Below are 57,671 nucleotides of genomic sequence, written 5' to 3'. Positions count from 1 at the left end.
ACGCCATTTCGTCGTCGAACTGCACAAACGACCCGGGTCCCTTCTGGTATTTCGGGTACATGATGTTCATCGCGTAGCCGTGCTCCGTGATGAGCTGATCCGCCACCGCCCCGTACTTCGCGTCCCCCGTAACATGCGCCGCCACCCGCAGAAACGACAGCATGCTCAGCGAATTCAAGCCCCGCTCCGGCCACCAGTTCGAATCGAAGTTCAGCGAATCCGGGCTGAAGTTCGCCCAGCGCGTCGGCGCCCCGTCATGGTCCACCAGCCGGAAATTGTGCTCGATGAGATGGTCCGTCATGTCGCGCACGACCTCCGCCACCCGCGCCTTCTCCTCGTCCGACTCCGCCACCAGATCGTAGTACAGCCCGTTCAGGAAGTAATGGCCATCCAACTCGTCGGAACTCGTATCACACTTCCAGTACCATTGCCCGTCCGCGCTCGTGGGCCACCGCGGATAAATCACCTTCCACAGGCGGTCCGACTCCCGCTCCTTTTCCTGGTGCGCGATGGAATAGCTCTCCTCCTCATTCGGATTGCGCGGGCTGTCCGTCGGCCAGATCGTGCGCGCGGGAAAGCCCTTCGGCGCCGGGTGCGATCCGCCCTGCGTCACCTGGCTGAAAAAGCGCAGGCCCTCGAACGCCAGCGTCGCGCGCTCCTTCGCCTTCGGATCCTTCGTCGCCGCATACGCAAAGCACTGCGCCGCCCCATACTCGCCCGTCCACTGCCCATCGTTGTCGTCGTCGCGCCGCGTCGCCGTCGATTTGTCCCCGGGCGCGCCCAGCGGCGCGGACATCACGTACCCAAACGGTGTCCGCCGGTTGTACCGATCGATCTCCTCCTCGTAAAACGCCGCCTTTTCCGCCAGCGTCATCGCACGCCGCTCAATTCGCCCCACACCCTTCGCCGTGGCAAACCACGCATCGCCATTTGGGGAGACCGCAATACCGCGCACGTGGTTGTCCGGCAGCCACCGCCGGCCCTCCCGGTACGCAAAGCGCGCGCCATCGAAGCGAATCGCCCCCTTCGTCGTCCCAAACCAGATCTCGCCCTCGGGCCCCTCGGCCATGCACGTGAAATCGTTGTACGGCAGCCCGTCCTTGCCCTCGAAGAGCGCCCACGTGTCGCCTGTACGTCGTCCAACGCCCTGGGGGCTGGCGAACCAGAGATCGCCATTCGCTGCGAACAACACCGCGCGCACATCCGTCGGCGCCCAGCTGCGGTCGCCGGACTCGGGCAATACACGCTCCCACGGGCCGGAGACACGACGATAGAACCCTGTCTCCGTCGCCACGACCCACTCGTGAGTTTGATCTTCAACGCTCCTACTGCCGACTTGTCGAATTCCAGAGAATTGGATGAGCTTGCCCTGAATCGTAAGCCCGCCCCAACCTTCCGTTGCATGATTGGTTCCGTCAGCGTGGACTATGAAGACGGAGTGCTCTTGGAACTCGATTGAAATGGGTGGATGCGCCAAGGTAGCCTTGGTCTCCCACGGGCCATCTCCATCACGAACATACAGCTCGCTATCAGTCGCCACGGCAATTTGATCGCCATCCGTCGTGATGCACCGTATTTTCCCGTTCGCCTCATTCCATTCCAATGCCCATCGCGTGCCGTCAAAGCGCGCCAGCCCCCCATCGGTTCCGGCGTAAACCGTACCATCTTCCGCCACAACCACCGCGTTCACGCCATCGCTCGGAAGCCCGTCCGCCGTGGTGTAGGCCTGACCCACCTCCTGCACAAAGGTCCCCGGCCGGACCGGCGTTAGATCGCCCTGGGAAGCGGTCTGGCCCGCAGCCAGGAGAACCGCAAAAAACAAGCAAACAAAACCCGTATAGACGCGCATGGTGGTCAACTCCTTTCCGAATACGTAAAAACTCGATGGGCGTACGGGCTTTCCAGGCCCGAGGCAGGTTTCAGCCCCCCAGCACCTTCTCCATCACGATATTGCAGCGTTTGTACACGGGATGCTGTTCGGTCGAGACGGTTTTGAACCCGTGCTTCTTATACAGCCGAATCGCCGCTTCCAACGACGTATTCGACAGCAACTGTACCTTGTGTGCCCCGATAGCCGCCAACTTGGCCAGCGCCGTCTCCATCAGAAAATCCCCGAAGCCCTTCCCCTGATGCGCCGGGTCCACGGCCATACGCGCCAGTTCAAAGACGCCCTCGCCCTTGTTGAACAGCGCGCACACCCCAGCCACCTCATCCCGCTCCACGAGGCTGAAGACAAAACCGCCCTGTTCGATCACCCGCTCCGGCGCGGCGGCCAGGGCCCGATCCGCCTCCTCCAACGCAAAGTAATGACGAATCCAGCGCTCATTGAGCCGGATGAAATCGGGCAAATGCCCGCGATGATTCTCAAAGACTTCCATCTCCGAAAGATACCCCCCGGCAACCGCCGCTGTCCAAATCTTTGCGTTCTTTGCGTTCTTTGTGGCTATCAAGAGTAATGAGGAATTCGCGTCCATTTGCGTCCATTCGCGGTTCAAGATCATTCCTCGGTTGCGGTCGATGGCGGCCCTGATCCACCCGTGAGTGTAGACATTTCAATTTGACGATTGCACCGGCAAGACATGGAGGATTCTTGCCACAAAGAACGCAAAGAATACAGAGATTTGGGCGCGATTCTCCCACGAAACTCTGCTATGATGGGTGCGGTCTTATGAATTAGCCCGCCCGGGGATGTTAAGAAAGGGGAATGTACTGTGCGCTCCGCATTTCGGAATCTTTGCCTGGCCAACGGCCTCCTGACACTGGCCCTGATTTTGGGGGGCGCGCTGTTCGCGCCGCCCGCGCTGGCCTACGAATCCGGCGCCCCGGAAGACAGCGGCTACACCATCAGCGAGGAGGCCCGCGCCAAAATCCTGGCCGCGCTCCCCGAAACCGCCCCCGCCGCGCCCGCGAAACCGCGCAAGCTCCTCATCTTCGACCTCAACGTGGTCTACGGCGGCCATCCCTCGCGCTTTTACGCCAACCTGGCCTTCCAGGAGATGGGCAGGAAGACCGGCGCCTTCGAGGTCACCATTTCACGCGATCCGGCCGTCTTCGAGAAGGAAAACCTGTCCCAATTCGACGCGGTCTTCATGAACAACACCGTGGGCAACCAATTTTCCGACCCCCAGCTCCGCCAGAACCTCCTCGAATTCGTCTACGGCGGCGGCGGGCTCATGGGCGTCCACGGCGCCACCGTGGCCTTCTGGAACTGGGGCGCGGGTGGGGGAGACGACTGGCCCGAGTTCGGCCGTATGCTCGGCGGACGCGGCGCGAACCACCGCGAATCCGACGAGCGCGTCTGGATGAAGGTCGATTCCCCCGGACATCCCCTCCTGGCGCCCTTCCCCGAGGGCGGCTTCGAACTGCAAGACGAATTCTTCCGCGTGGGCGATCCCTACTCCCGCGATCGCGTGCGCGTACTCTTCAGCATCGACACGGAAAAGACCGACCTCAGCGCCAAGCCCCACGAGCGGGACGATCAGGACTACGCCGCCGCCTGGGTGCGCCACTACGGGCGCGGGCGCGTCTTCTACTCCACCGTGGCCCACAACCCGTATCACTTCTGGGACCCGGCCATGCTCAACTTCTACCTCGGCTCCGCGCAATTCGCCCTCGGCGACCTGCAAGCGCCCACCATTCCCAGCGCCCGCCTGACCCCCGCGATCCGCGCCCACGAAAAACTCGGCTGGCGCCTCGGCGTCACCGCCTACACCTTCCACCGCTACTCGCTCTTCGAAACCATCGACAAGACCGACCAGCTCGGCGTCGCCTACCTGGGCGGGCTCGACTTCCAGAAAGTCGGCGGCGGCATCGACAAGAACTTCAACGCCGACCTGAGCGACGACGAGCTCAAGGCGATCCGGCTCAAGCTGGACGACGCCGGGATCCGCATGATCTCCTGCTTCTATTCGGTCATCCCCGGCGACGAGGAAGGCTGCCGCAAGGTCTTCGAATTCGCCCGCAAGATGGGCATCGAAACCCTCATCTCCGAGCCCAAGCTGGAGGACATCGACACCATCGAACGCTTCTGCGACGAATACGGCATCAACCTCGCCATCCACAACCACGCACAGGAAGCTTCCCCACATTACTGGAGCCCCGAGGCCGTCATGTCCGTCTGCAAGGATCGCGGGCCCCGCATCGGCGTCTGCGCCGACATCGGCTACTGGATCCGCAGCGGGATCGACCCCGTCGCCGCCGTCCCCACCATCGGCGACCGCCTCTTCGTGGTGCAGTTGCACGATCTGCACGAGCTGAGCCCCGAAGGCCACGACGTACCCTGGGGCGCCGGCGTCGGGCGCACCCGCGAGTTCCTCGAAGCCCTCCACCGCCACGGCGTCAAGCCCCTGAAAATAGGCCTCGAATACTCCTACGACTGGTACGACTCCATGCCCGAAGTCGCCCAGTCCGCCCGCTTCTTCGATCAGGTCACCCTCGACCTCGCCAATTAGCGCGCCCGAGGGACATACCCCCGCACCAGCGCCCGTGCCACGCGATGGCGCCCCAGCGCCTTCGTGTGCCTGGAGCAACAGTTACCCAACGCCACCCGCGCCACCACAATCGAGCGGCTCAACAGGAGGTTGGGCATCCCTGTCTGAGAAACAACCGGCAATCCGCCCGAATCCACCACCCACCACACCCACTCACACCGACTCCAAAGTCTCCACCGTGATATTCCCGTTCGTATAAATACAGATCTCGCCCGCAATCGTCAGCGATTCCCGCACAATCTCCTCCGCGCTCATGTCCGTATGCTTCATCAGGCTACGCGCCGCCGCAAGCGCATACGATCCCCCCGATCCGATCGCCAGGATTCCGTCTTCCGGCTCGATGATCTCGCCCGTACCCGCAATCAGCAGCGACTGCTCCTTGTCGCACACCGCAAGCAGCGCATTCAGCTGCCGCAGATACTTGTCCGTGCGCCAGTCCTTGCCCAGTTCCACCGCCGCCCGCGTGAGGTTCTTGTTGAACTCCTTCAACTTCCCCTCAAACCGCTCAAACAGCGTAAACGCATCCGAAACGGCCCCGGCGAAGCCCGCCAATACCGCCCCGTCCGCCAGCCGGCGAACCTTCACCGCATTGCCCTTCATCACCGTGTCGCCCAGCGTCACCTGGCCGTCGCCGCCAATCGCCACTATGCCGCCCTTGCGAACCGCAATCACCGTGGTGGCGTGAAACTCATGCATCGGATGTGCTCCTTTATCAATGCGCGCGGCAAGTTCCGCGACGGGAGAGAGTTGTCTTGAAGCCAGGGCAATCGCATTTAAACCTGATCGTGGGCGTTCGGGCGTAAGCTTGAGTTGATTTGGCGCCTTGAATCAATGAAATTGAGCGTGTTGGAGCGCCGGCATCTCTGCCGGCAAGGTCAGGGATTCGCCGCAGGCGAAATGCCAGCGCTCCAACGCGCGCCCTTCTTAACACTTCAGGTAGTTCGTATTGCGCAGGGTTCCGACAGAAAGTCTAAATGCGATTGCCCTGGCCTTGAAGCCCGCATTGTACCGGAACGGGCGGCGGATACGCTAAAATCAGGGAAATTGTAACCCACAACGCGGGAATAAACCTTCCATGACCAATCTGGTGACCGGAATGCTGTTGCTACTCGGACTTGTCGCCCTCCAGGCCGGCCTGCGCTACTGGACCGCACTGCGCACCCGCGCGGCGTGGGAGGGAGCCCAGGCCGATATCGCGCGCGGCGACTTCGCCTCGGCCGAAGCCGGCATCGCCAGATGCGTCAAGCTCATGCCGCTCTGGCTACAGCCTCGTTTCCTCCTCGGCGCCGTCCTCGCCAAACAAGGAAAGCTCGAGGCCGCCGAGGAACAATTCAAAATGGCCTGCGCCCTGCAACCCCGCGATCCCAAAGGCCACCTCGAGCTCGGCGTCTTCTACCTCACCGCCGCCAGGCGGGAGGACGAAGGCCTCGCCGCATTGAACGAGGCCCTGCGCCACGATCCCGGCGTCTACCAGGCCATCGCCGCCGACCCGCGCCTGCACGACTTCCAGCGAAGCGACGCCTTCGAACGCCTCGTCGTTCCCGGCGTCAGCGAGACCTGATCCATGTCCGCCGCGGCGTATGCGCGGGGATGGCGCGCGATTGTCTTGCCGCGCTTGCGCATACTGGTGCTCCTCTCTGGAGCCATGGCCATCGCCGGCGCGCTGGGTGCGTGGTTCTGGGTCTTCGATCTCCTCAGCCATTTCATCGCGTGGTACGCCCTGCTCAGCCTGCTCCTCGCGCTTCTCCTGTCCGGATACCGCGATTACCGCTGGGCCGCCGCGGCCATCACCCTGGCTATCCTGCAAGCCGCGCAGCCTCTCGCGTGGTATCTGCCCGCCGCGCGCGGAGCCACCGAAGGGCCCCGGTGCCGCGTGCTCCTCGCCAATGTGCTCTCCTCCAACCACGATAGCGCCGCGTTCCTGCGCCTCGTCGACGAAACCGATCCCGACATCATCTGCGTGCAGGAAGTAACCGGACGCTGGGCGGACGCCCTCGAAACCCTAGAAACGCGCTATCCAACACGCCTCCTCGCGCCGCGAGAGGACAACTTCGGCATCGCCGTGTTCAGCCGTATGCCGGGCGGAGATCCAGCCCTGGTTTTTCAGCGCGATCACGGCGTTCCCGCCATTGAGATGGTGTTTCAACTCGGCGATTCCAGCGTGCGCCTGCTGAACATCCACGCGCTGCCTCCACTCGGAAAAACCCTCGCCGCCCGCCGCAACGCACAGCTGGACGCCGCCGCCGCTTGGGTCAATAGCGCCGGCGGACCCGCGGTGCTGATAGGCGATCTCAACATCACCATGTACTCGCCGGTCTACCGCCGCTTCGCGCGCGCCGCGAACCTGCGAAACGCGCGCGAAGGACACGGAGCCGCCGGCACATGGCCGGCCTGGTTGCCCATCATGCGATTGCCGATCGATCACGTCTTGCTGCATGGAAAGATAGAATCTGTGTCGTGCAACGCGATCAAAAACGGCGCCTCCGATCACCGTTCCCTGCTCGTTGATCTCGTTGCGGAGTAGTTCGCCTGCCGCGATTCCGCATCGCATTCACACATCAGCTACCCCCGTCATTCGCGCGCTCGCGAACAGCGTCTACTTGTACAATAGCCCCATTTTTAAAGGCCAGAATGTAGATCGGCGCGGATCGCGATCGCCGCTCTTTTGCGCGCGTGGCAATGCGCCTTCTCCACCCCAACCCGCATCGAAAGCCTCCCGCAATAACGTCTTCGACGCCCCGGCGGGCTTGTAAACACGCGCCGAACGCGCAAAAAAAAATTTTCAAAAGTGCAAAAAAATGCTTGCCTTTTTCGTATTTGTCTGTTACACATTCGTTAGAGGAAAGTTGAATCGACGCAGTTGTTGTAATGCGGTTCGGGATTCTGGTGCGTGATTGGGCGCCGTCCCGGCCGCCGGAAGCGTGATGCTAACGCGCTTTCCAGGGAAAGTATGTTGGGACGGGAGAGCCCAGGTGTGATCGCGGGACAGTAGTATGGCGCCCGCCTCCAGCGCGCCCTCCAAACCCGGTAAGGCCGGAAAATGGCCGCCCGGGCATCTCACCTCAAGTGCACTCACGCGAGTGACTACTCGCTAAGTCGGGCCCTTGCCTTGCGGAACGCGAGGGCCTGGCGGCGCGCGGCCTGTTGCCGCGCATTCAAGCCGCAGTGTAGTAGTGGTACCAGGGTGAATCAAAAAAGGAGAAATGTCATGGTCGCTGCGAAGAAGCCTGCCGCGAAGAAGAAGGCGGCGGCGAAGAAGCCTGCCGCAAAGAAAGCGGCGGCGAAGAAGCCTGCCGCGAAGAAGAAGGCGGCGGCGAAGAAGCCCGCCGCGAAGAAGAAGGCGGCGGCGAAGAAGCCCGCCGCGAAGAAGAAGGCGGCGGCGAAGAAGCCCGCCGCGAAGAAGAAGGCGGCGGCGAAGAAGCCTGCCGCGAAGAAGAAGGCGGCGGCGAAGAAGCCTGCCGCGAAGAAGAAGGCGGCGGCGAAGAAGCCCGCCGCGAAGAAGAAGGCGGCGGCGAAGAAGCCTGCTGCCAAGAAGAAAGCCTCCAAGAAGACGGCCCCGCCAGCCCCCGCAAGCTGAGCGCCGTATAGACAGTGTCTGAGTTCGCCCGCGCATCGCGCGGGTGTCCTTTCGCATTGACCGGGAAGCCCGCGGTGAACGCCGCGGGCTTTCCCGTTTCACAGCGACCGCCGCGCTCAAGCTCCGCTTCGCGCTGCAACGCCCAACAGGCTCGCGGACACTCCGTGGCAAATGCAGGATAGCCGTCCCGGCTGTCCAGGCGCCGCAAGCGAGGATCGCGGACATTCCTGTCCGCGGCAAAGTGAGCCCACCTCCAAAAAGTTCCCCTCACCCCACCAAAACCACCCCGAAGGGAAAGTGGCACAGCCGTCTCGGCTGTGTTCAGCGCCGAAAGGCGCAAAAGTAGGATAGCCCTCCCGGCCCCACCGCGCCCCCGTCACACCATCCATCTCCCATTCAGCCGCGCATTGATGCCCCCGTCATCCAACGTGATACGATACAAACACACGTTCGCGCGGACCAGCGGGCAGCGAAAACCCCTGGCGCGCCCGCGAACGACAATCCAACCGAGGAGTGAAGTTTGAATACGTTGAAACTGGCGCTGGATGCCGCTGTACGTCAGGCGAGCGCACCAGGCGCCGTCGCCTGCGTCGGCGAAGGCGACCGCATCATTTTTCACGGCGCCAGCGGCCACCGCGCACTGCGGCCCGCGCGGCTCCCCGCAACCACCGACACCATCTACGATCTCGCGTCCCTCACCAAGGTTGTCGCGACGACCACGTCCATCCTCCTCCTCTGGGAGCGGGGCAAGCTCGATCTCGACCAGCCCGTTTCGCAGATCGTTCCGGTTCCCCTCTTCAGCAAGTTCACCGTCCGCCACCTCCTAACGCACACCACCGGCCTCGCCGCGCACAAGGTCTGGTACAAGGAAATCGCCTCCCTCGACGAAGCGATCCAGCGTATCGGCGAGTCCGGGCTCAACTCGGTCCCCGGAGCCACCCGCACCTACTCCGATCTCGGCTTCATGCTCCTCGGCAAGGTCGTCGAACTCACCGCCCGCGACTCCCTCGACGCCTTCGCCCGCGAAAACATCTTCGCGCCCCTCGGCATGAATAGAACCACCTTCAACCCGCCCATCGAATGGCGCGACCAGTGCGCCGCAACCGAAAACTGCGCGTGGCGAGGGCAGATCATGCAGGGCATCGTCCACGACGAGAACGCCTATGCCGTCGGCGGCGTATCGGGACACGCCGGTCTTTTTTCCACCGCATCCGACCTCACCCTCTTCTGCCGCGCCATGGCCGCCGGAAAATTGCTGCGCCCCGACACCCTCGAAGAGATGACCCGCATCGGCGTCGTTGCGAACTATTTGTGGCAGGTGCTCGGCTGGAAAATCGACCCCTGGGCCGGCGGCTCCGAAGGCTACCTGCCCGCGCGCCGCGCCATCGGCCACACCGGATGGACCGGCACCTCCCTCTGGCTCGATCTCGACACCAGCCGCTTCGTCATACTCCTCAGCAACACCCCCCATCCTGACCGCAACCGCCGGCAGAACCGGGCGCTCCGCCAGTCTTTCCACCGCGAGGTCGCCCGCCAGCTCTACCCACGCACCACCAACACACACACCGGCCTCGACCGCATCGCCTGGGATACCTACGACGCCGTCAAGGGAAAGCGGATCGCCCTGCTCACCAACCACGGAGCCGTTGACCTCGCCGGACGCCATATCCTCGATGTCCTCGCACTCGAACCCGCCGTCCAGGTCGCCCGCGTCTTCACCCCCGAACATGGATTCTCCGGGCAGGCCGAAGCGGGGGAGAAGGTCGGACAGCAGCGCGCGCCCGTCCCCGTCGTCAGCCTCTACGGCGACCAGCGCCGCCCCGATCCCGCGCAACTGCGCGATATCGACCTCTTCGTCGTCGACCTGCCCGACATCGGAGCCCGCTACTACACCTATATGGCCACCATGAAAGAGTGCATGATCGCCTGCACCGCCGCGCGCGTCCCCGTACTCGTCCTCGACCGGCCCAACCCGCTCGGCGGCGCCGTCCTCGAAGGGCCCATCGCAAAACGAATCGGCTCACTCGTGTGCAGCGCCCCCATACCCATCCGCCACGGAATGACCCTCGGCGAGCTCGCCCTCTTCTTCAAAGAGACCCAGGGGGCCATCGGCGCGCTCAACCTGGCGATCAGCCCCCTCGACAGCTGGTCCCGCGAAAAGCTCGCGCCCCAGTGCGGCCTCCCCTGGGTCGCGCCCTCGCCCAACATCCCCGATTTTTCCGCCGCCCTGCTCTACATCGGCACGTGCCTCTTCGAAGGGGTCAACATGAACGAAGGCCGCGGCACGGACACCCCCTTCCAGGTGATCGGAGCCCCCTGGCTCGACGCCGAGGAGATCGTCGTTGGCATGCGCCCCGCCGACCACGCCGGCTGCTCCCTCGAACCCGCCATCTACACCCCCCGCTCCATCCCCGGAAAGGCCACGTCGCCCGTCTGGCTCGGCGAAGCCTGCCGCGGCATACGGATCCACCTTACCGATCCCCAGGCCGCGCGACCGCTCACCCTGGCCTACGCCCTCCTCCAGGCCATCCACCTGCGGCATCCCGACCGCCTCGAGTGGAAACCCTTCTTCGACACCCTGGCCGGCGGAGAGGATCTGCGATTCGCCATTCAGTCCGGCCTCAAAGTGGACCGCTACCTGAAATCCATCGAACCCGAACTCCGCGCCTTCGACCGACGCCGCCCGAAACGCTACAACGGCGACTTTTAAGCGCGGGCGGCGGGGGAGAGGGACGCCGTACCCCCCGGAATCACCCGTCCAGCGGCGCGTCCGCCTGGTACAGCACCGTGTACAGCAGGTCGCCCGAACCCGCGCGCCCGCCCACTTCATGCGCCAGCACGCTCTTCACATCGACCACCTCGGCCCGCGACTCCTGAATCCAAGAGTTTACGGCGGTGTCCAGTTCCAGGATCTTGTCCTCGTATCCCTTGAAGGTCTTCACGAAAATCATGCGGAGGCTATCCTTCCCTTAAGTTGCTCCACGGCCAGAACACGTAGTGTAACAGGAACGAATTCCAAATGCCCACCGGCCCAACCGGCCCTCGCCCCGCATCGCGCCACGCGATTCCGCCTCATGCGGATTTGTGTGCCCGCTCCGAAATATCAAATGGAGCCACGGGCGCCACGTTCAAGCTCCGCGGCTCCGCCGCGAAGGCTTGAGCGTGCGAGACTTCAGGTGTGCCTGACAGTCAGGGGCGGTATTTCACTCTTTACGAGTTGCGCAACCCGTCATGAAAAGCTGTACCCCCGCCGAAAAACCCCAGAATCCGCAGCCCGAGCCAACGTGGATTGGACTGCTCCGATATTACAAAGGCAGCCGCGGGTGCCACGTTCAAGCTCCGAGGCTTCGCCGCGAAGGCTTGAGCGTGCGAGACTTCAGGTGTACCTGACAGTCAGGGGCGGTATTTCACGCTTTACGAGTTGCGCAACCCGTCATGAAAAGCTGTACCCCCGCCGAAAAACCCCAGAATCCGCAGCCCGAGCCAACGTGGGTTAGCCTTCCAGGCTGACACAAGATCCGCGTCCGACATCACGCCACCGTATCGCCTCTCCAACCACCCCCCCACAAAAAAAGCGAGCCGGAGCGCACAAAAAGCGCGCCCCGGCGTCTGAAAGAGTATTGACGACGTCCAATCGGTCTACTCTCAGTGACAACGCCGTTATACTAAACGTTTCCCGGCGCTGTATCCATGGTTGTATCTATCAAGTTTATTTGTGAAAATCTCATGTGGATTGTTAGAATAATCTCGCCTGATTCGTATTTCAGGCGTAATGCATACGTGAGTCTATAGTTAACTCGCCCCGAGGAGCCGCCCCGGGGTTCAATGAGGCCACCGAATGTCCGACAGCGCAAGCGAATTCAGCGTGCACGATTTCAAGAAGTGGTCGCCCCATTGCCGGGAGCACTACTTTCCCCACCGGTCCGAGCGCGCGGCCGTCATCGAAAAAAAGGGCATCGCCGAAGGCGGCGTCACCGAAGCGCACCCCGGATACGAGATCGGGCGCGCCCGCCCCGGCTATCACCTCCTCCTCTACACCTTCAAGGGGCGCGGCCAGGTCTTCAGCCGTCATCCCGTGCGCATGGTCGAGAAGGACCAGGTCCTCCTCATCCCGGCGGGCGCCCCCTTTCGATACAAGCCCCACAAAGGCCCCTGGTCCTTCCTCTGGTTTCACCTCACCGACACCGCGCGCTGGCGCCATCTCAAGGATGAGCCCGTCACCGTCCGCAACACCTCCCTCATGTCGCAAATGGAAAAAGCGATGGCCGAGTTTCTCCGAGAGTCTCACGGCATCAGCCGATCATCGCCCCGCGCCGCACGCCTCTACGCCGAACTCATCGCGCTTTACATCGAACGCGAGTTCGGGCACTCCGCCGAGTCCGAAGGGACCGATCTCCACATTCGCCTCGACCGCCTCTGGGAAAAGGTGAATCAGAGCCTCGATCAGAACTGGGACGTGGACCGCCTCGCCGGCGAGCTGCACGTATCGGTCGCCCACCTCCACCGCATGGTGCAGGCCGCCACCGGAACCTCGCCCATGCGAATGGTCACCCGCCTCCGCATGGAGCGCGCCCAGGACCTCCTCATCATCCTCGACTGCAAGATCCGCAACGTCGCCGAGATGGTCGGCTACAACAACGAGTTCGCTTTCGCCGTCGCCTTCAAGCGCTTCTGCGGCGTGACCCCCGGGGAGTTCCGGAAGCAGCGCTGACCGGTTCCGCCGCCCCCGCTACGCAAAGCGGAGGAGGTGGTAGTTCTTCTTCCCCTTACGGATCACCGCCGTCGAACCGGCCAGCAGCGCGGCCTCCGTCAGCGGCGTCCCCTCGTCGTCGATCCGCCCGTTGTTCAGGTAAAGCCCGCCGTTCTTCACCAGCCGGCGCGCTTCGCCCTTCGAAGGGAACACTCCCGCCTCCACCAGCACATCGATCAACAGCCGCCCGGACGAAAGCGTCTCCGCCGGCAGGCTGCTGCTCGGCACCTCGCTGAACACGTCCGCCAGCGTCGCCTCGTCCAACCCCGCAAGCTCCCCGCCAAACATCGCCTGCGACGCCTTAATCGCATTGTCCAGCGCCGTCTCCCCGTGAATCATCCGCGTCACTTCCGAGGCCAGCCGTTGCTGCGCCGCGCGCTTGTGCGGCTCCTCCGCGATCTGCGCCTCATACGACAGGATCTCCTCCCGGGAAAGGAAGGTGAAGTACTTCAGGTAGCGCCCCGCGTCCGCATCCGCCTGGTTCAGCCAGAACTGGTAAAACTTGTACGGCGAAGTCCGCCCCGCGTCCAGCCACACGTTGCCCGATTCCGACTTGCCAAACTTCGTCCCATCCGCCTTCGTCACCAGCGGCAGCGTCAGCCCGAAGGTCTCCGCGTTCCGCACCCGGCGGGTCAAATCCATCCCCGCAACAATATTGCCCCACTGATCGCTCCCCCCAATCTGGAGCCGGCAACCATATTCCTCGTTCAGCTGCAGGAAATCATACGCCTGAAGCAGGCTGTACGTGAATTCCGTGTAGGAGATGCCGTGATCCCGGTCCTCCAGCCGCTGCCGGACCGATTCCCGGCTCAGCATCACGTTCACGCTGAAATGCTTCCCCACGTCCCGCAGAAAGTCGATGAACGTCAGCTTGCCCAGCCAGTCCATATTGTTCCGCATGATCGCCGCGTTCGACCCCGAGAAATCCAGCAGCAGCTCCAGCTGCCTCCGGATGCCCGCGCAATTCGCCTCCACCTCCGCCCGCGTCAGCAGCGCCCGCTCCGTCGCCTTGAAGCTCGGATCCCCGATCAGCCCCGTGCCACCGCCCACCAGCGCAATCGGACGGTGCCCCGCGCGCTGGAAATGCGCCAGGCCCAGTATCGGCACCAGGCTCCCCACATGAAGGCTGTCCGCCGTCGGATCAAACCCGCAATACAGCGTCATCGGCCCCTTCGCCAGTTCCTCGCCCAGCGTTTCATGCGTCTGCTGCTGGCGAAGCCCCCGCCAGGAAAGCTCGTCAAGTAACGTCATCATGGAATACTCCGGACTACTTTCTTCTCTTCGTGAAAAAACGCCTCGGTCGCATACGGCAGCCGTCGCAAATCCACCATCGCCACACGCCCTCAACAATCAATACGGAGGTTAGGCATTCCTGCCTAACCCGCAAACACCCGCCGCGCCAGCACCCGTGCCACGCGATGGCGCCCCGGCGCCTTCGTGTGCCTGGAGGAACAATGACCCAAAGCTTCCATCGCCGCCCCAAACGAGCGGCTCACCAGGAGGTTAGGCATCCCTGCCTGACCCGCAAACGCCAGCAAACGTGGAATAGGCTTCCAGCCTGAGACAACGAGGGCCGTAAACTCGATCAGCCCATCGACACCACCAACGCAGCCTCGGAATCCCAAAAAAACCACCCATGGTCGTCATTCGCGTGAATTCGCGTCCATTCGCGGTTCAAACAAAATCCCGGCCCAAGCCCGCTCATACCCAGGCGAACGCGGCGGATCAAGCCAATAAACGGGGGAAATGCGGGGGGCGCCGTCAAAGCGCGAAAGGAGGCGTCATGCCTTCTCCCGGCATGCTAACAGAAGCCCGCCGGAGGCCGCAACTGCCCTTCAGACCCCGATCCGGCGAAAAATTGACGCCAATGTTCGAAATTCAAGAAAAAACTTGCCCCGGGAGTGGGTATTTAGTTGACTTTTGGGGTGCATTCCCGCAAACTTAAGAGCGAAATTGGGGATTTGTAAATGTTCCGGGCAGGGATTCCAGGTATCCCTGCATCGATCCAAATCCGTAGAGTAACTAACGCAGGAGAGACGAAACCGCCATGCCTCGCTGGTCCTTTACTACTACGCTTACCGTTGTGATCGCGGCTATCGGCCTTGCGGGCTGCCCGCAATCCCCCCGCGATTCCGAGCCCGTGGCGAACTTCTCCGCGTCGCCCCGAACGGGCAACACCGGGTTGACCGTCTCCTTCAGCGACCTCTCCACGTCCGGCGCGGGAGGGCCCATTATCGCCTGGCGCTGGGATTTCGGCGATGGAAACCGCAGTTCGGCCCCGAATCCAACCCATACCTACCTGGCCGAGGGGGACTTTGACGTCTCCCTCACGGTCACCAGCAGCGGCGGTAGCCACACGCGCACCCGAAACGGCTACATTCAGATCTCGTCGCCCGGAGGCGCGGCGAACCTCGGTCCCGAAGGGGGCACGGCGGCCGCCGCCGGAGTACGCATTACGGCCGCCGCGGGCGCGCTCGATGAAAATGTGGCCTTCGGCATCACCCGCGTGAACACCCAGATCAGTTTCAACGTCTTCGAAACGATCAACCGCGTCGGCGACACCTTCGAAATCACCCACGACGCCGCAAGCACCGACGTGGCCGCATCCACGGCGGACGCCCCCGTGCAGCCGCTGGAATTGGCGATTCCCTACGCCGAGGACGTCGTGCCCACCGGCAGCCGCGTGCCCGGCAAAGTCCACATCATCGCCGAGCTCGAAGGCGGCCTCGTTGTGCCCCTCCTGGGCCAGATCCGCGCTGGTGCGGTCGTCGCGCCCGTGCTCCGGCTCCCCAATCGCGCGCGGTATACGGTCGTCTACCGGCCCGACGCCTACCTGCAAACGGTCTCCACCGCCGCCAAGGCCCGCACCAGTGTCAACTGGAATTCCTCCTGGCAGCTCAGCCTGAGCCCGGAACTGCTCCGGCAGCTGACCGCCCTGCGCCTCGGCAGTGTGCAGCGTCCCAATTCCTTCGGAGCACGCGCCTTTACCAGCGCGCAACTCGAAGATACCGTCGCCGCGCTGCAAGCCGGCCTCGCCGCCCTCCAGGCGGATTTCGAGGCGGTCCGCGGGCGTAGCCCCCGCCTCGTTACGCTCGATGGAGCCACCCCGGTGCTCTTCTTCAATAGCGCCCTGACCTACCCCGCCGCCATCGGCGGCATTGACCGGGTCTTCTATGCCGGAAGCCCCTTCGGCGCCGTCGTCGTCGACCCCGCCCAGCTCCTCGCCATTTCCACCTGGAACGCCGATCGCTACGCCGCCGACGATACCCTCGTCGACATCGCGTTCAAGCTCGATGCGCCGCAGGCCGTGACCGAAGTCGTAACCCGCGCCGTCGTGGACGGATACGACTATCCCGAGATTCACGTTCCAAGCCCCGCGGACGGCGCCTCCGTCCCGTTTGAGGCCGCCCTCATCGAAGGGCTCGCCCTCTACCTCGGCCAGGTCTATGGCGGCGTCGAAGCCAGCCGCGCCCAGCTCGATGGCGATTACACCCTGCTCTCGACGCCGCTTATGGCGCCCGCCGACCCATCCACCCCCGGCTACGCCGCAAGCGCGCAGGAATTCTTCCGCTACCTTCAGAATCGCTACGCCCCGGCCAACCCCGTCGAATACCTCGCCCGGGGTACCGGCGCCGTCAAGGGCCTGCTGGGCGCCTTGGCCGACAGCCTCGAAGCCACCCATTTCGTGACCGCGGAAATCGCCGCACGGCAGGCCGCCACCGCACTGGATAACGCCGTGTTCGCCTATCTCGGGGCGCCCCTCGGAGAGGCCTACCGTGAATTCGCCCTCGATCTCGCATTCGAGCAAGGCGAAGACGCCATCCTGCGGCCCAGCGACGCCGAGCGCCTGCCCCTCGTGCTGGACACGGCGCGCTTCGCCCCCGGAGCGCAACTCGCCGGATCGCTCGGCGCGGTGGACGGCCTGGATATCACCGCCGGCCTGGCGAATATTCCGCCGCTCTCCAGCCGCGTAGTGCGCCTGTCCGTCGATCCCGCCGCCGCCAGCCTCTCCCTGGAGTTCAACCGCGCGCAGTGGCAGGTCGACGCCCGCAACCAGGGCGTCGCCATCGTGGTCTACCGCGAAGGCCTGCCCGGCGTGGCCCTCGGCGCAAACAGCAGCGAACTGGTGTTCACCGGATTTGAGGCCGATCTTGGTCTTGCAACGGCGGAATTCTACGTGCTGATCATCAATTCCAGCACCAGCACCGCCAACAGCGTGGCCATTGCCGCCATCACCGCCGCGGAATAGGCCCGGCGCGCCGGACGCCGGAAAATTTCCCCGGCGAAAGGTTGACACGGCCCTCCCGCGTTTGTTAGTCTACGCACAGCCGCCTCGTCAGGGGCGGCTGTCTTTTTGAATTTGACGCGCTGGCGTAGCTCAGTTGGTAGAGCAGCTGATTTGTAATCAGCCGGTCGGGGGTTCGAATCCCTTCGCCAGCTCCAGTATAGTTGAATACAACGCTCTTGCGTGGTGGGTTGCCCGAGTGGCTAAAGGGGACGGGCTGTAAACCCGTTGGATTATTCCTACGTTGGTTCGAATCCAACACCCACCACCATTTTTGGAATGCCTCCAGGCGCAAGCGCCTGGATTCAGGGCGGGAATAGCTCAGTTGGTAGAGCATCAGCCTTCCAAGCTGAGGGTCGCGAGTTCGAGCCTCGTTTCCCGCTCCATTTTAATTGCCAATACTTGGGCCCGCATAGCTCAGTCGGTAGAGCACTTCCATGGTAAGGAAGGGGTCTCCGGTTCGAATCCGGATGTGGGCTCCATTTTTCAATCTTTTTTTCAACTCGTTGCACCGCCGGCGCACCCCTGTGCGGAAGGAGAGTAGAGGACATGGCCAAGGCAAAATTTGAACGCACCAAGCCACACGTGAACGTGGGTACGATCGGTCACGTTGACCACGGCAAGACGACCCTCACGAGCGCGATCACGAAGGTGCTGGCGAAGACCGGCGGCGCGACGGCCATGAACTTTGCGGACATCGACAAGGCGCCCGAGGAAAAGGAGCGCGGCATCACGATCTCCATCGCGCACGTCGAATACCAGACCGAGAACCGCCACTATGCGCACGTGGACTGCCCCGGCCACGCCGACTACGTCAAGAACATGATCACGGGCGCGGCCCAGATGGACGGCGCCATCCTCGTGGTCGCCGCGAACGACGGCCCCATGTCCCAGACGCGCGAGCACATCCTGCTGGCGCGCCAGGTGAACGTGCCCGCGATCGTGGTGTTCATGAACAAGGTGGACATGGTCGACGATCCCGAGCTGCTGGAGCTGGTGGAGATGGAGCTGCGCGAGCTGCTCTCGAAGTACGAATTCCCGGGCGACGACCTGCCCATCATCATGGGTTCGGCGCTGGCCGCGATGGAAGACCGCGACGACGAGATCGGCGCGAACAAGATCCTCGAGTTGATGCGCGCGGTCGATGAATACATCCCGACCCCGGTCCGCGACCTGGACAAGCCCTTCCTGATGGCCATTGAAGACGTGTTCACGATCACGGGCCGCGGCACGGTCGCCACCGGCAAGATCGACCAGGGCGTCATCCACGTGGGCGACAAGGTGGAGATCCTGGGCATCAAGGATAAGAAGGACACGACGGTCACCGGCGTGGAAATGTTCCGCAAGCTGATGGACGAAGGCCAGGCGGGCGACAACGTGGGCCTGCTGCTTCGCGGGATCGACCGCGAGGACATCGAGCGCGGCCAGGTTGTTGCGAAGCCGGGCTCGATCACGCCGCACACGAAGTTTGAGGGCGAGGTCTACGTGCTCACGAAGGAGGAGGGCGGCCGCCACACGCCGTTCTTCACGGGCTACCGCCCGCAGTTCTACTTCCGCACGACGGACGTGACCGGCAAGCTGGAGCTTCCCGAAGGCGTGGAGATGGTGATGCCGGGCGACAACGTGACGATTTCGGCCGAGCTTATCGCGCCCATCGCCATGACCGAAGAGCTCCGCTTCGCCATCCGCGAAGGCGGTCGCACGGTCGGCGCCGGCGTGGTGACCAAAATTGTCGAGTAAGTAGTACGGCGCGCAGCCGCGGCCCCAACCAGGCGGTAAAGTTGCATGAGAGAAAAAATCACGATACAATGCACCGAGTGCAAGCAGCGTAATTACACCGGCACGCGCGACAAGCGCAAGCACCCGGAGCGGCTTGAGCTCAAAAAATACTGCAAGTTTGAGCGGAAGCACACGCTGCACCGCGAGACCCGGTAGTCTCGCAGGCGCGCTCTCCACGCTTACCTGCCGCGCAGCCGCGCGGTTCTTGCAGGCCTGTAGCACAATGGCTAGTGCAGCGGCCTCCAAAGCCGAAGGTTGGGGGTTCGAGTCCCTCCAGGCCTGCCATTTTTTGATCTTCTGAACAGAATCCCAAGGGATACGCATGGCGACAGCAACGGAACAGAAGCCCGGTCTCATCGCGCGGACGAAGGCCTTTTATGGCGAAGTGATGCATGAAATGAGCAAGGTGACCTGGCCCTCCCTGGATGACCTCAAAGTCTCCACCAAGGTGACCATGTTCCTGCTGCTCGCCATGGCCGGCGTGATTTTTGTTTTCGACAAGATCTTCGAGCAGTTCGTGCTCATTTTGTTCGCTATTGCGGGATAGGGAGGTTGTTGCGTGACCGACGAGCTCCAGGAAAAGGGCGAGGCCCAGGCGGATGATCAAGCCGCTGAAGAAGTCTCCGGCATTCAGCTGAATCCGGTGCCGGAGGACGGTGTCCGCCGCCGCTGGTATGCCCTCCACGCCCACTCCGGCCAGGAGGCGAACGTGCAGAATATGCTCATCGCCGCTGCGGAGCAGGAAGGCCTGTCGGACCTGATCACCAATGTGCTGGTGCCGACGGAGGAGAATACCGAGCTGCGCCCCGGCTCCACCAAGGCCGTGAGCACGCGGAAGTCCTATCCAGGCTACGTCCTGGTGCAGTTGCCCGAGCATCCCGAGCGCTATGCCGAGCTCTGGCACATGATCAAGGAAACGCCCGGCGTGACCGGGTTCATCGGCTCGCGGACACTCCCCGTGCCACTGGAAGACGCCGAGATCGAAGAGATCGTTGAAGTCAGCCGCGGCGAGAAGGAACGTCCCAAGCCCAAAGTCGAGTTCGACGAAGGCGAGCGCGTCAAGATTATCGACGGCTCCTTCGCGAATTTCATCGGCAAGATCGCCGAGATCAACGCCGAACGCGGAAATATGAAGGTAATGGTGGAGATCTTCGAACGCCTCACGAGCGTCGAAGTCGAATTCTGGCAGGTGGAGCGCGTCTAGGGATTTTCCCGTGCGCACTGGCCCAATCGCCAGCGCCCCGCCCCAACCCCAAACGAAATCTAAGGCTCTTATCCCACGGATAAGGTGCGAAGCTGGAGCGCGAAGAACATGGCGGCAAAACCAATCAAAGCCCAAATCAAGTTGCAGGTCCCTGCCGGTGCGGCCAACCCCGCACCCCCCGTGGGACCGGCCCTCGGCCAGCACGGCGTCAACATCATGGACTTCTGCAACCAGTTCAATGAGCGGACCCGCGAGCAGTCTGGTCTCGTGATTCCCGTCGTGATCACGGTGTACGAAGACCGCAGCATCAGCTTCATCACCAAGACGCCCCCGGCCGCCGTCCTGCTCAAGAAGGCAGCCAAGCTGGCCAAGGCCTCCGGCGAACCCAACAAGACCAAGGTCGGTTCCGTCACCGACGCGCAGGTCGAAGAGATCGCCACCCTCAAAATGCCCGACCTCAACGCCGCGAACGTCGACTCCGCAAAGCGGATGATCGCCGGCACGGCCCGGAGCATGGGCTTGCTCATCGAGGGGTAATCCCCCGCAAAGCCAGTTTCCAGGCGCCGTCTCGCCCTTCCGGCTGGGGCGGCGCCGTTGTTTGATCGCATTGCCAAAAAAGTGGGAGAGGCTGCCCGCCTCGCACGCACCACGGGAGAACACACCATGGCAAAACTCAGCAAGCGCCAGAAGGCCTTCGCCGGCAAGGTGAACGCCACCAAACTCCACAGCGTCGAAGAAGCGGCTGTCGTCGCCAAGGAATGCGCCACCGCCAAGTTCGACGAGACCATCGAACTTGCCTTCTTCCTGGGCGTCGACCCCCGCCACGCCGATCAGATGGTTCGCGGCTCCGTCTCGCTGCCGCACGGCACGGGTAAGGTCGCCCGCGTCGTCGTGTTCTGCAAGCAGGCCGACCAGATCGCCGCCGCGCAGGCCGCCGGAGCCGAAGCCGTCGGAGCCGAAGACCTCGTCCAGAAAGTACAGGAAGGCTGGACCGATTTCGACAGCGCCGTCGCCTCCCCCGACATGATGGCCCTCGTCGGACGCCTCGGTAAGGTCCTCGGGCCCCGCGGCCTCATGCCCAGCCCCAAGGCCGGCACCGTCACCCCCAATGTCGGCCAGGCCGTGACCGATATCAAAAAGGGTAAGATCGAATTCCGCGTCGACAAGAATGCGAATATCCACGTCCCCGTCGGCAAGGCCTCCTTCTCGCCCGAACAGATTCGCGAAAACGCCGTCGAGGTCATCCGCGCCATCATCAAGGCGAAGCCCTCCTCCTGCAAGGGCATCTACCTCAAGAGCTGCTGCATGAGCAGCACCATGGGCCCGGGTTTCCGCCTTGACGTGGCCTCGCTCGCTTCCCAGTTGAACTAGGCGCTCGCCCGCGCAACAACCGCGAATCCGATGCAAGGAAGGATAACACCGTGAGCGATACCAACCGGATGCTGTTTACCTCCGAGTCCGTCAGCGAAGGCCACCCCGACAAGGTGGCGGACAACGTCTCCGACGCCATTCTCGACGCCATGCTCGCCGGCGACCCCATGAGCCGCGTCGCCTGCGAAACCCTCGTCACCACCGGCCTCTGCGTCGTCGCGGGCGAAGTTACCTCCAAGGCCCAGGTCGATATACCCCGCATCGTGCGCGACACCATCCTCGACATCGGCTACCGCGGCGGGGACGCCGGCTTCGACGGCGAAGCCTGCGCCGTCATGGTCACCCTGGACAAGCAGTCGCCCGACATCGCCCAGGGCGTTAACGAAGGCGAAGGCATCGACAAGGAGCAGGGCGCCGGCGACCAGGGCATGATGTTCGGCTACGCCAGCAACGAAACCTCCGAGCTCATGCCCCTGCCCATCGCCCTCTCGCACCGCATACTGGCCCATATCACCCGCCTCCGCAAAGACGGCGTCATCCCCTGGCTTCAGCCCGACGCCAAGTCCCAGGTGACCGTCGAATACGTCGACAACGTGCCCCAGCGCATCGACACCATCGTCCTCTCCAACCAGCACTCGCCGAACGTGACACACGAAGAGATTCGCTCGACCCTGATCAAGGAGATCGAGACGATCCTGCCCGCCGAATACGTCAAGGGCGAGATCAAGTTCCACATCAACCCCACCGGGCGCTTCGTCGTCGGTGGGCCCGTGGGCGATTGCGGATTGACCGGGCGCAAGATCATCGTCGATACCTACGGCGGCATGGGACGTCACGGCGGTGGAGCCTTCAGCGGCAAGGACGCCTCCAAGGTCGACCGCAGCGCGGCCTACATGGCCCGATACATGGCCAAGAACGCCGTGGCCGCCGGCCTCGCCGACCGATGCGAAGTCCAGCTTGCCTACGCCATCGGCGTCTCCCAGCCGGTCTCCGTTCACGCCACCACCTTCGGTACCGGAAAAATCAGCGACAGCGCCCTCAGCGATATCCTGAAGGAGCATTTCGACTGCCGGCCCGCGTCCATCATCAAGACGCTCGACCTGCGCCGCCCCCAGTTCCGGAAGACCGCCGCATTGGGGCATTTCGGTCGGGAAGATCAGGGATTCCGCTGGGAAGAGACCGACCAGGCCGCCGCGCTCAAGCAAAAAGCCGGTCTCTAGCCACTCCCACCCATCGGGCATTGATTTCTTCCGGGCCATTTGACACACTCACCCGTGTCAAATGGCCCGTTTTTATGCCTCGAAAGGAACTCCCATGAAAGTTCACGATTTCGCCCACCAGGTCGCGCAGCGCACCATGGACCTGCTGGAAGAAAAGCAGCACTACAAGGTCTCCGAAGAGCACCGCAAACAGATCCTCGCGCTGATACGCGACGAGGTTGACGTCCTCCTCGATCGCGCCAGCTGATCCCGAAGGGCCCCGCGCTCAATGCACCACCCGGACATGCTCTCACAGACCGCCGTGCTCTTCGGCACCGCGCTGGTCGCCGCCCTCTGTTTCCGATTCCTCAAGGCGCCCTCCATACTCGGCTTTCTCTTCACGGGGATACTCATCGGCCCCCACCTGCTCGGGATCGTCAGTGAAGAAGAGGTCGAGGTGTTCGCCGAGTTCGGCCTGGTGCTCCTCCTCTTCATTATCGGCCTCGAGCTGTCGCCCGAATCCTTCATGCAGGCCGGGCCCCGCCTCCTCCTGCTCACCGCCATCCAGCTCGCCGGTACCACCCTCCTCGCCGCCGGCGCCATGCTCGTCTTCCAGATGCCCGTGCTCCCCGCCATCCTCCTCGGCATGGCCATCAGCCTCAGCAGCACCGCCATCGTCCTCAAAACCCTGAGCGACCGCGATGAAGTCGGCACGCCCGCCGGCCAGATCAGCACCGGAAACCTGCTCCTGCAAGACGTCTACGTCATCGGCCTCATGCTCCTGCTCCCCTTCGTCACCCGCGAGGAAGGCGCCTCCCTCTCTACCTCCATCGTGCAGGCCGGCCTCGGGTTTCTCGCCATGGGAGCCGCGGTCGCCGCCGTCCGCTATGCCCTGCCCCGCGCGCTCGACGGGCTGGGGCGATACGGCGGACCGGAGCTGCTCACCCTCTTCGCCGTGTTCATGGCCTTCGGCGGCGCCGCCTTCGCCCACGCCATCGACTGGCCCCCCGCCCTGGGAGCCTGCGCCGCCGGCCTGCTCCTCGCACAGGCGGACCTCCGCCACCAGCTCGTCGCCGAGATTACACCCTTCCGCGACGTATTCAACGCGCTCTTCTTCATTTCGCTCGGCATGCTCGTCCAGCTCGACTACGTCGCCGAAAATGCCCTCTTCGTGGTCGCGGCCGTCGCCGGCATCCTCGTCATGAAGGCCGCCGTCACCTCCTTCGCCATCGCCATCTCCGGCTGGCCCCTTCGCGTCGCCATCCAGGGCGGCATCGGGCTCTGCACCGTCAGTGAATTCGGCTACGTGCTGGCCCGCGAGGCCCACACCGCCGACCTCATGTCCGCCGAGGCCATGGACAGCCTCATTCCCGTCATCGTGGGCACCATGATGGCCGGGGCCCTGCTGCTCCCCGTTTCGGGCGGGCTCGCCACCTCCCTGACCCGGCTTATCGGGCGATCCGGTGCTGGCGCGAGCGAAGCGGATAGCGGGGGGGAGGAGGGGAACAGCCACGTCCTGATCGTCGGCTACGGCGTCAACGGCCGCAACCTCGCCCGCGTGCTGCACGCCACCCATATCCCGTGCTCCGTGCTGGAAATGAACCGGGCCTTCGCCCGGGAAGCGCGGGATGCCGGGTTGCACGTCGTCGTGGGTGACGGGACCCGGGCGCGCATCCTCGAAGAGGCCGGCCTCGGCCACGCGCGCGCCGTTGTCATCGCCGTCAACGACCGCATCGCCACACGCCGCATGGTGGCCCAGGTCCGGGTGCTGCGGCACGATATCCCCATTGTGGTGCGCACGGAATACATCGATGAACTCGAACTCCTGATGCGCGCCGGCGCCACCACGGTCATCCCCGCCGATTTCGAGGTGTCGATCAAACTCTTCGCCACCGTGCTGACCGAATTCCGCGTGCCCGACAACATCGTCCAGGCGCAGATCGCGTCCGTCCGCGCCGGCGGCTACGGGGTCCTGCGCGACGACGCCGCCGAACTGCCCGACCGCATGCGGGAGCTCATGGAGGTGCTCCGCCTTACCGCGACAAAGACCTTCTATCTCGACGAGGACAGCGTCGCTCCCGGGCGGACCATTGCCGGTCTCAACCTGCGGGCGGAGACCGGTGTCACCATTATCGCCGTCGTGCGCGACGGGAAGCCCAACACCAACCCCCCGGCCGATTTCACCCTCCAAACGGGCGACGTGCTCGTGCTGGTCGGCAGCCACGCGCAACTCGACGCGGCCTACCGCTGCTTGAGCGGCCCCGAAGTCACGGATGCCGAAAACCAAGACGGCCCGGCGTTTTGACCGGCCCACTTCCAGAGAATTCGAAAGGAATCACCCCATGAAATACTTCAAGACATCCCAGATTGTCCCCGGCAAGGGCAACGCCTGGATGTACTACGAATGCGACGACACCGAAAAAGTCCTGCGCACGCTCACCCACATACCCGAGACCGGCGAAATCACGCGCGTCCCGGATCCCATCGTGAAACGCCTCATCCGCCCGGAGATTCTTCAGCCCGCCGAGGGCGAGGAATTCCTGTCGCTCTGGGACGCCGGTTGATCGAACGCAAGGCCGAATCGCGCGCCTATTCCGCCGCGGCGCTCTCCTGCGTCAGCTCGGTGAGCGCCTGCGTCAATTCCGATTTCAGACTCGGCGACACCCCGGCGTGGACTTCCCGCACCACGCCTTCCCGGTCGATGATAACCGTCTTCGGAATGCTGTTGGCCCCGTAAAGGCGCTGCGCCACGCCATTCGCGTCCAGCGCCACCGGAGCCGTGAGCCCGGTGTCGCGAACAAACGCCTCCGCGCGCTGGCGATCTTCCGCCACGTTCACCGCGTAAAGAACTACGCCGCGGTCCTGGAATGCGTCTGCGACCTCGGTCACGATGGGCAGCCCGATCCGGCACGGCCCGCACCACGAAGCCCAGAAGTCCAGGATCACCACGTTCTTGCCCCGGTGCTTCGACAGTTCCAGGCGTCCCGAACCGTCCAGCAATTCCAGCGTAAGGTCCGGCGCCGCCTTCCCCTCCAGCGGATCCGCCGGGCGGCTCGCCGGCTTGAATTCCTTCGCGCCCTCCGGGATCACAAAAGCGAAGTGCTCCCCGCCAAATTCGGGCGCCGTATTCCAATTCTCGAAGGTGTAGGTGATGGTCGCCTTCGTGATCTCCGGGTTCGAACGGGAGACCATGGGGGAGAGATCGAGCTCCAGTTTCTCAAGGAGCGGCGCATCCCCCTGGCGGATCCAGAAGCGCGTCACCACATCCTCGTTCTCCGCCCGGATCTCGTCCACGCCGTCCTCGCCCTCCCTTTCCGCAAACGCTACCGTCTCGATCCCGTCAAGCAGCCCGCCGCTGTTGTGAAGGTACGCGCTCAGCAGCAGCTGCGACGTCCGGTACTCCCGCCCCGGCATCATCGTCAGGGCCTTCTCCCGATCCCCAAACGCCGCCCCCTCCACATACTGGTTCTGCGTTTCCAGATAGATATAATTCGAATCCGGCGCGTAGAAAAGCTCCATCGCCCCCTCCTCAATATTCACCCGAAAACGCGCCCGATCACCACCCGCCATCGAAAGATGCGAAGTGATTGCCGTCCGGTTCGTCTCCCCCTCAGCGCCCGCCATTTCAAACGCCATGGCGATGTCCACCGCGTACGCCGGCAGCCCCGCAATGTGGCCCATGCTCTCCAACAGGCGATCCCGCGCGGAGATGGATTCCTGCGCTCCCGCAACCAGAGCGGGCGCGGCGGCGATAACGGCGACAATAAAACGCTTCAACATGGACATGACAAGCCTTTCAGCGAGTTCGAGACGGGGACGAGCGGCCAAACCCGTATCATACCATACGCAGCCCCGACAACTACGCCGGAATTCAACGCCCGCCAACGTGGCTTGGCCCTCCAGGCTGAGTTAGCGTGAGCGGCGGGTTCAATCTGTCCATCAACGCCACAAACGCAGCCTTGGATTCCCAATGCGCGACGGCCCAGCCTTCATTCCTCACCAATCGCGGTTGGAACTCATCGAATTCCTTCTCTATCCGTGCAATCCGTGTAATCCGTGGTCAGAATTCCAGATCGCGGCCCAAGGCTGCGCGGAGTCCATTCTCGGTTCAAACAAATCTTTTGTGTTCTCTGTGCTCTTTGTGGCTCCAAGTCCAATCCCCCGCCCGCACCAACCTTGAACCCTGACCCGAATCGCCTCCCTGCAACTTGGCATGGAAAAATCCGTTCCAGGACTTCTTCTCTTCGTGTCCTTCGTGCCCTTCGTGGTGCTCTCTCTTTCTACTCGGTTGCGCCTTGAAGCCTACCCTCACCAACCAGGCCGTCCACTGGGGATCGCCTCCCGAATATGTTACAGTAACCATCAAGAACGCAGGCCCGCATTCGTGCGAGGCCGCAATCCGGTAGAAGGGTGCCCTCCCATGAAGTCGAATCGCTCTCACACCTCGCACACCGCTTTGGCCGTCACCGCCGCCATGCTGCTCCCGCTCGTGCTCGGCGCGTGCACCCGCGCGCGTATCCCGGTCACCGGCATCGAAGTCCCCATGCTCAACGTCCCGCTCCCCGCCATCCTGCGCACCGAGAACGACCTCCGCAGCCGCCCCTGGCCCCGCGCGTTCCAGCTCATGCACGAGCGGATTGGCCGCGAATACGCCTATACCGCCGAGAAAGGCATCGCCTGGGACGCGCTCTACACCGAGGTCGCGGCGGATGTCGCGGCGGCGCACGAAGCGGGTGACCGAAACGCCTGGTACCTCGCCCTCCGGCGCTATGTCCACACAATTCCCGATGGAAATGTCCAGATCGACGCCAACGACGCCCTGCGCGAGGCCGAGGAGGGCGCCACCGTTGGCCTGACCCTCGCCGAATTGCCCGGCGGAACGGTCATGGTGGGCAGCGTGTTGATGGGCAGTGCGGCGGAAGCCGCGGACATCGAAATCGGCGCCATCATTCATCAGTGGAATGACAAGCCGGTGCGCGACGCCCTGGACGAAACCAGCATCCGCTGGTCCGAGGCCCCCGCGGCGACCCCTTTCATGCGCCGGGAACAACAACTGACCTGGCTCCCGCGCGGCGCGGCGGGCGATGTCTGCCGCGTCACCTACCAGAATCCGGAAGACGCCGCCACCCGGACCGTGACGCTGGAACGGCGCAGCGACGGCTTCGCCACGCTGGCGCTGCAACGTCCCGTATGGTCGCCCCTCGATCTATTCGCAAGCCCCGTCATGAGCCGCGCGCTCGACGGCGGAGCCTGGTACATCCGGGTCGCCGCAATCGCGCCCACGCTGACCACCCCATTTCCGCATCGCGATTTCCGGAATGCCGTCAATTCGGCTGTCAGCGCCGGCGCGACCGGGCTGCTGATCGACCTGCGGGGGACCCAGGGCGGCGATGCGGCCCTGGTCCCGCGCTTCCTGTCGCCCCTCGTCGCGGAACGCGCCTTCTACGAGACCCCCGCGTTCTGGGACGGCGATGCCGCCGCCTTCAAGGCGAATGAGGGGAGGACGCTATACGTGGAGCCGCATGCACCCGCCTTCGAAGGCCCCGTGGCCGTGCTCGTGGACGGCTACACCATGGGGCCCGCCGAGTCCATGGCCGCGTTCCTGCAGGGCCGCGAAAACGTGCGGGTGGTCGGGGAAACCCCAACCTACGGATCGCCCACCACCCCCGACGTGGAGTTGACGCTGCCCGGCGGCTACGTCATCTACTACCCGTCACGCCGCTCGCTCGACGCCGCTGGCAATCCCCGGGGCGTAGCCGATGCAGCCGGCGCGGGCGCCGTGACGCCGGACGTCCCCATTGTGCTGGATCGCGACGCGTTGATGGAGATCCACCGCGAACGGCGCGATATCGTCCTGGAGCGCGCCACCGCGGTGTTGGAAGAGGGGGGAGGCTGAGCCATCCGCGGCGCGGCCCGACCGGAAGGTAAAAACAAGGGTGCAGTTCTGATATTACCGGTGAATTACGAGCGCTATGGAGCGGGCGTTCAGCCCTCATAGATTATCGGATCCCTTTGCCTGGGCCGCAGGCCCGGAAGAATGACGACGATTTCGGCCAGGGCTGAAAGCCCGCATCATAGTGGGTTTCCGGCGCACTGCAAAAATCGTAATTCTATAGCGGAATGAAGCTGGCTTGATTTCTCGACGACACAATCCCGCGCCGCAACGGAAGTGCGGACCAATGGGAGCGCGGGCGGCCCGCCCGCAACGCGCCGGAGGCGCGAATCTAAACAGCGGAAGTCCGGGTCCAATCGTCTCCCCGATCAAATGGGCCGATTTTGCAAACACGCCAAGCACCGCCGGTGCATTGCAGGCGGGCACGCCCTCCTACGCCGCGTCTTCGACCTGCGCTCCCAGCCTTGCGCGCTCTTGTCGTAGTTTCGCGACATGACAAGAATGGGCTGGCGCCACTTTATACGGATAAAGTGCTACCAGAAATCGAGACTTTTCTTTACTTCCCCCACTGTTCGGGCGTGGTAATATCAGAACTGCACCCTGAAAATACCAGGCCGCTTTCCGGAAGCCTACTGCTGCTCCATCGGCATCAGCCCGAACGTCATCACGGCCTCCGCCGCCACGCGCCCGTCCACCAGCGCCTTGGCCGCCACCTTGCACGCGTTCTTCCGACGCCGCACCATCTCGCATTCGATGATGAGCTGGTCGCCCGGCACTACCGTCCGGCGGAATTTCGCCTTGTCCACCCCCAGGAAAAACGCCAGCTTGCCGTCCGGCTCCCGGCCATCGCCGAAAATCAACACCGCGCTCACCTGCGCCATCGCTTCGACAATCATGACGCCCGGCATCACCGGGGTCTCGGGCCAGTGACCCTGGAAAAACGGCTCGTTTACCGTCACGTTCTTGATGCCCGTCACGCGTTCCATCGGCACAAACGAAAGAATCCGATCCACCAGCAGGAAGGGGTAGCGGTGCGGCAGGATCTTCATGATCTTGCTCACGTCCAGAGCCGGCGGGCGCGTTATCTTCGAAACCGGGTGCGGGCGCGCCTCGCGCTTGTCGTGCCCGTTCGAGATCGTCTCCTTGATCTGCTTGGAGAACAGCACGTTCTTCTCGTGGCCCCCCTTGACCCCCACCACGTGGCCCTTCACCGGGCGGCCCAGCAGGTACATGTCGCCAATCAGATCGAGAATCTTGTGGCGCACGAACTCGTCGGGGAAACGCAATTCGTCATTCAGGATGGTGTCATCCCCGATGACCACCGCGCTCTCCAGGCTCCCGCCCCGGATCAGGCCCTTCTCCTGCAACATCTTCACTTCGCGAAGGAAGCAAAACGTGCGCGCCGGCGCGATCTCGCGCGTAAAAGTATCTTCCGTAATCGTGTACGAGGCGTACTGCGTCCCGATCGCCACGTGATCGTAGGCGATCGTCATCGAGACCCGGAGCTCGTCCGACGGCAGGATGCTCAGCGTCACATCCCCCTGCCGGTAATACACCGGACGGTCCACCGTGATGTATTGCTTGTCCGCGTTCTGCTCGACAATCCCCGCCTTCTGCAGCGCCGCCATTACCGGGAGCGAGCTGCCGTCCCCGTTCGGGATCTCCTCCGCGTCCAGCTCGATGTTCAGATTGTCGATGCCCAGGCCCACCATCGCCGCAAGCGCATGCTCCACCGTGTGCACCTTCGCGTCGCCAATTCCGATCGTCGTGCCGCGCGAAACGTCCACCACATTGTCGATGTTGGCGGGAATCGGCGGGCTACCGTCCAGGTCCACGCGAAAAAACGTTATACCGGCGTTTTCCGGGGCGGGCTTGAACGTTACCGTGGTAAGGCTACCCGTATGCAGCCCGATTCCCGAAAAGGACACTGGCTTGCTGATCGTCTTCTGTCTGCTCATTGAAGCTGCTCTTTCAATGCGTCCAGCGCGCGTTCCAGCGACTTAACCCGCCGGATCAATTCCGGGACCCGCCGTTGCGCCACCAGCACCCGGCGCTCCTCTTCGTGATCGATGGCCGGAAAGCCCGACACGATCGCGCCCGGCTCCACCGACCGCGTTACGCCGCCGCGCGCGGCGACAATGGCGCCGCGGCCAATCGTGATGTGGCCCTTCACGCCCGCCGAGGCGCCAACCTGGACGGCATCCTCGATCGTGGCGCTGCCCGCAACGCCGACCATGCCGGCGAGCGCGCAATGTTCGCCTATGTGAACATTGTGTCCAATCTGGACCAGGTTGTCAATTTTCGTACCTCGGCCAATCCGAGTCTCGCCAAACGTCGCACGATCTATCGCCGTGCCCGATCCCACCTCCACGCCATCCCCTAGCACCACCCGGCCAACCTGTGGAATCTTGACCCATTCGCCATTCACGTTCGCGTACCCGAAGCCGTCGCTCCCGATCGTCGCGCCCGCGTGAACGATGCAATCCCGGCCTATCTCCGTCTCTTCCCGTATTGTAACATTCGGGTAGACCACGGTCCCGGCCCCAATCCGGACGTTGCGCCCGATATAGGCGCCCGCATACACCACCACGCCGTCGTCGAGGCGCGCGTTCTCTTCGATCACCGCGCAGGGACCCGCCGCGACATCCCGGCCGAGAATCGCCGACGGGTGTATCACCGCCCGCGGGTGGATGCCCTGCGGATGCCGGAGCGAGTTCGATTCGCAGTGCTTCAGGATCACCGCGAAGCACTGGTCCGGCGACGCCACGACGATCGCGGGAATTTTCAGGCCCGCCGGCGCTTCCTGGATCAAGACGGCGGATGCCGACGATTCATTCAACAGCGGGAGATAGCGGCTGCTCCGGATGAAACACAATTCCCCCGGGCGCGCCTGTTCCACGCCGTTTACGCCCGTGATGACAACGGTTGGATCCCCCGATACCGTGCCGCCGACCAGCGCGGCGATCTCAGCTACGGTCATTTTCATGAGGATGCCTCGATCCGCCGCGGTAGTACACCCTGCCCCAAACAGGCAAGCGCGTACCGGGCAAGGGAACCCGGTACGCGTCTTTCATTCAAGGATTTCAAGGTGTGGCGGCGCCTTCGAACACGCTACTTGTTCAAGTGCTGCAGGACCTGCGACGTGATGTCGATGGTCGTGCTGGCGAACAATACCGCGCTTCGCGGGCCGCCTTCCTTGTTCAACACCAGATGATAATTCCCCGTGTTGGCGACGGCCTCAATCGCGTCCTGAACGTCCTTCACGACTTCCTTGAGGACCTTCGCCTCCATGCTGTCGATCTGCTGCTGGCTCTTCGTCAGCTCGCTCTGGTAGTCCGCATAGTCGGCCCGGATCTTTGTCTCCAGGTCGAGCAGCTGATCCGCGGAAAGTTGCCCCTTTTTCTTCTCGTAGTCGTCGCGCGCCGCCTTGATCCGGTCCGACATCTTGTCGATGCCGCTCTGGAGCGCGTCAACTTGCTTCTGCAGATCCTGGTACTTGCTCTTGCGCTTTTCGTACTTGGCCAGGACCTCCTGCATGTCGACAACGCCAATCTTGTAGTTGCCGCCCTCCTGGGCGAAAGCGCCCGGGGCCGCAAGGCCAGCCAGAAGCGCGCAGCAAATGGAAAGGGTCATGAAGTGTTTGAGCGTAGAAGTCACGTGAATTGGTCCTTTTTTTTATTGGCTTGCCGGTCACCCGTGCAAGGAGGCAAACAGAAACCGCCCTGATGTTTTTGGCCGGGCCCTTCCGCGGCGTCCCCGGCCGTTACCCGGCGCGGCCGCCGGAACGCACCGGCCAATACGCGCCGGACCAGCCAGCGGGGACACCGGTGATTGTATCAACAACGCGCGAAATCATGCAAGAAAAACGGGACCCCGAATCGCCTGCCTGGCAGGCGAGGCGGGGCCCCGATCAGCGTATCAGAATCGAATTCCGGAAATCAGGTGAAGGCGTCCGCTGCCCTGATCGTCGTCCGCGTTAAGCGGGATCGCGTAGTCCACCCGGATCGGCCCCAGCGCGGGCACTTCCACGCCAAACCCGATACCCGCGCTGTAGCGCATCTCGCCGAAGTCGAAGTCGTCATCGTCCCAGACGCCGCCGGCGTCGACAAAGCTGTAGAAACGAACCTGCTCCGTGAGCTTGTACTTCATCTCCAGGTTGCCAATGTACAGCAGGTTGCCCCCGAGCGGGAACCGGTCACCGAAGATTATGAACTCCCGCGCTTTCGGGCCAATATCCCGGTTGTCATACCCGCGCACCGTCGTCGTGCCGCCCGCATAGAATTTGTCCGTAAGCGGCACGAAATCCGATCCGCCGTATTCGGCCACGTAGCCCTCGCGCGACCGGAACGAGAGGATCCACTTCTCCTCCTTGTCCACCGCCCGGTACCACGTCGAATCAAGAAACAGCTTGTAGAACTCGTTGTCCCCGCCCAGGCCCGCCAGCTCCAGGCTCAGGACGTGCTTGCTGCCACGAGACGGATCCCGGAACGCGTTCAGCGTGTTGCGCTCGAGCTCGTTGCGCAGGCTCACCGTCGTCGTCTCGCCCGCCTGCCGCCGGATCGCCGGGTTCACGAAAAACGGCAGCTCCGTTATCTCCGTCGTCTGGTACAGCAAGGCGCCGCGATAGCTGACATAGTTGGAAAGGACCTTCCCCAGACGGATCTGGCCGCCCCGCCGCTCTTCCCGGTAGCTCGCGCCTCCGCGGATGCTGTAGGAATCGTCGAAAACATCAAAGCCAAGCGCAAACGGATACCCCAGTATCTCGGGATCCGTGAAGCTCAGCGAGTACTGATCCCGCTGGCTGCCCACGTTCAGGCGGACCGCAAGCTGCTGGCCGCCGCCCGTGAAGTTGGGCCAGTTGGTCGCGTCAAAATTGTTCAGGCGCAGTTCCGCAAAACCGCCCACGCCTTCGTCGGTGCTGAAACCGCCGCCAAACGTGAAGTTGCCCTGCTTGCCCTCCTCCACGTCGAAAATCAGGTTGGTGAAGAGATCGTCCTGATCGGCGAAATCCAGGCTCGTGCGAACGGTGTCGAAGTACTCCGTGCGCCGCAAGCCGCGCTCGCTCAGCTCCACGAGCGAACCATCGTAGCGATCCCCCGGATTCAACGCCACCTGACGGCGGATGACCTCGTCCTTCGTCAATTCGTTGCCAATAATCTTGATCTCGCGAATATACTTGAGGTCGCCCTCCGCGATGCGGTGCGTCACCCGTGTCGTCTTCGTGTCCCGATCAAGCGTGACGATCGGCGTAACATCCGCCGCAACGTACCCGCTCGTCTGGTAGTTCTTCTCCAGCACGCCGGCGTCGCGCTCCACCTGCGACTTGTTGTGCACTTCGCCCGCGGTCACCTCCACCAGGTCCACAAGCTCGTCGTCGTCATAAACAATATTGCCCGCGACATCGAGATTGTCCACGCGGTATTCCGCGCCCTCCTGAAGATACACCGTCAGCTCCATCCGCCGGCCGTTGCCCGTGTAAAGCAGGTCGGTGCGGGTAATCTCCGCCTCCAGACGCCCGAAATCACCATAATTGTCGATGATTTTCTGCAGATCGTGCTCCAGCTTCTCCTCCTCGTACTTCCCGCCCAGGAACCAAAAGGCGCGCTTCGTGAGCATCAGCTTGCGGAGCCTGCGCGAACTCAGCGCCTCATTGCCCACAAACGTGATGCTGCGGATCTTCGCCTTCGTCCCCTCCTGGATGTCGTAGCTGAGCCGCACCCGCGAAGGGCCCACGCGCTCCGCCACGATATCGACCGTCGCGTTCGCAAACCCTTTCCCCTCATACAGATCCAGGACCGCGGAGCGCTGCTCTTCGATCGCTTCGGGGATAAAGGGATCGCCCTCGCGCATCGTCAGGGCGGAGAGAATGCGCCGCTCCTTGATCTTGCGGTTGCCCATCACCAGGACCTTCTCAATTACCTGCTTCTCGGTAACCGCGTAGGTCACGGTGATCGCGCCGCTCTCCCGGGTCGCGTCCGCTTCAATATGCGTGAAGAAGCCCAGGTCGTAGAGGCGGCGAATGTCGCGGGAGACCGCGCGGGGGTTGTACTCCTGACCCGCTTGCACCTCCAGCTTGGAACGGACCAGCTGTTCGCTCACGCGCTCCAGGCCGTCTATACGGACGGCGCCCACATTGCCGGCTTCCTGCGCCGGTGCGGGGGACTGGAGGGCCAGGGCGATCAGCGTGAGGGCAAAGCCCAACGCTAGTTTCTTCAAGTAGCTACACCTTCCGCGGCTAATTCCGCCTGCTCGAACACCAGCTTTTCCTCGGTATCCGACGGCCAGACTTCGATTCGTGAACCAGGTTCCAGATTCCCCCGAAGCAACAGTTCCGCCAGGGGGTCCTCAACGTATTGCTGCACCGCGCGGCGCAGGGGGCGCGCGCCATACTCCTCGTTGCTCCCCACGCGCACCAGGAATTCCTTGGCGTCGCGGCGCAGCCGCAAGTGTACACCCTTTTCCGCAACGCGTTCCACCATATCCTTCACGTGGATGTCGACAATATCGATCAGCTGCTCGTCCGTCAGCCGGTGGAACACGAGGGTGTCGTCAAGCCGGTTCATAAACTCCGGATTGAACACCTTTTTCGCCTCCTCGATCACCTTCTCCTTCATCTTCTGGTACTGCGACTCCTCGTCGTCGCGCTGGAACCCCAGCGTGCCCCCGCCCTTGCCGATCCGGCGCGCGCCCACGTTGCTCGTCATGATGATGACCGTGTTGCGAAAGTCCACCTTCCGGCCCGTGGAGTCCGTCATGTGGCCCTCCTCCAGCACCTGGAGCAGCGCGTTGAACACGTCCGGGTGCGCCTTCTCGATCTCGTCGAAAAGCACCACCGAATAGGGGCGCCGCCGGACCTGCTCCGTCAGCTGGCCACCTTCGTTGTAGCCCACGTACCCCGGGGGGGCCCCGGTCAGCCGCGATACAGCAAAGCGCTCCATGTACTCCGACATGTCCACCGTGATCAGCGCGTCCTCGTTGCCGAAAAGGAACATCGCCAGCGTCTTCGCCAGCAGCGTCTTGCCCACCCCCGTCGGGCCCAGGCACAGGAAAGAACCCACCGGCCGCGCGTGATCCCGGAAACCGGCCCGCGACCGCTGAATAGCCCGCGTGATCGAGTCGATAGCCTCCTCCTGGCCGATAACCGAACGGTGAAGCTCCTCGCGCATGCGCAGCAGACGCTCCGATTCGTTCTCCTCCAGCTTCGTGAGCGGCACCCCCGTCCATTTCGACACGATATAGGCGATATCTTCCTCGTTGATAACGGTTTCCGCCGAATCCCGCTTCAGCTCCCACTCCCGCTTCTTCTCCTCCAGCTTGTTGATCAGCGTCCGCTCTTTGTCGCGCAGCGATGCCGCCTTTTCGTATTCCTGGCGGCGGATCGCCGATTCCTTTTCCTGCGTTACCGTCTCGATCTCCTGCTCGATCTCCTTCAATTCGATCGGGCGCGTCGTAATTTGCAGCCGCGCGCGGCTGCCCGCCTCGTCAATCACGTCCACCGCCTTGTCCGGCAGGAAGCGATCCGCAATATACTGGTTCGAAAGCTTGGCCGCCGCGATCACCGCCTCGTCCGAGAACTTCACCCGGTGGTGCGCCTCGTACTTGTCGCGAAGGCCCTTGATAATCTCGATCGTCTGCGCCACGCTCGGCGCCTCCACCATAATCGTCTGAAAGCGCCGCGCCAGCGCCGCGTCCTTCTCGATGTACTTGCGATACTCGTCCATCGTCGTCGCGCCGATGCATTGCAGTTCGCCGCGCGCCAGCGCCGGCTTGAGCATGTTGGCCGCGTCCACCGCGCCCTCCGCCGCGCCAGCGCCCACAATCGTGTGCAACTCGTCAATAAAGAGGATAATGTTGTCCGCGCGGCGAATTTCCTTCATCACCGACTTCAGGCGCTCTTCAAACTGTCCGCGGTACTTCGTCCCCGCCACCACACCCGCCAGATCCAGCGTCAGCACCCGCTTCTTCAACAGAAGATCCGGCACATCGCCCGCGATGATCGCCCGCGCCAGGCCCTCGACGATCGCCGTCTTGCCCACGCCCGCCTCGCCAATAAGCACCGGGTTGTTCTTCGTGCGGCGGCTGAGCACCTGGATCACCCGCTCGATCTCGCCCTCGCGACCGATTACCGGGTCCAGCTTGTCCTCGCGCGCAAGCTGCGTGAGGTCCCGGCCGAAATTGTCCAGCGCCGGCGTCTGCGATTTCTTGCCCGTCTGCGCCTGCTCGCCCGGGGAGCGGCCCTGGTCGCCCAGCAGCCGGATCACCTCCGCCTGAATGCGGCCCAGGTCTATCTTCATGTCCTGCAAGACCTTCGCCGCGATGCCCTCGCCCTCCTTCAGCAGGCCCAGCAGGATGTGCTCCGTGCCGATATAGCTGTGGTTGAAGCGGCGCGCCTCCTCCACCGCCAGCTCCAGCACCTTCTTTGCGCGCGGCGTAAACGCGATCTCGTCGTTGGATACCACGGCCGAACCGGGCTGCACCTGCTGCTCGATCTCGATCGCAAGCGCCTCGATATCCACCCCCAGGTTTTCCAGCGCGCGCGCAGCGATGCCCTCGGGCTCGCGGCACAACCCCAGGAGGATGTGCTCCGTACGGACGTATTCGCTGCCCAGGCGGGTGGCCTCTTCGCGGGCGGCGCTGACTACGTGCTTAGCCCGCTCGGTAAAGCGTTCCCACATGTGGTAATCCTTTCGTGTATGGCCTGGCGGCGCGCCGCTGGGGGCGCCGGAAAAGGCGTATCAACTCAGTGCCGCGCGTAAAGCCTTCGGAAGCCCGAAATTGGCCCGCGGTCAAGCAATCCAAAACCGTTTTGATGGCCCGGCCAACGCGCTGCTCAGCCCTGCGCCGGCATGAACAGCTGCTTCAACTGCCGCGCCCGAAGCCGCTTCAGCGCCAGTTCGTCCACCGTGTCCACGCCCGGCTGCAACTGCCGCTCGACGTGTGCGCCCTGACAGTGTATCAGCGAGCCGTTCAGGTCCGCCACTGTGCGATCCGAGATCAGGCCCAACGTTACACCCAGGCGGAGCGAGGACAACAGCGACACGCTCTCGTCAAACGGCATCAGGCGCGCATTCGTCGCGAGCGCCCGCGCACGCTCCACCCGGTCTTCCAGCAGATCGGCGAAGGTCGCCCGGAGGCGTTCGCGCAGCTCGGCCTCGCGCCGGACAATCTCCCCCGCGCACTGCTTCAGCCGGTACACGAGGTCTTCCTCGGAGCGGCCAAGCGACGTCCGGTTTCGCAGTTGAAACAGGTCGCCCTCGGTGTCGTGCAGGCCGCGCGCCGGGAACCCGTTCATCCCGTGGTACAGCGCCTGCCGGCAAACCACCGAACGCTCGCCCTGTTCGCGGGCCGTCACCGGGTGCTTGTCCGGCAGCCCGGTGCCCACGCCGACGAGTTCCAGGTCCAGCCGCTCCGCCGACTGCTGCAACTCGTGCAGCGCGCCTGCATCGTTCAGCAGGCTCTCCTGCGCGCAGGCCGGCAGGTGCAGCAACAGGGTCAGCCGCAGCCCCGTGCCGGTGTGGCTCAGGCTGCGTGTCAGATAACCCAACTCGTTCGAATACGCAAAGTCCAGCGAGTCATTCAACTGGTCGTCCAGAGCGCTCGCCCGGTTCCACGCCTCCTCGATCGCCAGCCCGGACCCGAGCACGCGGATGCAGCAGTGATCCGTGTCGTTCAACAGCACCGCAAGGCTCTGGTCCTCCGACACATAGACGCCCTGGCCCTTCCGGGGAGCCGTCATCTCCAGCGTGATCAGCTGCCGTTCGGCCAGCAGCTGCAACTCCGCCGGATTCAGCGCGGCCAGCGAAAAGTACTCGCCGGTGTCCAGCAGGCCCAGGCGCTCGAACGCGCCCAGCGCGCGGGCCTCCGCCGCCTCGCGCTCATCGGGGCCGGCGGATGCTGGAAAAGGCAGATCGGGCAGGTTGCGCGCCAGGTTGCATGTCCCCAGCACCACCGTGCCGGAATGCGCCGCCCCGCCGCAGTCCTGCCAGCGCGGGTCGCGAGCTATGAGGCTTTCGATCGACATCGGCTACTCCACCCCGGCGCCTGGCGATGAAAGATCGCCTTCCAGATCGCGAATCTCGTCGCGCAGCGTGGCTGCTTCTTCGTAGTTTTCGGCCTTGAGCATACTGCGCAACAACGCGCGCTTGGCCAGGAGGTCGGAACGCAACTGGGAACGCGCATCCGACGCCTGGGGGGCTTTCCCCCGGTGGCGCTGCGCGTCATGTAACTGCTGAAGCAGCGCCGGCAGCTCGTCCACAAAATGGCGGTAACACGACGCGCATCCGACCTGACGCGTTTCCAGGACGATCTGAAGCCGCGTGTCGCACTCCGGACAGGCCCGCTGCGCGCGGACCACATTGCTTACCACCTTGTGGATCGACGCCTTGCTCGGGCGCGTGGGCGGCACTTCGGAAAGCTCGAAGCCCTCGTTCGCGCTCCGCTGCTGGGCCAGACACTCCTTGCACCAGAACTGGTCGGTTACCCGCCCGTCCACAACCTCGGCGTAACGGATGGTCGCCCGCCGCTTATGGCATTTCTGGCAAAGCATGGCCATATATCCTTTTATCCACAGTATACCACTCCCTCAAACAGCGAGTCCAAGCCGCGCCTTGAGCGATCTCCCGCCTTTTCCCTACAATAACGCGCGCAGGAAACTCCCCTGGAGAGGATGCATGAGCCGAAAAAACAACCGTATCGACACCTCCCCGCCCGACGCCCCCCTGGGGGACACCCCGTTCGGCGCGCTGGCCGGCCTCAAGGCCGATCTCCCGAGGGAGCCCGATCCGCCCGCCGCCCCGCGCGCCGAAATCCTCCCCGACACCCGCCACCCCTTCCAGGTCGCCCGCACCCGAAAAGGCGGCTGGCCCGTCTCCTTCGAGAAGCGCGCCGCCGGCAAGCTTGTCACCCGCATCGCCAACGTCAGCGGCGACGGAAACGCCCTCCTCAAATCCCTCCGGAAGCACTGCGCGACCGGCGGCGTCTGGAAGGATGGCGTCGTGGAATTGCAGGGGGACCATCGCGACAAGGTGGCGGCCTGGTTCGACGCCCACCTGGCCTGAGCCCATCCCGTGGCGATTCCCCCGAAACTCCCCCCCGTCTCCCCCCGAGATACCGTGGTCGCGCTGGCCGCCGTGGCCCTGCTTTGGGCGCTTACCCTCCTCCTCGTGCCGCCCCGCGGCGGCTTTCCGCTCAACGACGACTGGATTTACGCACAGGCGGTGCGGGACTGGATCGATACGGGCCACTACACCGGACATCCCTTCACCAGCGCAAGCCTCGTAGGGCAGGCCTGCTGGGGCAAAGCATTCTCATCCCTCTTCGGCTTCAGCTTCGAAACCCTGCGCTGGTCCACCCTCGCGCTCTGGCTCGCGGCCGCCCTGGCGGTCAGCCGCGCCGCGCTCGAACTCCGCGCCGCCCCCTTCGCCGCCGCACTCGCCGGCGGCCTCGTCATCGCCAACCCGATCGCCATGAACCTCGGCTACACCTTCATGACCGACGTGCCCTTTATCGCGGCCTGCGCCCTCGCGGGCGTCTTCTACCTCCGCGCGCTCGCGGATCCCCGCCCGTCACTGATTCTCGCCGGCTCCCTCTTTGCCGCCTGGGGGCTGCTCATTCGCCAGTTCGCGGTACTCCTGCCCCTCGCCTTCCTCCTGGCGACAACGCCCCTGCTCTACCGGATCGGGCGGCGCGAAAGTACAAAAATCATTCTGCCCGCGCTATTACCGCTCTTCGCGGCCTGGGGGCTGCTCCAATACCTCGCCCCCCGGACCGAAAAGCTGAACCACCCCTGGATGCCCTATGTCCTGGGCGAAAGCGCCCCGGAAATCGCGGCGGGAGCCCTGAAATTCTGTGGCGTGGCCATGGTATACATCGGGCTATTCGCCCTTCCCCTCGTGGCTGCCGCCGCCTTCGCCTGGCTGCGCGCCCGCGGGAGCCGAGCGCGACGCCTATGGGGCCTGACAGCCACCCTGCTGCTCGTTGCCGTTACCGTGGCCTGGTCCGCACCACGCCGCATACCCTTCCTCGGCAACATGCTCTTCGATACCGGCGTCGGGCCGCTGACCTTGAGGGGAGACGTGATAGGCAGCGTGTACTGGCGCCCCGTTTCCATCGGCGACGCCTGGTGGCTTCCCACAATCCTTGGGATCGCCGCCGCCGCCTGGATGCTCGCGGGCTGGCTCGGCTGGCTCGTACTGATTCCCGGCGACGGGCGACGGCCCCTGCGCGACCCGAGGCGTCGCCGGCACGCCTTCCTCATGCTCTGGGCCGCCCTGATGATCGGCGCGCTCTACCATCCCGGGCTGCCCGTGCGCTTCGACCGCTATTTCCTCGGCGCGCTCGTTCCCGTACTCCTCCTGCTCGCCGCCGCTGCCCCCCGCGCGCGCGACCTCCGCCTATACGCCGTGCAACTCGCGCTGGCCGCCGCGCTGTACACTTTCAGTCTAATCTCCCTGCAGGACTATCTGGCGTGGAATTCCGCCCGGTGGCACACCCTCCAGCGCCTTATGGCCGGTGGCGTACCCCCGGAAAACATCGACGGCGGCTACGAGTTCAACGGCTGGTATACCAGCCCCCACTTCATCGCCCGGGACGGCGACCGGGCCTTCTACCACGCCGGGCCACTCGGCTGGTGGGTGCTCGGCGACGAATGGGCCATCGCCGGACAGCCCCGCGCCGGCTACAATGTGGTCGAAACAATTCCCTACCATTCCTGGCTCGCCGGAAACAACGCCGAACTCTTTCTACTCCGGCGCAATTCGCAAGGAGACGCTGTCGACCCGGTGCCCGAATAGCGGGATGGAATGTGGCACAGCCGTCCCGGCTGTGTTTCGGTTGCCAGGCAGCCGAAGGAAGTTCCGACTTCACTCATCCGTAATAGATCGCACAACACTTTACGCCCCAGGGAACGTGCGCTCGTTGGACGTGCGGGCAGCGTGCGCACGAACCTGACTTTGCGGGGCTCCGCCCCGGCGAAAGTCAGGATCGCGCGGCACATTGATCACACTTTGCCGGCAATACGAACACTCACGAACTCGGAAAGCAGATTCCGGGTCCACGGGCGGCGGCTCTTGTGGCCCGTTTGTGCTGCAATATGGCAAAAAGGAGTCGTGTCCGATGAGTAGAAGCGCCGTGGTTCGGGCTCGTATGGAGCCGGATCTGAAAGAAAACGCCGAGGCGATTCTTCAACGATTGGGCCTGAACGCCACGCAGGCGATCACGCTGTTCTACCGGCAAGTGGAATTGCGCAACGGATTGCCCTTTGACATCGCAATCCCCAGTGAGACGACGAAGCGTACGTTTGACGCGACGGATGGTGGGCGGGATTTGGTGCTATGTGAGGATGTCGAAGACCTATTCGGCAAGCTGGGTATCTGATGCTTCGTCCCGTATACACGCGGCAGTTCGAGAAGGATGTAAGGCGGGCGAAAAGCCGGGTGTGTAGCTCATATCGGATCGTCTTGGTAGTGTCGCTAGCTGCACGCAGTCTACTGCTTTTGGGCAGGCCATGAATTTGAACATCCTCCAACGACAACTCTGACGCGCGCGCGTGGATCATCGCCGAGTGCTTTAAGTGACCCTCCCAGCACAGAGCACCTTTCGAACTCAGCGTCGCGAGCCCACTCCATAAGGAGGTAAGCGGTGGCCACACGAACGTCTACAATCGGATGCCGCACCAACTCTTCGATACGATTCTCAACCATTTTTCGTATTGCTGCCCCAATAGTCACATACTCCACAGGCGGAGCTTCGACTTCGAGGGCCGGTTTGGAATAGATAAGTTTCAATTGTACAAGGTAGCCAACTAAACAGTGTGATTCTGCGTGTTCGCCTCTGCTGGCGACAATGCAACGCTCTAGCAGGACGCTCGCTATGGCCAATTCCTCATGCAGCGGGAAACAGTCAGCTGCAGAAACGTCACCTTTTGCAGCTCCGCAGCCTATTATTATAGCCGTCCGAAGAATCGAGCCGGATGCCGAGACAGGCGCTCGGAGGTAGTTATCTATAAGCCACAGTTTCAAGGCCGGTATAGACCGACTCGGATACACGTCTACAAGTACTGCTATGGTCTCATGCATGTCCTCCCAAAGGACACCGTATTCTTGGCTTTCATTTTCAGAGCGCAACAAGAAATCTCGAGCAGTAGGGGGTGTCTGTAAGAGCCGAAGAATATGTTCCAGTCCAACGGAGCCAAAGTCTGCTGGATTCGATCTTAACATCGCTCGGGCGATGTCGAGACAATACCGAATGTCAATGACGGTGACCCGGGGTGCAACAATAGCAGCGAAAAGTCTTTCAAATATATGTCTATCATCAACAGTCCACTGAATCTTTTCGACCATTGATGCGCTCACCCCCGCATTTCCTCCAAAGCCGGTGCGACCCTCATCTGTAATGACAGCAAGATAATTATTGATCTGTTCAATTGCCCATGGCTTTGCGGACGCTACCAGATCCTGAATATCTTCCGAAGGATAGCTAACGAGCAGCTCCAGAGCGCGCCTTTCCGTATCGCCTGTCGCGTTGTTTCGTAACCAGGTCTCGATCTCAGGAAATCTCTCGTGTCTGCTTTCAAGAACGGTGAAGAATAGTGTCCACTTTCTGTGCGTCAGATGGGGCGCAATACTAGAATCTTCGTCAATCAGAAGCTGAAAGATAGCTAATAATTCAGGGCTGCCAGCATTCAACATGTATCGATACACAGAATGAATGCAATCGTCGAGGAGTAACTGTGAATCCCTGACAGTCTCCAAGTAGAGCGGCCTAAGAGACCGGCACAGGTCTTCGCTGTTAGCTGTTGTGCCGAGAATATCCTTCCAGATGCCTATGGCCTTATATGGCCGCGGCTTGAGAAGGCTATCGCCAGCGCTTCTGTCAATGAACCTCAGGCACCATTCCAAAAGCTCACCTAGACACTCGTACGGAATGGCATCTGACAGGAGTGTAAACAATTCAAGCACACTCCTCGATGCGTATTCTCGGACGCACATCATCTGCCTTACGAATTGTATCTTAAGGTCCTTGTCGATCCGCTCGAACGCCGCGATCAGTTCGCCAGAGCCTGGCAAGTCACTCTTGAATGTGGTGGCGTATACATAGTGCTTAAGTGCCAAGATCGCGCTCACATCGTCCTGACCGCCATGCCTGTGTAAGTGGTCAAATGCCAGGGCCTTTTGCTTGATTGCCTCGACCCAGTGCCCGATACTCCAGTTTCTGAGCGCCCATACCTCATTCAGGGAACTGAGCCGAAAACTATCTGCCTTCCTGTCATCCGAGAGTGTGCCCTCCTTGAATGTCAATAGCGATTTGTAGAACGAGAGGCTTCGAATGTCGCCAGTCCAGCCAGGGGACTTGCTTGAGGCCGCATACTCGAAGAGGCGCATCCGCGTCAGCCGCACGTATTGGTCATCCGCTTTCCAGTGCAATACTTGAAAGTGATTGAGTTCACAGATCAGGTTGGTTAAGGGCAGAGCGTCCGCGGAAGCAAAATCCAATTTGGGCACCACCTGTTCAATCAAGCTTTTCAACTGCGACCAATCGAAGTTTAGGAAGGAAGAAACTAATCCTACGAAATATCTTGTATTCTCATCTGCGCTTGAATCAATTGAGATATTCACTGGGCGAATATTTCGCGGGTAGAACATTTCTCGTTGCACTTGAAGACGGCGTTTCGTTCTCTCTAGTGCTGACTTACAGGGCTCAGAAAGTATTGACATCCCGATATCGATGAGAGATTCCCATCCGCAATCCCAAGGATCCCGAGTAAAGCACAACTCAGAGCCTAGCTGCAGGAGTATGCCGTCCTCCTCGTCGCTTGAGTCCTTCGCCCAATCCCATTTCACCTCAGAGATTCGATTGGAAATCTCCTGGCTAGATAGAAGAGGGCGCTTTATAAGTGATATCACAATAGCTATGAAGTCGAAAATACCCTTATCGCTTGTGTTGTCTGCTGCAGCGCGATGCGCAACCTCAGCCGAATATATCATATACGTGTCTGTCAGCCAGTAGAGAGACAGAGAGAATGCCCAGCGGCATTCCATCAGAGTGGGCTTATATTCTGCATTAGCTTGACGCGAATGGACTAGCTGCTCGAAGAGTATGGCGCAGCAATGATTGACTGTCGCGACATCTTTGCTGGAATGGGCTTCCATCGCTCGCAATTTTAGTCGAGTCAGGCCGAGTTTGAGTCCGCATCGATTGGTCTCGTTTGTCAATGAGTCACTCATTTGAAGGTATCCTGCTGCACGTTTGAACAGCGGATCTCTTCTTCGATGGGGGAGCGAACCTCATGTAGTCCGTTTATGTAGTAAAATTTGTCAAGATTGACGGACTCCAGTTTGTGGTGTTTCAACAACGAAACTGTTGAGGCGTCCAGTCGTCGCTCATCTAAGAGTGCCTCCGGAAAGAAGGTCTTAAGAAGGTTGTGCAATAGTAGGTCTTGGGTTTCAAAGCCTTGAATGCGATCCCAGCTAGGAAGCACAGAGACCTCTTTCTTGGGACATCCAGTGTGCGGGTCGAATCGCACATCCAATAAGCCCGCTTGAATACTCCTCAGCGCCCCATTGTAAGTGCGAACGAGTTTGTAGTGATTTTTCAGTGCTTGGTAGATAGGTTCGGTTCCAAGATCGGTGCGCGGGAGCCGCAAGAACGTAACCGTCAGCGTACCTCCGGACACATATACTCGGTCAGCGGTCAAAGTGTGCCTAATCCAGTGAGATCTATTCTCTTGTGTGCCGTGGCGGTGAAAGAGTAGGGTGGCGGTGTCGCATCGATTGGCATCTTCATCGAGGATATCCGATATAGAAAGTACCGCAGCGAGCCCCCGAAGTCTGTCTTGGAGGGCCTTGAATTGCGGGCTCCAAGGCCAGTCGCTATGTGCCGACGCAACCCTTAGACTGTTTGTGTAGAAATCAGACTCTAGAATCTGTCGATGGCTTTCGGCGCAATTGGGACCGCCTAGTAGCAGCCTTTTTACTAGACCTTCAATTCTTGGGACATGAGTTTTTCTAACCCAGGAAGAGATTTCCATGTTCCCGTAAGCGCTTGCCAGCGGATGGTTTTCGGGTAAGTCGGAGGGGGACTGTGAGAGCATCCCGATATCATGTATAAGAAGCGCTGTAAACAGTGTCGCGGCGTCTTCCTGAGAGATCAAATCGACTAAGTAGTGCTCGATTCCATTGTCTGGAGCGCAAGTCCATGCGCTTACCCGCTCAATCAGGCTACACAAATGCGGGAGACCGTGATCCGTAAACTCGGGCATGTGGCAACTGGCTACGAGTCGGTGTATCTGACCCAACAAATCTCGCCAGAAAAGTGAGAGCCCAGCATGCTCATGGTATAGCTGCGCTTTTTGACCGAGGCGACTAGTCAGAATATAGTCGGCCGCCTCACGTAGCGCGATATCAGGATCGGGTAACGCCACAAGCCCTTCCTACTATGGATCAAGGTCAAAGTCAATCAATTTCGAGATTATAGCAGAACGGGAATGTAGTTACGAGTGACATATTGAGAGATATGTTAACTCTACCCAGACAGTCAGTAATCCAACTTCCTTTTTGCAGTCCCTACCGCCCCAAACTCGTAAACAAATACAGCCCCTCCTTGCCCGGCGCCAGCACATCCGGCCACCCATCGCCATTCACGTCCTCGATCCAGCCATAGATGCCGAAGCCGCTGGACTGGCCGGCGGGGCCGTAGTCCAGGGTGTGGCGGGTGAAGCCTTCGGGCGCGATGTCGTAGTAGTACACGCCCAGCGGGTCATCCGCGCCGGGGTCGTGGCCGCGGTGGGCGCGGTAGCGCTTGCCCGTCACCAGTTCGAGCGCGCCGTCGTTGTCTATGTCGGCAAGCTGGATATCGTGGAACTGGCCGCGGTGCGCTTCGATGACGTGCTGCTTCCACTGGCCGTCCGCCTGCTGCTCGTACCACCAGAGCCCCGGGCCATGGCCATTGCCCACGATGAGGTCGTTCCGGCCGTCCCCGTTCACATCGTGCACCAGGATCGGCACGGAAGCGAGCCCGAAATTGAATACGGGATGCCATTGCCACGCCGTCACGTCGAAGGGGTCTTCCGGGGCTTCCAGCCAGCCCGTGGAGAACACCAGGTCCGGGCGCCCGTCGCCGTTGATGTCGCCGCAGCCGAAGCCGTGGCCCCCGCCGCCCTCGGTGATGGTGTAGTGCTCGAAGCGGCCCTGCGGTACGCCGTTCTCATCGCGCACCAGCCGGAAAAAATGCACCGGCGACGTCGTGGCGAAGACTTCCACAACGCCATCGCCGTCGAGATCGTAAAACGAGTTCCGCTCGATGTTCCCCGTCGGGGCGACCTCGTGCGTGATCCATTCCACGGGCTGTCCCTTCGGATTCTCCCGCCAATACACCGTGCCGCCGAACCAGCCGCCCGTCACGATATCGAGGAAGCCGTCCCCGTTCACGTCCATCGGGTAATTGCTGAAATCGTCGTAGTAGTCGTCGGCGCGGAGGATCTCCGTGATCTTGTGGGCCTTCGTGAAGTCCGGACCTTCGTGCCAGTACTCGCCGGACACGAGGTCAAGGTGGCCGTCGTTGTTCACATCGAAAACAGACGCGGCCTCGAACGTGGTGTTGCCGATCTGCTGGCGGTTGAAGAGGATCGAGGGTTCGGCGGCGGCGCAGAAGACGGCCATAAGCAGGGTTGATGCAATCATGTTGGTTCAAAATCTCCATTTCTGAGACCAGTATATACATTCATCGGGTATTGATGTCTGAAAATGCCGATACGACGTAAAAGTGCAACATGACTCAAGAAGACTCTAAATGCAGCCTCGGCATCGCTTGAGTGCGCCTGTAACTCGGCCCATTTCATGGCAGTACCTCCCAGTGGCCGGACTTTTTGGGGCCAATACGCCTGAGTCTACCCAATGCGGTCAGTTTTGCTATCTGCTTTTCGACTGCTCTGCTCGTTAAGCCGATCGCGCTGGCAAGATCGGGAATGGTCATTTTGGGATTGTTGCGCAGCATCGCCAGAATCGATTCAGGAGTGCCAAGGGTTACTACCGAACTCTTGCTCCTCTCCGAACTTTCTACCGAACTTTTGCTCTTCTCTGAACTTTCTACCGAACTTACTACCGAACTTTCTACCGAACTTTTGCTCTTCTCCGAACCATCTACCAACCCATCTACCAACCCATCTACCAACCCTGGAGCGACCGCGCCTTCGGCCTCTTCGGAGAGCGCAAGGTTTACGCGGAAAATATCATCCTCCAGTAATTCCGGATCGTGTCCCGCGTATGATCTTCCGTATTTAAACAGTTTTCGCACACCGGACCCCAGTTCGTCGGCCCAGCCGACTTCCTTGAAGACCCGCGCAATGATCGGGTTCTTGGGATAAGGCGAGAAGAGTCGCGGGTCGATGGGGCCATGCCCATGCGGACGGTTGCTGTTCTCGGTGAAGAGGCATCCCCGCTCGATCACGAACTTCGAGGGTAAGACGTGGTTCACAAGTAGAGCGAAGTCACTTTTCCATCTTCGGAAAAGGACATCCATATGTCAGCGGAACCTGATTCAAACTGGCAGGTGATGGATACGGTGACCATTTTATGCCGCGCACTTTCCGGATGTATACCGGCGATATCCCCCGTGATCATCATAAACGTCGTAATCGACTTGAAAGCGCCCATCCTGCCGGTGAGATCGTTCCAGAATACCTGGGTCGACTCGGGCACGTCGTTACTTGCCGCGTCCTCCGCAAAATAGGACTCGGCCTTCGGGAAATCGCCTTCGGCCATCGCTCGTATGAACGCAAATGCGGTATCTGTCTCTGGAGAACGCATACACGCCGGCAGCGAAGCCAATAGCAGCACGGCGACTCCCCATGGGCAGATTCTTGAAGTACAGGCCAGCAACATGTTCCGGGTACCTCCATGGTAGCCCTACTTCTCCTCAAATCCCAGCGGCAACCCATCCGGCCGCGTCAGCCGCGCGCAGAAGTTGGTGCCGCCGGCGTTCTGCAGGATTTCCAGCAGGATCGTGTTCTCGCCCGCCTTCAGTTTCACCGGGACCAGGTCGTTGTCCAGCGCTGTGCCGCGGTCGACGATGTTTTCGTGGACCTGCTCGCCGTTCACCCACGCGCGCACGCCGTCGTCGGTGCCCAGGCGCAGGACCGCATCCTGCGCGTCGGCCACCTGAATCACCGCATACCCGAAGATTCGGACATTGTCGCGTCCGAAGTAGGTGAGGTCCACGATGGCCATGGCCCCGGCGCCCCGCTTCTTCTCCCAGGCGATGGTCTGCCCGTCCTGGGTCCAGGTGGCGGACAGATCGACCGCGCCGTCTTGCAGCACCGGCGCGCCGTCCGTCGGGGCGTCCTTCTGCGGGAAGGCGCCCGCGATCCGCCAGTGCTGGATGAAGCCCAGCGCGCGGGCCAGGTCTTCGTGCGTTCCTTCGACAGGGCCCAGCTGGATCAGCTGCTGCACGGTCGCGGTGTCGCTCGCACGCGCCAGGAGCGCGCCGCGCATCGCGCCGGACTCCTCGCTGCGGCCCGCTTCCGCCAGCACCCGCGCCATGCCCGCGAGGATCGGCGTGGGCAGGTCCATGAGGCCCTGCTCGCCGAGCGCCGCCTTCAGGGTGTCGTAGGCCTCGGGAACCGGATAGCCCTTGATGCCCTCCAGCGCCTCCGCCCGCGCCGCCTCATCCTCGGCGATGCGGTAGATTGCGAGGTACGCCCGCCCGGCGCCGCCCCGGTCGCCCGCGTCGCGGAACGACGCGGCCATCGCCCCAATCGCGTGTACCGCCTGCGCCTTCAGCGCGCCGTCGCCCGCGTTGGCGATGGCCTCCATCAGCGGAACGGCCTCAGCCAGGCGGGACTGCTGCAAGGCGTCCAGCCGGATCGCGGGGGCGATCGCCGCCGCTCTCTCAAACACGGGTACGTAGCGCGGATCCCGCTTGCGGCCCATGATTCCGAGCAGGCGCTCTTGCACCGGCGCGGGCTGCGCGTCAAATGCGGCCGCGAGCTGGTCCGCCACCCCGGGATCCTGGAGGGATTCAATCGCGGCCATGGCGGGCGCGTCCAGCATGCCGGTTTCGTCCGCCGCCCACGCCGCCATGATCGTGTCGAAGGCGGTTTCGTCGCCGTAACGGCCCAGGCCCGCCAGCGCCCCGCCGCGGGCTATGGGATTCTCCGAACGCGCGAGCAGGCCGCGGTACAGCGCCATGGACGCTTCCCAGCGCCCGCCCGCCGTCGCCAGCGCCTTCGCCAGGCGCAGAGCCGCGTCCTCCATGTCGGCGCGGTGGTTGATGTCGATGGTCTCGCAGAGATCGAGGTAGTGCGCCGCCAGCGCGGGGTCCGCCGATTGCGCCAGCGCCAGGGCCGCGGCGGTTTTCTCGGGGTCCGTGCCGCCGGCCAGCTTCTCCCGAAGGAGCGGGCGCGCCTCGGCGTCCCCGGTCTTGTCCAGGGCGTCCATCAGCGCGCAGGCGAAGGTGGCGTCGGCGGTGGGCAGGGCGCCCCGGAGCGCCGCGCGGGATTCGGATGTGTTGATTTCCTGCAGGGCCAGCCGCGCGCGTTCGCGGGTGTTCTCCTGGTAGAGCAGGGTCGCGATGGGGCTGAGATCCGCGCCTTCCGGCGCGACAATCGGCAGCACGCGCAACAGGGTGAACTGGTGTTCCTGATCCGGCGCGCCGGCCAGCGCTTCCAGCAGCAGCGCCGCGACTTCCGCGCGCTCCGCCTCGCGGCCGGGCGCGCTGACGTCGTTGGCGATGTCCTGGATGACGTTCACCACCGCCCACGACACCGCCGGATTCTCGTGCGTGATCAGCGGGAGCAGCGGCGGGACGGCCCGGACGCCCTCGCGCGGTATCCACTGCCGCGCCAGGCTCCGAAGGACGTCGTTGTCCCCGCGAAGATGTTCCACGTACTCGTCGAAGGTCGTGGCGTGCGCCGCCCATGGCGTCGCCAGCAGCATAAGGGCGGCCATCGTCAGCCCCATTGCCTGTCTCGAAATTCCGGTCATCGATCGAAGCTCCTTAAAAACGCGGCCGGCCTCAGGCGGACCCGTCCAAATCGAATAGCCATTGTCACCACGGTTCGTGGCGACGTTATGCCGTCCCGCTTCGCGGAACAATGCAGCAAAGCACCCCGTCCATCCAAAACCACCCTCCACATGCATCGGAAGCCCAAAAGCCTCCAGCCTCCAGCCTGAAGCCTCCAGCCTAAAGCCTAAAGCCTAAAGCAGCCGCCACGGCGGGCGGTAGGCCCGGCTCAGGTAGCGGTTGGCCGCGTCGTCGTTGATAAACCGCTCGTTGGCCGCGTCCCAGTTCAGCTTGCGGCGCGTCTTCAGCGCAATGCCGGCGAGCAATACGGGAATTGTCGAGCGCACGCCCTGCTCGATTTCCGCCGCCGGGCGCTTCCGCGTGCGGACGCAGTCAAAGAAGTTGTTGTGGTGGTCCGGGTTCGCCCAACTCCGCTCCGGCTCGCCGATGAATTCCTCGATGCCCAGCGTGTCGGGGAAGACTTTGTATGTCGCGCGGTCCACGAGCAGGCGGCCCTCCGTGCCCTGGAACATGATCCCGAGGCCCTTGCCGGCCTTGTCGTTGGAAAAGCGCTGCTCCCACGTCACGCTCACGCCCGGATATTCGAAGAGCGCGTCTATCGTTTCGAAATTCTCGGCGCCCGCCCCGCCCCGCGCGCTCGTACCCATGGCCTGGACGTTCAGCGGCTGGTCCTGCCCGATGCCCCAGTGCACGATGTCCATCAGGTGGACGCCCCAGTTCGTGAGCTGACCGCCGCGCGCGTAGTCGTGGTTGCCCATGAAGCCGCCGTAGCGCTCCATTGAAAACGGCTCCCAGGGCGCCGGGCCAAGCCACAGATCCCAATCGAGCCCCGCGGGCACGTCCTCGACCTTCCGCCCCACGCCCCAGCCGTTCGGGCTCACCCAGGCGCTTGCGGAGGTAATTGTGCCGAGGCGGCCGCTGCGGATCACGTCAATCGCCCGCTGAAACACCGGCATCGAGCGCTGCTGCGTGCCGAGCTGCACCACGCGCCCGTAGCGCCGCGCCGCCTCCACCATCGCGCGCCCTTCCGCCACCGTCGGGCTCGCGGGCTTCTCCACATAGACATCCTTGCCGGCCTGGCAGCCCAGCACCGTCAGCAACGGGTGCCAGTGGTCGGGCGTCGCGACGAAGATCGCGTCGACATCGTCCCGGTCCAGGACATAGCGGAAATCCTGGATGCCTTCGGGGCGGCGCCCGGTCATCTCCGCGACTTTTTCAAGCCGGTTGAGGTAACGGCCCTTCACCACGTCGCACAGCACCGGCAGGTGGCAGTTTGGATTCTCCGCCAGCGCCTCCACGTGGCGCCCGCCCATGCCGCCCGTGCCAATGACGGCCACCCGCACCTGGTCGGACGGCGTCACGCGCGCGGCGTGGGCACGGCCCGAACGGGTCCCCGTTATCAACAGGGCGCCCACGCCAAAGGCGCGGCCCGATTGCTTCAGAAAGGTCCTTCTTTTCATGCCCATCGTAATCATTCTCCGCGCCGCAAGAGCGCCTTGGAAGAGCGGTTGGTAGAGAACGGCATCATAACGCAGGACGCCACCAACCACCAACCCCAACAGCCCTCAGCTGTCAACTGTCAACTGTCAACTGTCAACTGTCAGCCGCGCCTCCAGCGCTATCACGCGCCGGATCAAATCATCCGCCGTCTTCTGATGGATTGCGTCGAAGGCGACCTGCGGCGACCGCACCCGGTCCGTGGCATAGATCCCCTGGGCGTGTAACAGCCGCTTGAAGAAGCAGATCGAGATGTCGAGGTGCTGATTGGAGAAGGCGAGCACGGGCAGCAGCTCCTCAAAGAGCGCGCGGGCGCCTTCCCGGTCGCCCTGGGTGTAGCGGCGGTAGATCGTGGTGTAGATGCGGTGCATCCCCGTGGGCATGAAGGCGTGGACCCCGCGGTCGAGCCCCTCGATCATCTGGCCCACGGCCCAGCCGCCGGAAACGTGCAGCTTTCCGCCCGTTGCTTCGAGGACTTCGGTGTATTTCGGGCCGGCCGGCACGACCTCAATCTTCAGACATTGGAAGGCGGGGACGGTCTCGAAGAGGCGCACAATGAGCGGCACGGGCAGGCCATAGCCATTCGCGTCCCAGTCCTGGAGCATGAGAAAGCCGGGATCCAGCGCCGCCAGCTCCTCCACGTCGCGGGTGTAGGCGGCTTCATCCGTGAAGGGTATGCTGACCAGGACCCCCGCGCAGCCGAGGCCCGTCAGGGTGCGGGCGGCGGCCAGGCGGGCGGCCTGATCCGGCGCGGAAGCCCCGCCGATGACCGGCACGCGCCCGGCGGCGGTATCGACGGTGGCGCGCACGACCGCGGCGCGCTCATCTTCCGTAAGCGCGCCCACTTCGCTGGCCATCGCGGGCATAAGAAAACCCGCAACGCCCGCCTGGATGGCGTTCTCCACATTACGGGCGAGGCCGGGGAGATCAAGGGTGTCGTCGGCGTTAAACGGGGTGTTCAGGACGGTAATGATACCGCGGAGGTCGGTGGTGGGGGGCATGGGGTTGGGGCTTCCAGGTTGGCCAGGCCACTTCGTGACGGCAGGGACTTCAGGGACGGCAGGGACAGCAGATTCGCGAACCGCCGGAGAATTTTCCGAGATTGTGCGGGAGTGGGCTACGATGGTGCGCCGTTGCATTTTTTCCTGCCGTCGCTGCTGTCCCTGGCGTCCCTGCGAACTGACAGCGGTTGCATTGCGCCGGTTATAGTCGTGCCTCAATCTCCTCTGGCGACGCGGACTCGAAGAACAACTCCAGAGCTTCCTGCAAGTTTCTGCGAGCTTCATCGACCGAGTCGCCCTGGCTGGCAATATCAAGTTCCGGACACAGGGAGGTATAGCCGTCGCCTTCCCGTTCGATGATTGCCGTCAGCCGTCTAGTCATCCTGAATTCCTTTTCAGTGTTCCGTCGCCCAGTCTCTATCGTCCTTCAGGTCCTTCAGGCCTCTCTACGCCCCCACCCGCGCCGGAAACGGGCGATGCCGGTTCCAGGGCCACGGTTCGGCGCTTCCGGCGTACCGGCACACCATTGCTTCCAGCTTCGCCCTGGCCTCGTCCGGCCAGTCCGCGGGCGTCTTGGCGACCATGTTGGCGCAGAAGGCCTGGAGGCGCTCGCCGAAGGTATCCGGATCGGGGTGGAACCAGAGTGTAATCACGGTGCGCCGCTCGTCGCTCTGGTTCGCGTGGGATGCGTGGAGCAGGCGCGCGTCGCCGATAAGCAGGTCGCCCGCCGTGACGGGCACGTCCACCTCGTCGGGACGGTCGCTGAAGGCTGGACGGCTCGGGTCCGCCGCGCGTAGCAGTTCGGGCGTGTGGGCCTCGTCCAGCAGGGGGATAAGGTCGTTGTCCTCGATGTGGGAGCGGGGCACGACGCGGAGGCAACCGTTCTCGCGGCGGGTGTCCGTGAGGTAGTACATGAAGAAGAGTTGCGGCGTCGGGCGCACGGTGAAGGATTCCGGCGCGTCCCACCCGGCCCAGTCATAGTGCCAGAAGAGGCGTGGACTTTTCGGTGGCTTGCTGATGATGTAGCCGCTGGAGAACTTCGCGTCGTGGAATCCGGTCGACCGCAGGGCCTCCCGGGCTTCCGGCAGGGCGATCAGGTCGGCGAAGACCGGGCTCTCGTACACCGTGACCATGCTGCCGGTGGATCGGTTGTCGTCTTCATGACCTTTCGGCAGTCCGCCAAGTATCCGGGCCGTTTCCTCGCGCAGGCGCGCCAGCAGGCCGGGCGGCACGACGCCGGGAACGATGCAATAGCCTTCTTCATCCAACTGCGTCTGCCGGGCGAGATCCATGGGTGGCTCCTGGGTTGCGTATCGACGCTACTCTACGAAATCGGACTCGCGAAACGCGATCCGGATACCGCCCTGCATGGTGGTCAGCCAGATTTCACCGGGCGCGCGCTCGAAGAGGTACGGATACGCCAGCGAGGCATCCTTCCGCTTCGCCAGCACGGCGGGATCGGTCCAGGTCGCGCCATCGTCCTCCGAAAAGGCCAGCGAGACCTCCCAGCGGTGGTTGCTCACGGGGACCTCCGACCACTCGTTGTCGCCGCCGCGCAGCGGGAAACTCGTCTCTCCGTCCGGGAAGGGCCGGTTCCACACCAGCATCACGCGGCCGCTCGCCAGGCGGAGCAACTGCCCCGGCGCGCTGCTCGCCGGGATGTCCGAAGGCGCGATGGTCCGCCAGTAAACGCTGTCGTCCGACCACGCCTGCCAGAATCTTCCCAGGTTCGTGCGGATCAACTTCCAGAGCCGCCCGTCGTTCAGTTCGAGGACGGTGGCCTCGGTCGCGCCCCCGTGGTGGCCGCGCCCTCCGAGATCGACGACATTGCTCGGCTTCCAGGAGACGCCGTTGTCGCGGGAGGTATACGTCAGCACCGAATGGCGCCCCGGCCTGTTCAACAGGCGCATGGCCGTGAAGACTATGGCGCCGTCGCGGGTCTGGATCATGTTGCGCACGCAACCGCTCCACTCGTCGTGGAGCTTTTGCGGCGTCTCCCACGTCTTGCCGAAGTCGAGGCTCCGCAGCGCATAGGTGGGGAGCGTGGTTCCCGGGTCCGCGTCGTGGATGGCGCTGTTCCACTTCCAGACCCGTTCCTTCAGGTTCATGCAGGCGAGGATCAGCGCGCCCTCGCGCGTCACGAGCAGCGCGCGCTCGTTGCTGACCTCGAAGTCCATGCCCGTTTCCAGTGGCCAGGATTCCCAGGTTTGCCCTTCGTCGCCGCTGGACAGGACGTTGTGGCTGTCCACCGCCAGAATGCGGTTGTCCGGCAGGCGGACGAAGGGGCCCATCGTTTCGGTCGGGAGGGGCGCGACCTTTGGGTGGAGCCAGAGCGCCTCTTCGGCGGCCGGGGCGGAACCGCCAGGAATCGACAGGGCCAAGGGCACAGCGGCCAGGAAGATGGATGACATACGCATGGGCTTACCCTTTCCGTTGCGGGCCGCGGATTCACATGATTTACACGATAGATTTGTCGTGTATATCCTGTCGCAATGCATCTCCAGTGCCTGGCGTCTCCCGCGATCGCCGCGATTCAGCTTTTCATGTTTACATACTGCATCGGAATGCCGAGGTCCTCGCCCTTCAGCAGCGCGATCACCGCCTGCAAGTCGTCGATCTTCTTCGCCGTCACCCGCACCTGATCGTCCTGGATCTGCGCCTGCACCTTCAGCTTCAAATCCTTGATCCGCTTCACGATCTTCTTGCCGATTTCCTTGTCGATGCCCTGCTTGAGGGAAACCGTCACGCGCACGCCGCCCTTGGACGTGCCCTCCGGCTCGCTGTAGTCCAGCGCCTTCGGGCTGACGCCGCGCTTCACCAGGTTGCCCGCGAGCGTGTCCTTCACCGCCTCCAGCCGCATCGTGTTTTCCGTGGAAATGGAAATCTGCGATTGCTTGCGGTCCAGGTTGATCTCCGTTTCGGAGTCCTTGAAATCGTAGCGCTGGGCGATGGTCTTCTTCGTGATGTTCACCGCGTTGTCAACTTCCTGGAGGTCTACTTTGTTGACCACGTCGAAGGAGGGCATTCGAGGTTCCTTTCTCAGGCTTCGGTTGTGTCCGACAGGCGCTCGCCCGGTTCCGCCGGGCGCACCTGCCCCCGGATGACGGGGCGGGGGTTGTCCGCGCAGTATAGATCAAAGGCGTGGCCCGCGTCGCGCCGGGCATGTTTCATGGTGACGTGACTTTCCATGAAGACGGGGCCTTTAAAGAGCAGGTCGGCGCGGATCGGGCTCCCGGGATCCGGCGCCGGGAGGTGCGCCAGGCAGCGCGCCGCCGACCACATCCCGTGGATGATGTCGCGCGGGAAACCGAGGAAGCGCGCGAGGATGCGCGAGATATGGATCGGGTTGAAATCGCCCGTGATCCGCGCGTAGCGCCAGCCCATATCCTTCGGGACGGTCCAGGCGTGCTCGCCCTCGGGATCGCCCAGTTCGTCCAGGTGGGCCAGCGCCGGCGGATCCGCCGGATCACCGAACTTCTTGCCACGGATCAGGTTCGCGCTCACACTCTCCCAGCACGGCGCGCCGTCGAGCGTGAGGACGGTCGTGAAGTCGAATTCGAGGCCCGCCTTCAGCACGCGGGAGGCCGAAAGGCGACAGGATACGTCCACCCGCGCGTCCCGGGGGATCGGGCGGTGCTGCAACACGTGAATCCGCGTGTGCACCGCGCCCATAGGGGACAGCGGGAATGCGGGCTGGCTGATCAGATCGATCTGCATCGGGGAGACGAGTATATGCGGGAAGAGCAGGGGGTAGTTCGGGGTGTCCGGGAGACCGCATGCGTCCGCGTAGCGGGCGATACGATCCGGCGTGGCGGATGCGCCGTTCCAACGCGCCTCCAGCGGCGGTAGCGGGTCCCCGGCGCGGTGGCGATCACGGCGGCCAAGGAGGATGCGGCGGTAACTGCCGGCAAAGCCGGGCGGCGTGTGGTATGCGCGGGTGAGATTGCGGTCGCTCATGGCGGATCCCCGATGGCGTGTGACGGGCGCTAGACGGTAGGGCCCGTATCCAACGGCATTATACGGCGCGGAAAAGGGTGCGGCAACGTGAAGGGTGGGAGGGGAGGCGGTGGGTTTCAGGGACAGCAGGGACGGCGGGGACGGCAGGGACGGCAGGGACGGCAGGGACGGCAGGGACGGCGGGGACGGCGGGGACGGCAGGGACGGCAGGGACGGCAGGGACGGCAGGGACCTGGTGAATTGGGTGGGGTCTTGGGCGCTTGCGCGGCTGGGGCGCTGGTTGGCTGGTCGGCGACGGGACAGCCGCGCCGGTTGGCGGTGTTGTGGGTTGGTTGGGCTCGCTTTGGGTCGCGTGGGGGCTGCTTGTACCCGGGGTGATGGGGCGCCGCAGTCCCTGGGGCGGGTGCGCGTGGCGCGGGGGGTGCTTTTCTGCGGGTACAGGCACCCGCGATTTTGGGGTGGTTTGGGGCGCCTACGCGGCTGGGGTGGTTGGCGTCGCGGGAGCCAGTCCCCCCTGGCGGCACCCGCGATTCTGGGGTGGTTTGGGGCGCTTTCGCGGCTGGGGTGGTTTGCGTTGCAATCCGTGGACAGCCGGGACGGCTATCCTACATTGCAGTTGTGGTTATAGAAGGTTGTCCGGCGCCGGACTTA

At 63.0% G+C, this 57,671-nt stretch carries 47 protein-coding genes, 5 tRNA genes and 1 pseudogene (1 of these 53 running past the window's edge); 26 read left to right on the top strand and 27 right to left on the bottom strand.

All coding sequences use genetic code 11. The annotated features are described in order from the left end of the window. A protein-coding gene (locus KF886_15605; GenBank protein ID MBX3178779.1) for a hypothetical protein crosses the window boundary here: on the bottom strand, positions 1–1,849 show its 5' portion. It extends 503 nt beyond the left edge of the window; 1,849 of the gene's 2,352 nt are visible here — the first part of the coding sequence; its start codon is at positions 1,847–1,849; its stop codon lies beyond the left edge, outside the window. A gap of 70 nt (positions 1,850–1,919) precedes the next feature. Then, on the bottom strand, positions 1,920–2,495 hold the full coding sequence (locus KF886_15600) for a GNAT family N-acetyltransferase (GenBank protein ID MBX3178778.1): 576 nt from the start codon (positions 2,493–2,495) through the stop codon (positions 1,920–1,922). 216 nt (positions 2,496–2,711) lie between these two features. Here KF886_15600 and KF886_15595 point away from each other — a divergent pair, with 216 nt between their 5' ends. Further along, positions 2,712–4,451, top strand: a complete 1,740-nt coding sequence (locus KF886_15595) for a ThuA domain-containing protein (protein ID MBX3178777.1) — start codon at positions 2,712–2,714, stop codon at positions 4,449–4,451. Positions 4,452–4,643: 192 nt separating this feature from the next. On the opposite strand, the gene hslV is transcribed toward KF886_15595, so the two are convergent. Continuing rightward, complete coding sequence (gene hslV / locus KF886_15590) at positions 4,644–5,186, bottom strand: ATP-dependent protease subunit HslV (protein ID MBX3178776.1); 543 nt, start codon at positions 5,184–5,186, stop codon at positions 4,644–4,646. Positions 5,187–5,565: 379 nt separating this feature from the next. On the opposite strand from hslV, the gene KF886_15585 reads away from it, so the two are divergent. Together KF886_15585 and KF886_15580 are read left to right on the top strand one after the other, a co-directional pair. After that, the gene (locus KF886_15585; protein ID MBX3178775.1) at positions 5,566–6,051 is read left to right on the top strand and encodes a tetratricopeptide repeat protein; all 486 of its coding nucleotides are present in this window, start codon (positions 5,566–5,568) and stop codon (positions 6,049–6,051) included. A 3-nt stretch (positions 6,052–6,054) separates the two neighbouring features. Then, entirely contained in the window at positions 6,055–7,014 is a 960-nt protein-coding gene (locus tag KF886_15580) for an endonuclease/exonuclease/phosphatase family protein (GenBank protein MBX3178774.1), read from the top strand. A 665-nt stretch (positions 7,015–7,679) separates the two neighbouring features. Here KF886_15580 and KF886_15575 read toward each other — a convergent pair. Next, positions 7,680–8,021 carry a hypothetical protein gene (locus KF886_15575; protein MBX3178773.1) on the bottom strand — a complete coding sequence of 114 codons (342 nt, stop codon included), beginning with the start codon at positions 8,019–8,021 and terminating at the stop codon, positions 7,680–7,682. Between the two features lie 566 nt (positions 8,022–8,587). On the opposite strand from KF886_15575, the gene KF886_15570 reads away from it, so the two are divergent. Further along, positions 8,588–10,777 (top strand): DUF1343 domain-containing protein, encoded by a 2,190-nt coding sequence (locus KF886_15570; GenBank protein ID MBX3178772.1) that lies wholly within the window; start codon positions 8,588–8,590, stop codon positions 10,775–10,777. A gap of 40 nt (positions 10,778–10,817) precedes the next feature. Here the strand turns inward: KF886_15570 and KF886_15565 are convergent, their stop codons facing one another. After that, a complete protein-coding gene (locus KF886_15565) occupies positions 10,818–11,018 on the bottom strand; it encodes a hypothetical protein (GenBank protein ID MBX3178771.1) in 201 nt (66 codons plus the stop codon). 887 nt (positions 11,019–11,905) lie between these two features. Here KF886_15565 and KF886_15560 point away from each other — a divergent pair. After that, positions 11,906–12,778, top strand: coding sequence for a helix-turn-helix domain-containing protein (locus tag KF886_15560; GenBank protein MBX3178770.1), 873 nt, complete (start codon positions 11,906–11,908; stop codon positions 12,776–12,778). An 18-nt stretch (positions 12,779–12,796) separates the two neighbouring features. Here KF886_15560 and KF886_15555 read toward each other — a convergent pair whose 3' ends face one another. After that, the gene (locus tag KF886_15555; protein ID MBX3178769.1) at positions 12,797–14,068 is read right to left on the bottom strand and encodes a tyrosine--tRNA ligase; all 1,272 of its coding nucleotides are present in this window, start codon (positions 14,066–14,068) and stop codon (positions 12,797–12,799) included. Positions 14,069–14,864: 796 nt separating this feature from the next. Between KF886_15555 and KF886_15550 the strand changes: the two are divergent. The 16 genes and pseudogenes from KF886_15550 (at position 14,865) to KF886_15475 (ending at position 25,219) form a co-directional block, all read left to right on the top strand. Then, a pseudogene (locus KF886_15550) lies at positions 14,865–15,146 on the top strand (PKD domain-containing protein). 2,038 nt (positions 15,147–17,184) lie between these two features. Beyond that, positions 17,185–17,260, top strand: a tRNA-Thr gene (locus tag KF886_15545). Between the two features lie 27 nt (positions 17,261–17,287). Then, positions 17,288–17,373: transfer RNA gene (locus tag KF886_15540), tRNA-Tyr, on the top strand. A 39-nt stretch (positions 17,374–17,412) separates the two neighbouring features. Further along, positions 17,413–17,488, top strand: a tRNA-Gly gene (locus tag KF886_15535). A 20-nt stretch (positions 17,489–17,508) separates the two neighbouring features. After that, positions 17,509–17,584, top strand: a tRNA-Thr gene (locus KF886_15530). A gap of 67 nt (positions 17,585–17,651) precedes the next feature. Beyond that, complete coding sequence (gene tuf, locus KF886_15525; GenBank protein ID MBX3178768.1) at positions 17,652–18,842, top strand: elongation factor Tu; 1,191 nt, start codon at positions 17,652–17,654, stop codon at positions 18,840–18,842. 45 nt (positions 18,843–18,887) lie between these two features. Beyond that, on the top strand, positions 18,888–19,037 hold the full coding sequence (gene rpmG / locus KF886_15520; GenBank protein MBX3178767.1) for a 50S ribosomal protein L33: 150 nt from the start codon (positions 18,888–18,890) through the stop codon (positions 19,035–19,037). Positions 19,038–19,090: 53 nt separating this feature from the next. Then, positions 19,091–19,166 (top strand) — tRNA-Trp (locus tag KF886_15515). Between the two features lie 37 nt (positions 19,167–19,203). Beyond that, positions 19,204–19,428 carry a preprotein translocase subunit SecE gene (gene secE, locus KF886_15510; protein MBX3178766.1) on the top strand — a complete coding sequence of 75 codons (225 nt, stop codon included), beginning with the start codon at positions 19,204–19,206 and terminating at the stop codon, positions 19,426–19,428. Between the two features lie 12 nt (positions 19,429–19,440). Further along, on the top strand, positions 19,441–20,085 hold the full coding sequence (nusG, locus tag KF886_15505) for a transcription termination/antitermination factor NusG (protein MBX3178765.1): 645 nt from the start codon (positions 19,441–19,443) through the stop codon (positions 20,083–20,085). A 108-nt stretch (positions 20,086–20,193) separates the two neighbouring features. Beyond that, positions 20,194–20,622, top strand: coding sequence for a 50S ribosomal protein L11 (rplK, locus tag KF886_15500; GenBank protein MBX3178764.1), 429 nt, complete (start codon positions 20,194–20,196; stop codon positions 20,620–20,622). 126 nt (positions 20,623–20,748) lie between these two features. After that, positions 20,749–21,456 (top strand): 50S ribosomal protein L1, encoded by a 708-nt coding sequence (gene rplA / locus KF886_15495; GenBank protein ID MBX3178763.1) that lies wholly within the window; start codon positions 20,749–20,751, stop codon positions 21,454–21,456. Between the two features lie 68 nt (positions 21,457–21,524). Next, positions 21,525–22,676 (top strand): methionine adenosyltransferase, encoded by a 1,152-nt coding sequence (metK, locus tag KF886_15490; protein ID MBX3178762.1) that lies wholly within the window; start codon positions 21,525–21,527, stop codon positions 22,674–22,676. 94 nt (positions 22,677–22,770) lie between these two features. Then, positions 22,771–22,923 (top strand): hypothetical protein, encoded by a 153-nt coding sequence (locus KF886_15485; protein MBX3178761.1) that lies wholly within the window; start codon positions 22,771–22,773, stop codon positions 22,921–22,923. Positions 22,924–22,944: 21 nt separating this feature from the next. Then, positions 22,945–24,960, top strand: coding sequence for a cation:proton antiporter (locus KF886_15480; GenBank protein MBX3178760.1), 2,016 nt, complete (start codon positions 22,945–22,947; stop codon positions 24,958–24,960). Positions 24,961–24,997: 37 nt separating this feature from the next. Then, complete coding sequence (locus tag KF886_15475) at positions 24,998–25,219, top strand: hypothetical protein (protein ID MBX3178759.1); 222 nt, start codon at positions 24,998–25,000, stop codon at positions 25,217–25,219. A gap of 25 nt (positions 25,220–25,244) precedes the next feature. On the opposite strand, the gene KF886_15470 is transcribed toward KF886_15475, so the two are convergent. Further along, entirely contained in the window at positions 25,245–26,441 is a 1,197-nt protein-coding gene (locus tag KF886_15470; GenBank protein MBX3178758.1) for a redoxin family protein, read from the bottom strand. 634 nt (positions 26,442–27,075) lie between these two features. Between KF886_15470 and KF886_15465 the strand changes: the two genes are divergently transcribed. After that, positions 27,076–28,551 carry a hypothetical protein gene (locus tag KF886_15465; protein ID MBX3178757.1) on the top strand — a complete coding sequence of 492 codons (1,476 nt, stop codon included), beginning with the start codon at positions 27,076–27,078 and terminating at the stop codon, positions 28,549–28,551. A gap of 626 nt (positions 28,552–29,177) precedes the next feature. Here KF886_15465 and lpxC read toward each other — a convergent pair. The 7 genes from lpxC to KF886_15430 all read right to left on the bottom strand — a co-directional run bounded on the left by lpxC (position 29,178) and on the right by KF886_15430 (position 39,094). Beyond that, on the bottom strand, positions 29,178–30,506 hold the full coding sequence (gene lpxC / locus KF886_15460) for a UDP-3-O-[3-hydroxymyristoyl] N-acetylglucosamine deacetylase (protein ID MBX3178756.1): 1,329 nt from the start codon (positions 30,504–30,506) through the stop codon (positions 29,178–29,180). Next, positions 30,503–31,534, bottom strand: coding sequence for a UDP-3-O-(3-hydroxymyristoyl)glucosamine N-acyltransferase (gene lpxD / locus KF886_15455; GenBank protein MBX3178755.1), 1,032 nt, complete (start codon positions 31,532–31,534; stop codon positions 30,503–30,505). Before lpxD ends, lpxC begins: the two co-directional genes overlap by 4 nt. A 125-nt stretch (positions 31,535–31,659) precedes the next feature. Beyond that, positions 31,660–32,205 carry an OmpH family outer membrane protein gene (locus KF886_15450; GenBank protein MBX3178754.1) on the bottom strand — a complete coding sequence of 182 codons (546 nt, stop codon included), beginning with the start codon at positions 32,203–32,205 and terminating at the stop codon, positions 31,660–31,662. 261 nt (positions 32,206–32,466) lie between these two features. After that, positions 32,467–34,764 (bottom strand): outer membrane protein assembly factor BamA, encoded by a 2,298-nt coding sequence (gene bamA, locus KF886_15445; protein ID MBX3178753.1) that lies wholly within the window; start codon positions 34,762–34,764, stop codon positions 32,467–32,469. Continuing rightward, entirely contained in the window at positions 34,761–37,223 is a 2,463-nt protein-coding gene (locus KF886_15440; GenBank protein ID MBX3178752.1) for an ATP-dependent Clp protease ATP-binding subunit, read from the bottom strand. The genes bamA and KF886_15440 overlap by 4 nt, the downstream gene beginning before the upstream one ends. 155 nt (positions 37,224–37,378) lie before the next feature. Further along, entirely contained in the window at positions 37,379–38,569 is a 1,191-nt protein-coding gene (locus tag KF886_15435; protein MBX3178751.1) for a hypothetical protein, read from the bottom strand. A 3-nt stretch (positions 38,570–38,572) separates the two neighbouring features. Continuing rightward, on the bottom strand, positions 38,573–39,094 hold the full coding sequence (locus KF886_15430; protein ID MBX3178750.1) for a hypothetical protein: 522 nt from the start codon (positions 39,092–39,094) through the stop codon (positions 38,573–38,575). Positions 39,095–39,218: 124 nt separating this feature from the next. Between KF886_15430 and KF886_15425 the strand changes: the two genes are divergently transcribed. The 3 genes from KF886_15425 (at position 39,219) to KF886_15415 (ending at position 41,922) form a co-directional block, all read left to right on the top strand. Continuing rightward, a complete protein-coding gene (locus KF886_15425; protein ID MBX3178749.1) occupies positions 39,219–39,605 on the top strand; it encodes a translation initiation factor in 387 nt (128 codons plus the stop codon). Between the two features lie 9 nt (positions 39,606–39,614). Next, positions 39,615–41,339, top strand: a complete 1,725-nt coding sequence (locus tag KF886_15420) for a glycosyltransferase family 39 protein (protein MBX3178748.1) — start codon at positions 39,615–39,617, stop codon at positions 41,337–41,339. Between the two features lie 322 nt (positions 41,340–41,661). Continuing rightward, positions 41,662–41,922 (top strand): type II toxin-antitoxin system RelB/DinJ family antitoxin, encoded by a 261-nt coding sequence (locus KF886_15415; protein ID MBX3178747.1) that lies wholly within the window; start codon positions 41,662–41,664, stop codon positions 41,920–41,922. A gap of 110 nt (positions 41,923–42,032) precedes the next feature. On the opposite strand, the gene KF886_15410 is transcribed toward KF886_15415, so the two are convergent. The 13 genes from KF886_15410 to KF886_15350 form a co-directional block, all read right to left on the bottom strand. After that, positions 42,033–44,771 carry a hypothetical protein gene (locus tag KF886_15410; GenBank protein ID MBX3178746.1) on the bottom strand — a complete coding sequence of 913 codons (2,739 nt, stop codon included), beginning with the start codon at positions 44,769–44,771 and terminating at the stop codon, positions 42,033–42,035. Next, complete coding sequence (locus KF886_15405; GenBank protein MBX3178745.1) at positions 44,768–45,241, bottom strand: hypothetical protein; 474 nt, start codon at positions 45,239–45,241, stop codon at positions 44,768–44,770. The genes KF886_15410 and KF886_15405 overlap by 4 nt, the downstream gene beginning before the upstream one ends. An 868-nt stretch (positions 45,242–46,109) precedes the next feature. Then, on the bottom strand, positions 46,110–47,225 hold the full coding sequence (locus tag KF886_15400) for a VCBS repeat-containing protein (protein ID MBX3178744.1): 1,116 nt from the start codon (positions 47,223–47,225) through the stop codon (positions 46,110–46,112). A 154-nt stretch (positions 47,226–47,379) separates the two neighbouring features. Then, a complete protein-coding gene (locus KF886_15395) occupies positions 47,380–47,991 on the bottom strand; it encodes a winged helix-turn-helix transcriptional regulator (GenBank protein MBX3178743.1) in 612 nt (203 codons plus the stop codon). A 23-nt stretch (positions 47,992–48,014) separates the two neighbouring features. Beyond that, positions 48,015–48,425 carry a DUF3887 domain-containing protein gene (locus tag KF886_15390; protein ID MBX3178742.1) on the bottom strand — a complete coding sequence of 137 codons (411 nt, stop codon included), beginning with the start codon at positions 48,423–48,425 and terminating at the stop codon, positions 48,015–48,017. Between the two features lie 24 nt (positions 48,426–48,449). Further along, the gene (locus tag KF886_15385; GenBank protein ID MBX3178741.1) at positions 48,450–50,525 is read right to left on the bottom strand and encodes a hypothetical protein; all 2,076 of its coding nucleotides are present in this window, start codon (positions 50,523–50,525) and stop codon (positions 48,450–48,452) included. Between the two features lie 213 nt (positions 50,526–50,738). Next, the gene (locus KF886_15380; GenBank protein MBX3178740.1) at positions 50,739–52,025 is read right to left on the bottom strand and encodes a Gfo/Idh/MocA family oxidoreductase; all 1,287 of its coding nucleotides are present in this window, start codon (positions 52,023–52,025) and stop codon (positions 50,739–50,741) included. A 126-nt stretch (positions 52,026–52,151) separates the two neighbouring features. Further along, positions 52,152–53,063, bottom strand: coding sequence for a dihydrodipicolinate synthase family protein (locus KF886_15375; protein MBX3178739.1), 912 nt, complete (start codon positions 53,061–53,063; stop codon positions 52,152–52,154). A gap of 202 nt (positions 53,064–53,265) precedes the next feature. After that, positions 53,266–53,445 carry a type II toxin-antitoxin system HicB family antitoxin gene (locus tag KF886_15370; protein ID MBX3178738.1) on the bottom strand — a complete coding sequence of 60 codons (180 nt, stop codon included), beginning with the start codon at positions 53,443–53,445 and terminating at the stop codon, positions 53,266–53,268. A 64-nt stretch (positions 53,446–53,509) separates the two neighbouring features. Continuing rightward, positions 53,510–54,355: a phytanoyl-CoA dioxygenase family protein gene (locus KF886_15365; GenBank protein MBX3178737.1), complete on the bottom strand. Its 846-nt coding sequence runs from the start codon at positions 54,353–54,355 to the stop codon at positions 53,510–53,512. 27 nt (positions 54,356–54,382) lie between these two features. Beyond that, a complete protein-coding gene (locus tag KF886_15360; GenBank protein MBX3178736.1) occupies positions 54,383–55,480 on the bottom strand; it encodes an exo-alpha-sialidase in 1,098 nt (365 codons plus the stop codon). Between the two features lie 116 nt (positions 55,481–55,596). Beyond that, positions 55,597–56,088 carry a YajQ family cyclic di-GMP-binding protein gene (locus KF886_15355; protein MBX3178735.1) on the bottom strand — a complete coding sequence of 164 codons (492 nt, stop codon included), beginning with the start codon at positions 56,086–56,088 and terminating at the stop codon, positions 55,597–55,599. Between the two features lie 14 nt (positions 56,089–56,102). After that, positions 56,103–57,020, bottom strand: a complete 918-nt coding sequence (locus KF886_15350) for a hypothetical protein (protein MBX3178734.1) — start codon at positions 57,018–57,020, stop codon at positions 56,103–56,105. A gap of 77 nt (positions 57,021–57,097) precedes the next feature. Between KF886_15350 and KF886_15345 the strand changes: the two genes are divergently transcribed. Beyond that, the gene (locus KF886_15345) at positions 57,098–57,259 is read left to right on the top strand and encodes a hypothetical protein (GenBank protein MBX3178733.1); all 162 of its coding nucleotides are present in this window, start codon (positions 57,098–57,100) and stop codon (positions 57,257–57,259) included. The last annotated feature ends 412 nt before the right edge of the window (positions 57,260–57,671 follow it).

The organism is Candidatus Hydrogenedentota bacterium (assembly GCA_019637335.1).
Lineage (GTDB): Bacteria > Hydrogenedentota > Hydrogenedentia > Hydrogenedentales > JAEUWI01 > JAEUWI01.
This window is presented reverse-complemented; position numbering and strand designations above follow the sequence as displayed.

Excerpts from the sequence above, each read along its gene's own strand:
- KF886_15385 (MBX3178741.1), bottom strand. The coding sequence starts at position 50,525 with ATGACCGGAATTTCGAGACAGGCAATGGGGCTGACGATGGCCGCCCTT.
- KF886_15440 (MBX3178752.1), bottom strand. The coding sequence starts at position 37,223 with ATGTGGGAACGCTTTACCGAGCGGGCTAAGCACGTAGTCAGCGCCGCC.
- KF886_15585 (MBX3178775.1), top strand. The coding sequence starts at position 5,566 with ATGACCAATCTGGTGACCGGAATGCTGTTGCTACTCGGACTTGTCGCC.
- KF886_15425 (MBX3178749.1), top strand. The coding sequence starts at position 39,219 with ATGAGCCGAAAAAACAACCGTATCGACACCTCCCCGCCCGACGCCCCC.
- rplA (MBX3178763.1), top strand. The coding sequence starts at position 20,749 with ATGGCAAAACTCAGCAAGCGCCAGAAGGCCTTCGCCGGCAAGGTGAAC.
- rpmG (MBX3178767.1), top strand. The coding sequence starts at position 18,888 with ATGAGAGAAAAAATCACGATACAATGCACCGAGTGCAAGCAGCGTAAT.
- KF886_15415 (MBX3178747.1), top strand. The coding sequence starts at position 41,662 with ATGAGTAGAAGCGCCGTGGTTCGGGCTCGTATGGAGCCGGATCTGAAA.
- KF886_15435 (MBX3178751.1), bottom strand. The coding sequence starts at position 38,569 with ATGTCGATCGAAAGCCTCATAGCTCGCGACCCGCGCTGGCAGGACTGC.
- KF886_15485 (MBX3178761.1), top strand. The coding sequence starts at position 22,771 with ATGAAAGTTCACGATTTCGCCCACCAGGTCGCGCAGCGCACCATGGAC.
- KF886_15375 (MBX3178739.1), bottom strand. The coding sequence starts at position 53,063 with ATGCCCCCCACCACCGACCTCCGCGGTATCATTACCGTCCTGAACACC.
- hslV (MBX3178776.1), bottom strand. The coding sequence starts at position 5,186 with ATGCATGAGTTTCACGCCACCACGGTGATTGCGGTTCGCAAGGGCGGC.
- KF886_15350 (MBX3178734.1), bottom strand. The coding sequence starts at position 57,020 with ATGAGCGACCGCAATCTCACCCGCGCATACCACACGCCGCCCGGCTTT.
- KF886_15475 (MBX3178759.1), top strand. The coding sequence starts at position 24,998 with ATGAAATACTTCAAGACATCCCAGATTGTCCCCGGCAAGGGCAACGCC.
- KF886_15480 (MBX3178760.1), top strand. The coding sequence starts at position 22,945 with ATGCACCACCCGGACATGCTCTCACAGACCGCCGTGCTCTTCGGCACC.
- metK (MBX3178762.1), top strand. The coding sequence starts at position 21,525 with ATGCTGTTTACCTCCGAGTCCGTCAGCGAAGGCCACCCCGACAAGGTG.
- KF886_15555 (MBX3178769.1), bottom strand. The coding sequence starts at position 14,068 with ATGACGTTACTTGACGAGCTTTCCTGGCGGGGGCTTCGCCAGCAGCAG.
- rplK (MBX3178764.1), top strand. The coding sequence starts at position 20,194 with ATGGCGGCAAAACCAATCAAAGCCCAAATCAAGTTGCAGGTCCCTGCC.
- KF886_15565 (MBX3178771.1), bottom strand. The coding sequence starts at position 11,018 with ATGATTTTCGTGAAGACCTTCAAGGGATACGAGGACAAGATCCTGGAA.
- KF886_15560 (MBX3178770.1), top strand. The coding sequence starts at position 11,906 with ATGTCCGACAGCGCAAGCGAATTCAGCGTGCACGATTTCAAGAAGTGG.
- KF886_15390 (MBX3178742.1), bottom strand. The coding sequence starts at position 48,425 with ATGTTGCTGGCCTGTACTTCAAGAATCTGCCCATGGGGAGTCGCCGTG.
- KF886_15580 (MBX3178774.1), top strand. The coding sequence starts at position 6,055 with ATGTCCGCCGCGGCGTATGCGCGGGGATGGCGCGCGATTGTCTTGCCG.
- lpxD (MBX3178755.1), bottom strand. The coding sequence starts at position 31,534 with ATGAAAATGACCGTAGCTGAGATCGCCGCGCTGGTCGGCGGCACGGTA.
- KF886_15410 (MBX3178746.1), bottom strand. The coding sequence starts at position 44,771 with ATGAGTGACTCATTGACAAACGAGACCAATCGATGCGGACTCAAACTC.
- KF886_15365 (MBX3178737.1), bottom strand. The coding sequence starts at position 54,355 with ATGGATCTCGCCCGGCAGACGCAGTTGGATGAAGAAGGCTATTGCATC.
- KF886_15430 (MBX3178750.1), bottom strand. The coding sequence starts at position 39,094 with ATGCTTTGCCAGAAATGCCATAAGCGGCGGGCGACCATCCGTTACGCC.
- KF886_15400 (MBX3178744.1), bottom strand. The coding sequence starts at position 47,225 with ATGATTGCATCAACCCTGCTTATGGCCGTCTTCTGCGCCGCCGCCGAA.
- secE (MBX3178766.1), top strand. The coding sequence starts at position 19,204 with ATGGCGACAGCAACGGAACAGAAGCCCGGTCTCATCGCGCGGACGAAG.
- KF886_15355 (MBX3178735.1), bottom strand. The coding sequence starts at position 56,088 with ATGCCCTCCTTCGACGTGGTCAACAAAGTAGACCTCCAGGAAGTTGAC.
- KF886_15370 (MBX3178738.1), bottom strand. The coding sequence starts at position 53,445 with ATGACTAGACGGCTGACGGCAATCATCGAACGGGAAGGCGACGGCTAT.
- KF886_15465 (MBX3178757.1), top strand. The coding sequence starts at position 27,076 with ATGAAGTCGAATCGCTCTCACACCTCGCACACCGCTTTGGCCGTCACC.
- lpxC (MBX3178756.1), bottom strand. The coding sequence starts at position 30,506 with ATGAGCAGACAGAAGACGATCAGCAAGCCAGTGTCCTTTTCGGGAATC.
- KF886_15380 (MBX3178740.1), bottom strand. The coding sequence starts at position 52,025 with ATGAAAAGAAGGACCTTTCTGAAGCAATCGGGCCGCGCCTTTGGCGTG.
- tuf (MBX3178768.1), top strand. The coding sequence starts at position 17,652 with ATGGCCAAGGCAAAATTTGAACGCACCAAGCCACACGTGAACGTGGGT.
- KF886_15360 (MBX3178736.1), bottom strand. The coding sequence starts at position 55,480 with ATGCGTATGTCATCCATCTTCCTGGCCGCTGTGCCCTTGGCCCTGTCG.
- KF886_15470 (MBX3178758.1), bottom strand. The coding sequence starts at position 26,441 with ATGTCCATGTTGAAGCGTTTTATTGTCGCCGTTATCGCCGCCGCGCCC.